The sequence below is a fragment of the Rhizobium sullae genome (genome assembly GCF_025200715.1).
GTDB classification, from domain to species: domain Bacteria; phylum Pseudomonadota; class Alphaproteobacteria; order Rhizobiales; family Rhizobiaceae; genus Rhizobium; species Rhizobium sullae.
The window spans coordinates 1-57,671 of the sequence record NZ_CP104146.1 but is presented as its reverse complement, the minus strand read 5'-3'; the positions used below and the strand labels follow the sequence as shown (position 1 = coordinate 57,671).

The following is a 57,671-nucleotide window of genomic DNA, read 5'->3' as shown; positions in this document are numbered from 1 at the left end:
CCAGATGCGCGAGGCCTATGGCGGCCGCGATGCCTCGTCGAAGTGGTTCGAGTCGGCGTCGTGGATCTCGTTTGCGGCAATCAACGACCCTGAGACGGCGGAGTATCTGTCCAGGCGTTGCGGCGACACCACGGTCGAGGTCGATCAGACCAGTCAATCCTCCGGCATGAAAGGATCGTCGCGGTCGCGCTCGAAACAGCTCGCCCGCCGCCCGCTGATCCTGCCGCATGAGGTGATGCGCATGCGCGCCGATGAGCAGATCGTGTTTACCGCCGGCAATCCGCCGCTCAGATGCGGCCGCGCGATCTGGTTTCGCAGAGCGGACATGAAGACATGCGTGAAGCCAAATGCGTTCTCTCAGCCGAGCGCGGAGAAGAGATGAAACGTCTGTCTCAAGAACCGCCCTGATCCGCGGGAGCCTCAATCAGGAGCCCGTCATAGACTTCGAGCAAGACGTTGGTGATCGCCTGACCGAGCGCATTGCCGGCAGCCCGAAGTTCGTCTTCCGTGCCGTCACGCGCCGCCTTGGCGAGTTCAAAACCCTGCTCGCCGACGATCTGCTTGGCAACTTCAATCGCCCAGAGCCCGAAATCGCCGCGGCTGCCGATCTGCACATTCTCTTCCATGATGGTCCCTCAATCCTCCTGCCCGCAGCCGCACGCCGGGTGCCACTGCCAATGAGTTGCGTATCCCTCATTGTCGCGAACCGATCAAGGCGGCTTTCCAAGCCTTCCCCTGCGCACGCGAGTCTCGCGACGCAAGAAGCAAATTGTAACCCTCGCCTGAATATGGTGGCGGGAAAACAGAGAGAGGCATTAAACCGGTGAACGGAAACGCCCGCTTCGACGGCAACCGCAAGAAACCAAAACCGTCATACGCAGGCAAGCCTCCCGCGCGGGTCCGCAAAATCGTCCAGCGCCGCGGCAACGGCCGGAGCAGCTTTCGCCTGGCCTCGGCTTGCGCACTTGTCGCGTTGATCGCAGCCGGCATTTATGCCGCCGATCACTATCAGGTTGGCGACCGCCGCACCCTTGCCGCGGCCACCCCCGCGGCCGACACGCTGCGCGCGACATTTCCGTTCTGCGGAGACGGCCGCCGCGGGACCTGCGTCGTCGACGGCGACACGTTCTGGCTATCGGGAGAGAAGATCCGTATCGCCGATATCGACACGCCGGAATTGAGCCCGCCGCGGTGTGAGGCCGAGCGGGTGAAGGGCGAGGCAGCCAAACACCGGCTGCGGGAGCTGCTCAATGCCGGGCCGTTCTCATTGTCGGCGAGCGCTCGCGACGAAGACCGGTACGGCCGCAAGCTGCGTGCGGTGACGCGGGATGGCCGCTCGATCGGCGACACGTTGATCGCGGAAGGTCTGGCGCGGCGGTGGGATGGCGCGCGGCGGAGCTGGTGCGACTGATCCATCACAGCCATGAATCGGTCGATGCGGACCGATTCACCGAAGTCGTTGGACGAAGCTCTCAAGGCAAGCGACAATCCGGGCATGTCGAACGAGGACAGAGACCCGGTTCATCTCCACCGCATCGATCCCGCGCAGAACATGCGCCGGTTCTATTCGCTCGCGATCCAGCCGACACTGTTCGGCGGCGCCTCGGTGATCCGCAACTGGGGCCGGATCGGCACCAACGGCCAGTCGATGATCGAGACCTTCGACAGCGGCGAGGATGCGATCTCCGCCACCACGCGGCTGGAACGCTCCAAGCGCCGTCGCGGATATCACGATGCCGGTTCCGTCTGATAGGCAGCCAAGCTGTTGTGCCCTCGGCCAGCTTGCCCTTGCACCGTATCAATGGTCCTTGGTGCGGCGGTCCGGAAAACGGGAGGGCGTCCCCCCGTTTGATCGCGGCCTCATTCGAGGTCCGCGATTGCGGTGCTGATGTCGCGTTCGAAGCGCTCGTTCTCGGCCTGAGCCTGTGCGATAAGAGCGGCCAGTTCGGCTTCAGCCGCGGCGCGTTCATCCCTGGTGAAGAAGCAGTTCCGAAGCTCGGCACGCAGTTCGTTGATTTGATCGAGAGTGGTCATGTTGGTCGTCTCCTTTTGATGACGTCAACAGGCCACGTGCGCAGGAAGCGCGTGTCAGGGATCGCGTACGCGACCGGCGGAGCCGGCGAGTGGGGTGCCGGTTTTATCGAAGCGCAGGCAACCGGAGCGGAGATAAAACCGGGGGCCCACGCTCGTCCTTGACGCGGGCTGAGCAGCCGTAGAATGGGACGGCAGAAAGAAGAGAGCCCGCAGCCCCGGCCAGGGGTTGCGACCGTATTCGACTGCGTCGAACACTATCTTCAGATCCGGTGCAAAGCGTCGCGGCATTGTGACAACCGTGGACCATTTTGGCGGATTTGCCGGTCCGTTTGGCACCCGGCAGCTAAGAAGCGGGCTCAATGCCTGGTTCCGGTTTTCCATGTGCAGGAAAAGAGCCCCGCCTGGTGCGGCGGAGCTCCTTATTGGCGGGGATCAGGCCTCGCGCTTCGGCCGGTTCCAGATGAGAGTGTATTCGCCCTCCTTCTCGCTCGGCCAAAGCGCCGCGGTGATCGGAGCGTTGAAGCTCGGGTCGTCCAGCTTGACCGAGATATATTCCTCGCCGTCGCCGGAAACCGCCTTCCAGCCAGCGCCGATCTCGACATTGTTGCCTGCGGTGATGCGGAAGTCGGGGGCGTCGCGCGAGACGCGTTCGATGGGGTTGAGGCGGGCCCGCATGCTGACCGTGAGCGTGCGCACGTTTCCGATTATGCTGTTGCTCCCGTTGGTGGAGAATTCGCCGATGACTGCCATGATCTGTTCCTTTCCGGTTTGCTCGGGCCGCGCCTATCGCTGCCTCGATGGCGGTGTAAGGACCGGGGGCGATCGACGCCGCACCTGAACAGGCCGCAACGAAGTGGAGGGCGGCCGGACGCGGCTATTTTGCCTCGCGATGCAAAGGCCGGCTCGCCCGCCGGCGGAAAATAGCCGGGGCCGGCCGTTGCGGGATGGCGATCGAGACGAGAGGCGTCCTTCGGTCACACCAGATCCATCGCGGTCTGCGTGGGTGCGCCCAATATTCAAACGGGAGGGAGCGCGGGATCATGGCGCTCGATCATCGGCGACCTTCACCCTGGGAACAAGGGCGGCGCCGTCGCTGTCGATAAGCTCACCAGCGCATGGCATCGGTGCGCCCCAATCCCGTCGGCACCTCTGCCGGCGCCCCGGCTGCGTCACCTCCACGAGAAACGCGCTGAACGAAGCCATTGAAATGGCTTCCGCGACGGACGAGGCTCTCGGACATGCCAATGATCCGCCTATTCACCGCCCAACATCCCGCGCCAGGCCGGGTAAAGAAGCAGACTTCTTGCCGGGGGAACAGGAACGGAGCCGTGCCACTGTCTCTCCAGGGGGCTCCGTGCCGCGGCGGGCTCTTGCTGCGCACCCCTGCCGGGCGCAGTTGGCGCGTCGGCAGGCTTCGGGATTGCCGTTCGAGGAACTCGCGCCGTAGCCGCCGCGCCGAAATGCCCCTCGGCCCGGTCGGCCCGCGTATCGGGCGGGGCATCGTCCAGTGCCTTTCGCGCCTTCGCGCGCAACCAGCCGTCAGAGACAACCGTGTCAGGGCACGGTGCGCGCATCCGTCTGTCTGAACTCGTCGGCCGTGGCCAGGATGGGAACATCGAAGTATTTTGCGCAGGCATAGTGGAGGCAATCGCCGAGGTTGAGACCACGGCGGCCCGAACGGTAGCGATGTGCGGCAGAAAGTGCGAAACGCGTCGTTTCGCTCGCGGGCGGCAGATCGCGGATGTCGATGCCGCGTTCGTCGAGGAACTCGATGACGATCGGCTCCACCTCGGCGACCGTCAGAGCGAACTTGTCGGCGCGGGCGAGACCGAGCACCGCCTCCAGCACAGCGACCGGCGAGGTGAAGGCGTCGTTGGCCGCCACGATGGCATCGGAAACGCGCTCCGCCTCCGGCTCGTCGGAGAGGAGCGCAATGATGGCGCAGGCATCGACGAACATCAGCTTTCCCACATGTCGTCAAAAGCCTCGCGCGGAAGCGGTTTACGCGCTGCAGCGCCAAGCGTGACTCCGTGTTTTTCGCGGAGCCGGGCCGCGGTCTGACGCGGCGTCTCGGCCTTGCGCCGGCGTTCGATCGCCTCCTTCATGGCGATGACGATCGCGTCGGTGATGCTGACGCCGGCCATATGGGCGAACTTGCGCGTCAGCGTGTCCGCTTCCGGATTGTTGACGTTGATCGGCATGGGTGCTCCATGTAGATAAATCACGCACGCAATGTAGATGCTCTGATCTACATTTTCAAGTCGTCGAAATGACCCGCCGACGGGCGCCAGCCCTTCGGCGGGTTTGCTTGGACACGTCACGTGCGGGAACGCCAACAAGCGTCGCGTGAGGCATCAGGCGGCCTGCCGCTCCGTTTCCGCCTTCGGCTGGAGGGCGTGCAGATAATCGACCGCGCGCTGCGCATGCGCCGCCGCCGCGAAAATCGCCCTTTGGTCATTCTGAATGACAGTCAACCAGGATTGAAGATAGGAGGCGTGATCCGGGCGGGGCTCTAGCTCCGGCACCACCCCGAGATCGGCGCATAGGAAGCAGCTTCCCAATTCGGCGACCAATTCTTCCTTGCAACGGGCCGTCTTGTCTGTCGAATAGCGGCTCAGATCGCGGCCCACCCGATCGGGCCGCGCCGTCCAATGCACTGATTCATGAGACATTACAGCGACGTAAGAGGCAGCATCTCGAAAATCTGCCAACACTGGCATCTGAATGAAATCACCCACGGGAGAATAGTAAGCCTTCGAACCGCCGTGTCGGATCTCCGCGCCGGTGTTTGCGAAGAATCGATCAGCGTGTTCAATGCGCTCGACAGGACTGCCCGCCGGCTCCGGACGCCGGTCACAATGATCTGGCAGACCATCGATCTGCTCACAGTTGAACACCGTATACGCCTTCAGGAATGGAATCTCGCGCTCGACTTCGCCGCCGCTCGCGTCCGTCTCGGTTTTCTTGAAGCGGCTGGCATAGACGACGGTGGCACCGCTCTCACCCTTGCGCACATGGGCGCCGAGTTCGTTGGCCTGCCGAAGCGTCATCCAGGTCGGCGACGAGAAGCCGCGTGCAACGCCCTCCGACCAGAGAAGCAGCACGTTGACGCCCGTATATGCCTCGCCATTGTGGCGCAGCGGCCGGGTGATCCGGCCGGACGCGTCACCGACCCTCCACGGCTGCACCCATGGGCGCACGCCCTTCTCCAGATCGGCGACGATCTTCTCGGTGATCCGCGCATAGATGTCGGTGCGCGATCCGCTTTGCTTACCCTTCATGTTCTCAACCTCCGTCATGGAGGCCGCGCCCATCGCGGCCCCGTCACCGAGGTCCAGCGCCGGGGCACAGGCGAGCGAGCGCACCGAAGGCCGCAACGCCAGTGGAGGACGGCAAAGCCGTTGCGGCTCGCTGCCGGCCGCGGCAGGACCGACAACCGGGACGGGGCCGCGATGGGGCGCCGTCTGCGTTTTTCCCTTTCCTCACCCGTCACTTGCCTCGAACCGAAAGAACTCCGGGATGGCAGCAGGAAAAGGCCGCCTCCGGGAGACGGCCTCTGTCGTCGATAGACGGTGCGCGCGGCCGAGCCCGGCCGGAGGCCAATCAGTCGAAGACCGACATCTGGGCCGCTGCCGCCTTGCGGTCGAGGTTCTGCCCGGGATTTTCGATCGGCCGGTCGAACGGTTTCCAGGTCTCGCCGACGATTTGCTTATAGGCTGCCACGGCGCCTTCGGCGGCCATCCGGAGCGCATGCGCCTGCACGCCCATGTCGGCGGCAAACTCGCGCTTGCGCTGGGCGGCGCTGTCATAGCCGACGGGACCGTCGAGATCCTCGTCGCGGGTATCGTTGGCGGATTTGGCCGTGGCGTCGCGCGCTTCGGTGACCGCGCGGCTGTAGAACTGGCCGGCGCCGTGGGCCGAGCCGACGAAGGCGCCGACGATGCGCTGCAGGTGGATCTGCATGGCCCTTTCGCCCAGGCCTTCGGCAAGAGCATCCGATGTCTCCGTGATGAGGCGCTGATGGAGATCGCGGATCCCGTCGCTGTCGACAATGGCGGTTCCAAAACTCTCGGCGATCTTCAGCGCCTGGGCGCTGTCCGGGCATGTGAGCCGGACCATTTCGAGTGTGGCGCCCTTGCGCAGTTGCACGACGCGGGCGGATTGGCGAGGGGTGGTAGCGGGCTTTGCCATGGGTCTTCCTTTCCAGCTCCGAAGCGGTTCCGGCCCCTGCCGGCTTGCCCTTCGGTGCGGTCGACCCGAACCGGCGGAAGACGGGCGCTTCAGGGTCCGGGCACGGCCTGGACAAGCGGAGCCGATCTGCGGGCAAGCAGGGCATCCTGCCCTTGCAATTGCCAAGCGGAGCTGCTCTGCGACGGACGGCGGGCTCCGGCCGCACGGCGGCGCGATAGCGGCCTTGAAGCGGACGGCCGCCGGTTCAGACCGCAGCAAAACCGAAGGACGAGCCGGCGGGGATCCGGCTCAGTCAGGTGCTGGACAAGGCGAACGGCCGCCGGAACGCTACACCTCGTCATCGCCGGTCGTGGGCTTGCGCGTTAGTGGCAGGGCGACCGCACCGTCCGGCGATCTTGCCCTGGGCAACCGATAGGACTGCAGCCAGGTTGGACCGTGCGAGTTCCGCAGACCGCGCAGGATCCCGCCATCGTCGTGGGGCGCACCACCCATCCAGACATCGTTCAGGATGCTCTTCCACCGCCGTCCATGCCTGGCGGCATAGGCCTGGAGCGCAGCCTCCTGCTCGGGGTTGAGCGGAGGAAGTCGTTCGCGTTTGCGAACAGGCCTGTGTGAAGCGGCCATGACGTTGGCCCGGCACCCCTTTGCGGCGATCAGCCGCCGGAGTTCCGCTACGCCAGCATCGAGGCACGCCTTTGCGTCGAGGTGATGGAACTGCCGCCAGAATGCGGTGCGTTCCGCCGATGAGGGCCCGATGCCGGCTTGTCGCTCAAGGTCTCCGATCGTTGCCATGGCGCTACGCCTCCACACAGGGTTGAGCCAGATCGCCGCTCACGCCGGAACGGCTGCGAACCGCGGCGATTGCGGCGTCCTGGCGCGCCAGCTTTCGCAAAAGCGCATCGACCTCCGGCTGTCGCTCAGCGGTGAGTGCCGCCAGGTTCGCACGATAGCGTTCAAGGAAAGCGCCTGGTGGCTCACCCTTCCCACGGCGATATCCCCGCTGACGCCGGCCAATCAGCGGAATGAGCACGGTCATTTTCCGCGTGATCTGCCGGTCGATCAGATCGAGTTGGTGCTGCGTCTGCCGCCGCGCTTCTTCCATGCGCGACAGCTGCGCGCTGCGGTTTGCCGTTGGCGCCATCACACGGCCCTCCCTTGCCGACCGGCAAAACTGGACGGGCCGTCATAGGCATCGTGACGGTCGGCATCGATGACGAACCCAAAGCGGCCCCGCGTTGCGTATTCAGTGCGGGACACGAGAAAGCGCATTGTCTCGGTCTGCCCATCGCGTTTGGCGCCACGCGTGGCGATCACCTCGGTCATATCAGGATGATGGTTCGAATAGATCGCCGAAATCACGACCCAGTCGCCGGCATGACGCCGTTCGAAATCCAGACGGTCCCTCATCCAGGATTGCCTGGGCAACAGCTCCCGTCCGTTCATCTTCTCCCAGACATTCGGCCAGCTGTTGCGGATTGTCTCGTCGGCGCTTTCAAGCTCAAAACGCGTGAAGAGACCTGGAAAGGTGATCGCGACGATCGCACATTCAGCGTCCTCCTCATAAAAGCCTGCGAAGTTTCTGAGGTCGGGATCGACTTTTGCATTTCGGTCGGGCGAAAGATGAAAGCCGCCGTGACTGGCGGTGCAGTGCAGAACGACACCGTCGGCATAGAGGGTGGCAAGCTGCGACGTGCCCCAGGGCGTGCTGGCGGGCATGCGGGTCTGGACACGGGCAAGCGCTGCCAGCTCGCGTTTGTGCTGCGCTGTCGCCAGCACGCGGGCGCGAAAAGCCGCCTCGTCATCGAGGCGGCCGTCATGACCGTAAAAATGGTCGCGCTTCAGCTCCGAAAGCGGGCGCGAAAGTCGCCAGGCGCTGGCGAGGAAATACGATCCCGCGTGACCGGGGACCATGGCGAGCAGCGTGTCACCGATCCTGGCCACCGGAAATCCATCGGCACTGGTGCCGAATTCGACGCCTCCATCAGGGATGGCGGCCGTGTTGTCGTTTTGAAGCCTGGTGCGCGTCATGCCGCCCTCCCTTCAAGGCCGGCAGCCGCCGCCTCGTCGTCCGTCACCTCCTCCAGAACGGCGCCTGGATAGCGGTGGGTCTTCAACCAGGCCTCTGCAGCGTGCCGGTCCTCATCGAGATGGAGCACCTCGCGCGTGTCGCCGGCGCGGTCGAAAATGCGCACAGAGCCAGGCGCAGGGCGCGCGATCACCCTGAAGGTGAGATCGGAATCAAGCCCGAAGGTCCTCCGGATGGTGACGAGGATGATGGTTTTGCTGCCGATATCGCCCTCATGCAGCGTGAAGAAGCCGGGCGCGGTATAGCTGCCGAGCCTGCGCGGCGCCTCCTTGCGAATGAGTCGGCCCTGGCTGTTGCGGGTCTCCCAGGCGGCGAGTTTATTGCGGAAGCTTTCGGGTGGGCGAGGTGTGCCGTCGGACCAGGAAACGAGTGAGCCGATGGGAGCGAGGTCGAATATCAAGGACGCAGACATGGGGAGCTCCTCTGGGTTCTGCGGTTCGCGAAAACGAAAGCGCCGCCGGAGATGCCCGGCGGCGGTGTTCATTCGGAAAGGAGAAGGGTGGCGGCTATTCCGCTGCGATGCCGTAGGCGGACTGCTCCTCGGCAGGTTCGTCGGAGGTGTCTGCCGGGATGTCGGCGTCGGCCAATTCCGGCTCCTTGGCGCTGTGTTCATCGGAGACAGAGGCGTCTTCGACGTCCCCGGCACCGATCGTCGCGGCGTCGACACTGCCGCCGCCTTCATCCTCGGCGTCATCATGCGCGTCGAGGTCATCGGCCTGCCGCATCAGATCAGCGACTTCCAGCGGGTCGGGCGCGAACAGTGCGTCGGGATGGACAAAGCTCGCATCGGCCTTGAAGTGCTCGACGAGTGCGACGCGCGTCTCACGCACCCGCGGCCGTGGCTGAATACGCGCCTCCCTGGCCGCCGCCTCGAGCGCCTGACGCGACAGGCAGGTGAGGAAGTCTTCGGTGCCCATGTTCTGGAGATATCCATCCGCGCCGATCGCCGCGCCGGCAATGCGCGACACGACACCGCTGTTCGACATGCCGCGTCGGCAAGACAAAACCTCGACCAGCATCGAGCGGGCAGCGATCCTCACCGTCTCCATGTCGAAGGAAAACCGCCCGTCCTCGGTGAACAGCCGCGCCACATGCCGCTGAAAACACTTGCGCCCGAACACATGGTCGTTGGCGCCGGAGTCGACCCGGACATTCTGCCCGGCAAAGGCGATGACCATGAGCGCCATCAACATGTCGTCCTCGATCGGCGCACGTGCGAGCGCCTCATGCAGCGCATCGGTGCGGAAGTCGCCGATCATGTCATGGCCCTTCTGGGTGACGTCCGGCCGCAACTTCGCCCCGCCCACATTCTCCTCGGCCCCGGTCGAGCCATCGGCGCCAGCGGCCGTCTTTCCAGCGGCAGGCTTGGCGTCCGGCAGGCGATAGTGCACGATCTGCACCTTGCCCTCACGGTCAAGATAAAGGCCGGTATGGTCACCTTTGCCAGGCTTGCCGTAGACGCGTTCAGCCTTCTTCGGCAGATCCGGCTGGCCCCAGTTGTTGACCTCGACGATCGCGCCCTTCTTCGGCAGATTGCTGGTCATCCATTCCTGCTGGGCGCCAAGGAAGGCCTCGACATTGGTGGTGTAGCGATTGTCTTCGTCCGCGGGACCGAAGAGGTCTTCCGCCCATTCGATTCCATAGGCCTGGCGCAGATCGTCGCCGAAACTGGCATCGCGGGCATACATGCGGGTCTTCGAAAGGCCGTTGGCGATCTGCCACCATTGAGCCGTGTCGCCCTTTTTCGGCTTGTGCGCCTTCCAGACCTCCTTCTGTTCGTCGAGCGAGGCGGCGGCGATCGTGCGAAGCTGCTGCTCCGCCGGCATGTCGCCCTTGGTCATCTGATCCAGCATGGCCGGCAGGACATTGGCCAGAAGGCGAAGTTTTCTGATCTGGCGGACGGGCAATGCAAGCGCGACAGCGATCGCTTCCTCGGTCCAGCCAAGCGCCACGAGGCGCTCGATGCCGCGCCACTGGTCGACGGGGTTTAGCGGTTCAAACGCGACATTCGCAATCATCGAGCGCATCGCGCCATTATCGGTGGCCGCATCGGTGACGAGAACCTCGATTTCGTCGAGGCCGGCGGCAATCGCCTGACGCACGCGACGATGGCCTGCCTGGATGACGAAGCCGTTGCCGCCGTCGCTCTGCGGCGACACGACCGGCGGCTGAATGATGCCGACGGATTTTATCGTCGCCAGCAACAGCGCATCGGCCTGCGGCGAAGATTTCGAGCGGCGGGCGGCATCGGGATTGTCGTTCAGCGCGCGGGGATCGAGTTTCAGGATATGCATGGGAAAACTCCTCTTGTCCGGGGTTCCGGGAGGCGGCAAGCTGCCGCTCCTTGCCTGTCTTCATTCTTTCGAAGACACATCCCCAACCGCGGAGCGGGCTGGCCGGTGCAACTGCGCGCGAGCAGCCCTGCCGCGAAGTGCCAAGCGGGGCTCTAGCCCTGCGCGGTCGAGTGGCCGGGATGCGGAGGGGGCGGTTGAGCGTCAGCGTCGGCGGACTGGCCGCTCTGCGACCGGTTTTTCCCTTCTCATTTTTCCCTGTTCTGCCCCATTCGCCGCGCCTGACGCGGCTGATCGTTTTCGCGCGGATGATGGAACAGCGTGCACGAATTTCATGAAACGGGGTTGATCGTTTCATCCTACCAAAAAAGCGCGTGTTGATTGAAACGGCGCTGGACCGGCATGGTCAAGAGTTGTGCGGCGTCATCAGGAGGCCTTCCATGAAGGAGAGGAAGACAGTGTCTGGAAAAATTGACCGCGAAGGCACCGAGCCAGGTGCGGCCGCAACAGCGCTCCGCAGGTCATCGCATCCGGTGCAGCTTGGGGCGTTTGCGACGATGACCCTCAACCAGATTTTCGGCAATCCACTCAAGGGAGAGTCGCCCAGCGCCCGGATGAAGCAAGTTTCGGTCATGCTGGTGGTCGGCCAGCTCCATGGTGACGGAAAACCCATCTCTTTGACACCTCTAATCGAAATCACCGGCATCCACAGAAGCGCCGTCGCTCAGGCCATGCGCTTCCTTGTAGAGCGCGGTCTCCTTGTCGAGGAAATGGGGAAAAACTCGATGGGGCGCGGCATGGCGCGGCAATTCGAAATCTCTCCCGCCTTCATCCAGACGCTCAGACTGTTCAAGGGGGATCCGATCCGACATGGAAAGTGAAACCGAGCAGCTATCGAAGACGCTTGCCTGGACCTGCGGCATGATCCTGCAAAGCGGTTCTGACGACCTGCGGCGCATCGCGCGCGCTACAGCCAGGCGCAAGACCTGGTCGCGAGTATTCCAAAAGAGGACGATGGCGATGCCCGGCCGCGCATCGTCGCCTGCTTCCGGCGCTCCGATACCTACAGGGCGGCGGACGATATTGCCTGTGTCGGCTGGATCCTGACCGCCATCCAGGAACGGGTGAACGAACGCAACCTTTCCGACTGGCGCCAGCTCCGCAAGGTCGTCAACAAGACCGTGAAACTGCTGCCCCTGCCTAAGACAACGATGCATTGAAGGACCACCGGGACGTGCGCGAAGTCTCTCCGTCCGGCCGTGGTTCTGGCTGCTCCGCCAAACCGGCGGCGATGCATGCAACAGGGCCGCCACGCGACACACGGGCCTCGAGCCGGACGTTAGCCTGGATGTCGCGTGAGCAAAAAAAGAGGGCCAGCGGAGACCGCGGCCCTTGAAGTGTGAAGGTCATAAAACCTCCAGAGGGGAACAGCTGCTGCGGCGGCACTGGGAGGAAATCCGCCATGTGCATCAGCTGCGTGCAGGATGCCCGTTTTTTGACCAAACGCAAATCATTTATTGTGCAATGCAGCTATGCGCATGCTGCATCGCATCCAAAAAGCCCATATCCGCGCGATCACGCCGCCTGGCTAATGGGCGCATTCAGGACTGTCTCGGCGGCGAGCGCCTCGTCGACTTGCGCGAGGCTGCGGCGCTTTTCCGCCAGTTCGCCGGCGAAGGAGAATTCAGCACCCTGTTCACGTGACCGGTAGGAGGCCAGCCGGCGCTCGGCGTCGACGAGCCGCTGGCGATAGCGCTCGCGCTCTTCTTCCAAGCCACCAAGTGCATGTTCGAGGCGGGAGATGGCGCCAAGCGGCGTCACGGTCACCGGCAGCTCGATCTCGTATTCTGCACCGGTGCGCAGGAGCATGGTCGTGTAGCGATATCCGTCCTTGCCGAAGCGCTGACCTTGATATTCGAGATCGAAGCCGCCGATCGAGGCGATGACATTTTCACCCTGCTGCTGAAGCTGGACCAACGTCAGGATCTCCTTCATCAGCGCCCGGCCCGCCTGCTTGCGGTCGGTATAGGGGTTGCCGATCACGGTCATCGCGAAGGCCTCGCCTGACGTCGGCACCAGGCGCTCGATATCCTCACCGATCTGCATCAGCCGGCGGGTCGAATAGTCGATGTCGCGCTCGGCGTCGCGTATCTGCCGTCGAACCGCATGCTGGTCGTCGATATGGGCGGCGCGCAGCCGCTCCAGCCGCGCGATCTCGGCTTCGAGCCCCGCCTTCTGCATCAGACGCTGGTCGCCGGATGCGATGGCCTTGGCAAAAGCAAACTGGTTGGCCTGGCCTTCGCCGAGATCTTCGAGCTTGCGGATCGAGGTGTCGCCGGAAAGGGCGGCGGCGATGAAGCGGGCCTTGCGCTCGTTGTTCTGCCACATTGTGGCGTCGAGCGAGCCTTCTGTCGCATAGGCGAAGATATCGATTTCGTCGTTCTGGTTGCCCTGCCTGATGATGCGGCCCTCGCGCTGCTCGATCTGCGAGGGCAACCAGGGTACATCGAGGTGGTGCAGTGCCTTCAGCCGAAGCTGGGCGTTGACGCCGGTGCCCATCGTTTCGGAACTGCCGATCAGGAAGCGGATCTTTCCGGCGCGCACGTCGCTGAACAGCCGCTGCTTCGCCTCCGATTTCTTAAAATCCTGCATGAAGGCGATTTCCGAGGCCGGCACACCCAAACGGATCAGTTCGTCGCGGATCCAGCGATAGGCCGAAAACCCCCGCGTCTTCTCGACGCTGATTGTGCCGAGATCGGAAAAAATCATCTGCGCCGCGCCAGGAAGTTCGAACGGCTTGCCGTCGGGACGGACATAGGTGCTTTCACTCGTCTGGTTCCAGATGCGGAAGGCGTTAGCGACAAGATTGTTGAGCTTGTTATCCGGCTCATTGTCGTTGTCGGCATCGACCAAACGCAGATCGATTGCCGCATGGCGGCCGTCGGTGATGACCGAAAGCAGGATGTCCTCGCCCGGCTCCGGCGGCCGGTCGCGCTCCTCGATCGCCTTGATGCGGGCATCGAGCATCGTCTGGTAGTTCTTGAAGGACTGTGTCGGCTTCGACGTGACGATCTGCCGCCTGCCGGTCGAGACCTCGGGCACCTTCACATATTGGCGCAAATCGCTCGGCATCACGACATCGGCAAAGGATCGGAACATGGCAATCAGTTCGGGCACGTTGACGAAGCTGGCGAACCGGCTGACCGGCTTGTATTTGCCCGACGGCTGCAGTTCGAGCTCGGTCGTGGTGTCGCCGAAGGTCGAGGCCCAGGCGTCGAACTCGTGCAAACCCCGCTCCATCAGCGCGGCGTGGTCCATCAGCCGCTGGACGGTGTACATCTCTCCCAAAGTATTGGTAATCGGGGTTCCAGAGGCCAGCACCAACGCCCGGCCGGGATTTTTCGTCGCGATGAAACGGGCCTTCACGTATAAATCCCAGGCGCGCTGCGAGCCGTTCGGATCGACACCCTTCAGCGTCGACATATTGGTGGCAAAGGAAAGCTTGCGGAACTCCTGCGCCTCATCGACGATGATCTGGTCGACGCCGATCTCGGCGATGGTCAGCAGATCGTCCTTGCGGGTGGATAAGGCTTCGAGCCGCTCCTGCAATCCCTCCTTCAGCCGTTCGAGGCGCTTCAGCGACACCCGGTCGTCGCTTTCGACTTTGGTGAGCAGCGTCTCGTAGAGCTCCAGTTCGTCATGGATCATCTGTTGCTCGAAGGCGCAGGGGATGCCGATGAACCGGAAGGCAGAATGGGTGATGATGATGGCGTCCCAGACGGCCGTCGCCGCCCGGCTCAGGAACCGGGCGCGCTTGTCCTTCGAAAAATTGGTTTCGTCGGCCACCAGGATGCGGGCATTCGGATAGAGGGCGAGGAATTCTCTCGCAGCCTGCGCCAGGCAGTGACCGGGCACGACCAGCATCGCCTTGGCGATCAGGCCGAGCCGCCGCTGCTCCATGATCGCCGCTGCCATGGTCATCGTCTTGCCGGCGCCAACGGCGTGGGCGAGATAGGTCGAGCCGGATGAGATGATCCGCCAGATGCCGCGTTTCTGGTGGCCATAAAGAGAAAAGGCGCTCGAGGCGCCTGGAAGTTGGAGATGCGAGCCGTCGAAGGCGCGGGGCGCGATATTGTTGAAGCGGTCGTTATAGATGCGCGCCAGCCGATCGGTGCGATCAGGATCGGACCAGAGCCAGTTCTGAAACGCGACCTTGATCTTCTGGAGCTTCTCCTTGGCCGCTTCGGTATCGACGATATTGAGCACGCGGCGTTCGCTATCGCCCTCCCTGATCGTGTCAAAAATCTGCGGCACGCGGCTGTTGAGGGCATCGGCGAGCAGCTCTCCGGCGTGTCGGCGTTCGGTGCCCCATTCCGACGTGCCGGCCGCATTGTAGCCAAGCTGGCGCGCCTCGACGGTCCACGACGCCAGTTCCGGCATATGATGAATGCGGATTTCGGCGCCCATGGTCTCGTGGACGAAGGCGACGATATCGGCGGCCGGTATCCAGGGGGCACCGAGCCGCGCGGTGATATCGGACGGGCGAAGATCGGCCGGCTGCACATCCTGTAACGCCAGAACGTTGCGCTCATAGGCCGGATCGAGCGCGGCCGCCGCTTCCGCGATCTTCAGCTTGTCGCGGACCGGACCGGAGAGATAGGCGTCTGCCATCTGCCAGCTGCCATCGGCGGGATCGCGGAAGATGGCGCTGCCAAGCTCGGCGGCGACGTCAGCCACTTCGCGATGCAGCAGTTCGGCGATGTGGTCGGGATCGACATGGCCGCGTTCGTTGAGCACCACGGCGAGCGCGTCGGCGGCACTGGTGATTTCAGGCGGGGCGGGTGGCGAGATCACCCGCTCGCTGAAAATCGGGCCCGGCCGGGCGGTGTTGTTCTCAAGATCGTAGTCCTCGGTGGAAGCAACCAGCCAGCAATCGGGATCGTCGAGGAAGGGCTGCAGGTTCGGGCGGCGATGGTGTTCGCGCGTCTCGCCGGTTTCCGGATCTTGCGCGATCGACACCGCGGTGTGGTTGATCGGTCCGAAGTCACGGACGAAACTGGACCAGGCGATGCGCAGCTTCACCTGACTATCCTTCCATGGCCGGTCGAGTTCCTGGGCCTTCAGCACCGCGCGCACCGCGTCGCGGATCGGGATGAGCTTGCGGATGATCCGGACGTGCTTTTCCGGGATGCCGTCGGCGCTGCGGCCCTTGCGCACCTTCACCGCAACCGGTTCGCCGTCGATGACCTGCATCAGGCCGCGGGCGTTGTCGAAGAAGAAGCTGCCCTCGCGCACATGGCGCTCGGACGGCAGATCGACGACACCCTGATCGGCTGCTTCCTCCAGATCGAAATCGATCCCGGTCGGCTCGCCGTCGTAAAGGGCTTCCGGAAGAAGATCGATCGCGGCCGACAGCGCGGCGTCGAGATTCACGCCGGCACGCGGCAGGCATGTATAGGTCTCGCCGAATGGACCGGAGGTCAATGCATGCGTGCCGAGCACGAAATCCGGATACTGCGCGAACCAACGATTGACGCGGATGGCGCCCTCGTCCGCCGTCGCCGGCTGGACCTCCCCGGTATCGAGCCAGGACAGATCGCCCTCCGACTCCCCGGCCTTGCGTTTGCGGAAAAACAGGATGTCAACGACGACGTCCGTGCCCGCCTCAACGCGAAAGCTGCCTTCGGGCAGGCGGATTGCCGCAATCAGGTCGGCTGTCTTGGCGATATGCTCGCGCGCAGAGACATCGGCCTTGTCCATCGTGCCCGAGCTGGTGGCGAAGGCGGCGAGGGCGCCGGGTTTCAAGAGATCGATCGACCGGGCGATGAAATAATCGTGCAGCCGGAGCCCGAGCGGACGATAGGCCCGGTCGGAACGTACGGTGCGATCGGAGAAAGGTGGGTTGCCCAGGGCAAGGTCGAAACTCGCCGGCAGCTCTGTACGGGCGAAATCGCCGGTGACGATCCGCGCCCGCGGCTGCAACAGCCGGACGATGCGGGCGGTGACCGGATCGAGCTCGATGCCGGTGACGTGGGATACACCGCGCATGACTTCCGGCATCAGCGCCGGAAACAGGCCCGTGCCGATGCCCGGCTCCAGCACGCGGCCGCCGCGCCAACCGAGGCGCTTGAGGCCTGACCAGATTGCCCGCACGATGAACTCCGGTGTGAAATGCGCATACTGGGTGCAGCGGGCGAGCGAGGCATAGTCGCTCTCGCCAACGGCATCCTCGAGCGCCGCGCCGATCTCGTCCCAGCCCTTGCGGAAGTCGACCTCGCCCGGGCGGCGGAAGACGCCATTGGCAAGGTCGGAGGCGCCAAAGCCGGTGAACCGGATCAGCTTCTCCTGCTCCTCGCGCGTCGCCGCACGTTCGTCCGCTTCGATCTTGCTGGCCAAGGCGATCGCGGCGATGTTGTCGCGCGCCCGCTGCTTCCAGCCCTTCGCCAAGCCACGACTATCGGCGAGATGGAAGTTCGAACCGCGTGACCGGGCCGCCATCGACGGCGGCGGCACGATCGCTGCGACGGGCATCGCTGGCGCCGGCGACGCCGGATCGGGATCGTCGTCGTCACCCGGCCCGAAATCGCTGCCGAAGGCGGTGGCGCCGAGGCCAAGGCCCGACGACAGCGCGGTGTTGCCGAAAAGATCGATGGTGAAGGGATCGTCATGCGACATGCGAAAATCTCCTGTGTGAGGGCGCACGATGCCTTCCGCCTTGAAGCCTCCAGCGGATGACGGGCGCGAATTTTGGGGATTGGTGATGGGCGGGCGCCGGACGGTGTCCGTCGACGGATCGCTAGTCTCGCGCGATCACGGAAAGCTGCATCGCGTCCTTGAGGAACGCGATCTGCAGATGCGTGCAGCCGCGGCTGGCGGCGATCAGCGGTTCAAGGCCTCCGGCGTCGAGGAAATCGACGCCATCGTCGCCGCCAAATGTCCGGCGTTTGACCTCGAACCAGTCGTCGTCCGTGTTCGGGTCGCATCCCTCGGCATAGACGACGAGCGGCTTTGCGCCTTCTGCCAGTTTGCCGTTCGACATCGCATAGACCCCATGGTCTCCGACCAGCCAGAGGCCGGGCTTCTCATTCTTGTCAGGCGCAAGTCCAAAGTGTGGATCGCGAAAGCCGCCATTGGCTTTTGCGTCGGAGATGCCGCGGTCGATGACGGCGCGGACGGCGGCGACGGGGAAGGTGAGTATCATCTCGCACCTCCCTCACGCCGCGATCGGGTCGGGCAGATAGCGCAGATGCACCGGCAGCTTCACCGCCATCTCCACATCCGTGAGGTCGTCCAGCAGCTTCAGCGTGGTGCCGTGTTGGCCGCCATAAAACAGTATCGTGCGCTGGCCGCGGTCGCGTTCCGCAAAGCGCTCGCCGGCATAGCCGCGGTAATCGTCGTGGGTGCTCGACCAGATGTGCTCGAGACGTTCCTCGCGGGTCATCGCCCGCACGGGACGGGTTTCGCGCTCAACGATGGCGTCGCGCAGCCGCGCGGGCGAGCCCTTGTCGGCGAGGTCGCAATAGCCATGGAAGTACCGCATCTGTCCATCGATCCTCAGGGTGAAAAAGATGCTGGTGATCGAGCCGGTCAGGAACTCGCGCATGGCGAACATCTCGCCACGCATGAAGAGCGGCGGCAGGATCTCGAACATGTAGTCGTTAGAGGCTTGGTCTATTTCGAACCATTCATTGCGATAGAGCGGGCTATCGTCGCTCTCCCAGCGGTTCGGGCGCTGGGCGTGACGGTCGAACATGCGGAACATCTGCCTGATGTCGGCGATGCCCTGATAGACCTTGCGGATCGGAGAGTGGGTCATGGCTGGCTCCTTCTGGCCGTGTCGGGGCCGGAGCGCGGCGAATCCTCTATGGACTCGCCATCTTCTCTTCAGCCCTTCCTGACCCCTCCCCCAGAGCCGCCTCTCCGTCCGGCCGGGTCAAGGGCCGCGTGAGCGGGCGAAGCTTCACCCTTGACGCGGACGGCGGGCATGCGGCAGCCAGGTTTTGCGTTCCTGCTTTTTCATTTTTCTCTTTCCGTCTTCTCCTGTGCCTTCATATTGTTGCGCGGATCAGGGTACAGGCTGTTTTCGTCGCAGATTTCCTCATACTCCAAGCTTAATTATTGTAATTGAAGCTCAGTCTATAAACTGATAAATTGTCTTCTCAATCAGCCTGTGATCTGATCAAAAGCAACAGGGAGCAACGATGAAGGTCGAGGCACGCAAGCGGGCGCGAAAACGGCTTGACGAACGTCTCCGTGCCCTGCAGCCGGCGGAGAGCTTCCGAGCACCGCCGAAAGGATGGGTTCGGGCCTTGCGTGACGCGCTCGGCATGACCGGCGCACAACTGGGCGCGCGGATGGGAATCCGGCCCCAGACGGTAGAAGCGATCGAGAAGTCGGAAGCGTCCGGCACGATCCAGCTCAGCACGCTCCGCCGCGCGGCCGAAGCGCTCGACTGCACCCTCGTCTATGCTCTGGTCCCGAACACCTCGCTCGAGGCGGCCGTCAACGAGCGTGCCCGCAAGATCGCGTTGCGCGAGCTCAAACGCGTCGCCCACACGATGCGCCTGGAAGCGCAGGGAACGGGCGATGCCGATCTTGAAGCCCGTGTCCAGGCCTATATCCGCGACCAGCTTACCGAGCGCGATCTCTGGTCCGAGAAATGACCGACCTCTTCCAGGAACCAGAGGACGCAACACCGCTCGAGCCCCAGGAGCGCGAAGGCCTGCTTCAAAGCTGGATCACCCACAGGCAGGACCTCAACGAGGCCGAACAGGAAAACATCGTCGAGGGCGCGGTCTGGGCCCGCGGGCGTCGGCGCATGCCGGTCGACAGGATGCTGACCGAAGATTTTATGCGCACATTGCACCGGCGCATGTTCGGCGACGTCTGGCAATGGGCCGGAAGCTTCCGCACGACGGAGCGTAATATCGGCATCCAGGCCTACCGGATTCCGGTCGAACTCGCGGCCCTGCTCGATGACACCAGGTACTGGGTCGAGCATCAAACCTTCGCAGCCGACGAAATCGCAGTCCGGTTTCACCATCGTCTGGTCGCCATCCATCCGTTCCCGAACGGCAATGGCCGCCACGCGCGTCTGGCGGCTGATCTGCTTGTGGAAAAATTGGGTGAAGAGCCCTTCAGTTGGGGCAGCGGCAGCATTGGCGACGTAGGCGAATTGCGCACGCGCTACGTCGCGGCACTTCAGGCCGCCGACAATCACGACATCGGTCCGCTTCTCGCATTCGCGCGCAGCTGAGCGCGAAGATCCTCGTTCCAGTCCTCACGATCCGGACGAACGCGCTCGAAATCGCAGCCCATCTCGGCGGCGATCGCTTTGAGACGCTCGGCGTAAACATCGCCCTGCGCGTTATTGTCGGCGGCGGCGACCAGCAGCACACCTTGCCGCGCCGCCAGCAGCCAGATCGCCGCGTCGGTGGCGGGCGCCCATCCTCCACCGGTGCTCAGATAAAGGCTGTCGCGCCGCGCGCCCTCCAGCGCCGCGAGGCTCATGGCGTCGATCGCCGCCTCGGTGACACAGAGACGCAACGCATCGGAATGACCGTACCGAAACAGTACCTTGGCGCCGCCGGCGGAGAAACCCCGCCATTCCGGACCGCGTTCCTCCCAACCGGTCACACGCCCCTCCCCGTTCCTGTGGACGGCCCACATACTGCCGAGCGGGCCTTCGCGCAGCACATCCAGATGGATGGCGGTTCGGATTACGGCTTCCGGGAGGTGACGGTCGTCGCGCAGATAGCGCCAGGTCATCGATCCCGGCCACGGTTTGCGGCGCTTCACCCATCGTTCCGGCGTGGAAGCCGGCGTCTCAATCGCGCGCGCAGGGCGCGTCCAGGCCGGCGCGTTGGAAACAAAGCCGACCAGTGATGCCACATGGTCGAGGACCTCGACGAAGCTCACGCGCTCCAGATGCTCGACGAGGCTGAACACGTCGCCCTTGGCGTCAGAGAGCGGATCGAACCAGCCCCTGCCCTCGTGGATCACGATGACGATTTCTGCGCCGCGTCGATATTTGACCGCGCGTCGCGTGCTTTGTTTCAGATCGATCGCAAAATTGGCCCGCTCCAGAACAGCGGCGCAGGGGACACGGTCCCGCAATTCTTCCAGTTCTCGTTTTTCCATTTCCCTGCCGGCGCTCTCGCGTCCGCCCTTCTTGTCCGAGTTTCCCTTTTCCCGCAGTTCGCGGGACCGTTTCCGGCGGCCCGCGAAGAGCAAAGGGGGCAAGGGCGCGGCCGGCAAGGTGCAGATCTGCACCCGGCCGCGGCGCTGCTTCCCTTGCCGCCTGCTGCTCGCAAGCGGCAGCACCTCGGCAAAGAGACGCCGGCTCAATGAGCCGGCCCGTATTCGAACGGATCGAATTCGATGAGGATGTCGACCTCGTCATCCTCCAGTTCTGAGCTCGGGAGGACGCCGAGCGAATCGCCGGAGCGAAAGAGAGCGACCGGCACCATCAGGGTACGGGCGAGCTGGAAGGCGTGGCTCTGTGCGAGGGAAAGATCAGACATTTGAGGGCTCCATCTTTGGAGCGGGCCGTTCCCGCTCGATGGCTCCCGTCAGTGTCCGGCGCCGGTCGCGATCACCGCGAAGGCGAAGACAAAGCGGCGGCACGCTTGCGTAGCCGACCCCGATAGAGGGTTGATCGACGGAGATCCGGAGCCGGACCAGGAAGCCATCGCATGAGAGCGGGAATGGATTGCTCTTATGGCAGCGCTAGTGGATTCTGACCTTCCGACCAAATTCGCCCCTGCCAAGTGCCGCTAAAACGGATAGCGGGCGATCGGCGTGGCATCTCGGCCGCGCTTGCAACTGCCGGAGAACTCGGCGACTTGTTATCTCGTCGGCCAAGCGGCAAGACGAGACCGGGGAATGACCTTGAATTCAAGCATGGACATAACCGAGCGAGTAATCGCGCGTTGGAAGACGCGGGGGATTGAAGACTATCAATAAACCGCCGTACCCGATGACGAACGAGACCGGCTGGAGGAACCACCTTGCGGGCAAACGATGACCTTGAACCGCCGCCTCGCCAGACGGCTAGCGACCGTGCCTCCTTCGCGATTCCCTCAGCGGGCTTTGCCTGGCGGATGACTTCGACCCGAGAATAAAATCGAACACCGGTTCGGGATGCCCCAATATCGTCGACTGTGGAACCGGAGGCGTTCGCGCGGTTGCTTCCGCATGGTTAGCAAGCGCCGCCAGGGGGATGCCAAGTGCATGCGCGAAGTCGCTATGCTGCACAGTCATCAATCGGCGAAACAGTGCGGCAGCGCGCCCTGCGTGACGCAGGGCTGCGTCATATATACCCTCGCGTATTTTCACACCGGCTGCCGATAACAGGATCAATCCCTTGAGGAGCATACGGACCGCACTGTCGCGTGCCGCTACCTGCCAAAGGCCTTCCCAAGCCTCATGCGCCTCCCAGTAATAGCCGTGATTGAAGAGATCCTGGCCCCAGGCGAAGGCGTCCGAATCCAGCGACGCCTGTGTCGCGAGGGGTAAAGGTCCGACATGATAGCTGTGTCCCGCCGGATCGCGCACGGGATGGGGCTGCCGACCCGGCAGATAAGCATAATCCGGAAAACTTCTTTGCGGTAACAGACGAGGACGTTTCACAACACAGGTGGCCATAGCTAATAGCATCACGGCATGAACATGCTCTCAGATGAAGCTGCTGCCAAGTCGGGTTGGAAAATCGGCAGACCGCTGCAGAGGACAAATTGAGTGAGCGGCACCACTCAGTCCGACGCTCGAGACGAGATCAGGACTAAACATGTTGCGGACGACACCTGGCCACATTAAAGCTTTTGGAAGCGGCAATCTGCTTTGAAAGCGTCGAGGATTTGTTTATGGCCACTGGCACAGTTAAATTTTTCAATGGAGACAAAGGATTTGGCTTCATTACACCGGAAAATGGAGGGGCTGACGTGTTTGTGCACGTGTCTGCGCTGCAGAGTGGCAGCTCGCTTAGCGAGGGACAGAGAGTGAACTACGACGTCGGTCAGGATCGCAAGACTGGGAAATCGAAGGCGGAAAACGTACGCGTTCTGTGATCGAGTTCGTCCAATGGTGGATCGGCCGCGCTTTGGAGGCCGATCCTTGTTGGGGAGCCGAGATCCTTGCGGTATGTGCGGATCGAATCCTATCCTCCTGGCTTCCCGGAGATTTGATGTCTTTATCCTCTGCAGGAAGCGGCAAGGTGAGCATAGCCACTTCTGTTTGTTCATGATATGTTCTTATTGAATCGACATCAGTGCAGGACCCGATGGTCTAACATATCGGTAAGCCCGGCGTCGGCTTCAAATTCTAGGAGCAAGCGGCTCTGTTGAGGTGACATGACTGATTACAATAAATTGAGCCGAGAAGACTTGATCCGCCTGCTGCTTGACCGGGACGGCATTGATATCGGCGGCATCCGTTTGACCTATCCAGGGCAGACCCCCCCTTGGCAGATCATTCGTCAGTTGAAACCCCGCTCGCAGCGCATCGAGAAGAAGCTGTGTGTCGGCTCCGAAATACAGCAGTCAGAGAATGTTTTGCTTGAGGGTGAGAATCTCCAAGCACTGGTCAGTCTGTATAAATATCGAGGGCAAGTTGACCTCGTTCTTACTGACCCGCCCTACAACACCGGTTTGGACTTCCGCTACAACGACCGTTGGGATGAAGACCCAAACGACCCTGATTTGGGGAAGTTGGTGCCCGCAGATGACGGGTCAAGGCATTCTAAATGGCTCCGATTCATGACGCCTCGCCTCTGGATGATGAAGGAGATGCTCCGCCCTGGTGGGGTGTTGGCCATCTGTATTGATCATCGTGAACTGTTCAGGTTGGGCATGTTGCTCGACGAGATGTTTGGTGAGTCAAATCGGATCGGGATTATCAACTGGCAGAAATCCTACGCACCGCGAAATGATCAACGTCAGCTTTCGACAGCAACCGAATATGTTCTCGTTTACGCAAAAAATTCGGAGCGAGCGAAGACAGCCTTGCTCCCTCGCACCGAGGAAATGGACAAGCGATATCTCTCACGGGATGGCGATCCCCACCCTTGGAAGCCGGGCGACCTTACCGCGCGAGGTGAAGAAACTCACCTCTCGATGATCTATGCGATTCAATCCCCTTTCACCGGGCAACTGCATTATCCGACGGCTGGGCGCCACTGGGGCTCAGAAAAGCGCCGGATGAAAGTCTATCTTGAGACATGGGGATCAAAATACGTCGAACGCGAAATTGGGGACGGTCGACAAAAGGCCCTGCTGATCAGCGGCGCTCCAATTCCCGGCGAGAAGTCGTTCTCGCCAGAACACAAAGTTCTAAAGGTGGCTCGCAAAGCCGCCGAAGATATACGTGGCGGCGTCTGGCCGGTTGCACATTGGCGCGATGATGGCCAAGGCACTTTCGGCATGAAAAAGTACCTGAAGGACGTGAAACAAGGCATCGTGCCGACAACCTACTGGTCCGACGATGACTATGAAGTGCCCTTGGATATAGGCACAACCTCTTGGGATCACGAGCATTCGGGCCATAGCCAGATTGGCATCAACGAGCTCACGTCGATCGTTGGGCCGGGCCATGGCTTTGAAACCGTCAAACCGATGAAGCTCATAAAGAAGATCGTTCAAATCTGGTGCCCTCCCACAGGTATCGTGCTAGATCCGTTCGCAGGATCCGGGACAACAGCGCACGCGATTATGGAATTGAACGCGGAGTCTGGAGCTGATCGGCGCTTTCTGTTAATCGAGCAGGGCCGCCCAGAGCGCGGCGACGCCTATGCTCGCACTCTCACCTACGAGCGCCTGAAACGTGCTGTGACCGGGGAGCGCGTTAACAAGAAAGGCGTTTCCGCCATTACCGCGGCGCCGCTTTCCAGCGGCTTCAGGTTTTCAAAACTCATGTCGCAGGTCGACGCGTCAGCAGTGTTGGCTCTCGAACGGGAGGAAATGGTCGATCTCCTGTTGACCTCTTATTGGGATCAGAAGGATCGAGCAGCTGCACATTTGAGGCGCCTGCCAGCCGGAACGCATTCATATCTGTTTGCGAAGAGCGCGCGGGGCGAAGGCTTCTTTCTGATCTGGAATGGTCCGGATCAGCCTTCGGTTCTCAATCGAACGTCTTTCCGCGCAATCGCTGCGGAAGCCAAGGCGGAGGGACTCGCGCAGCCGTTTCACGTGTATGCGCGAATATCGACGTACAGTGGTCCGAATGTGGAATTCTATCAGATTCCGAATCGCATCCTGGATGCGTTGGGGTTTAACGAAGCACTACACCCCTATGGAGTCGGATCGATGTCGGATGCCGGCGAGGAGAGCGCCGCGTGAGCATTGAGTTACTTCCCTTCCAGACGAATGCCTCACAGCAAATCGCATCTCGGTACAGCCTCCTCGTCGCCGACAAAAAGCGACCGATGGAGTACATGGGATGGCCAACGCCATTTTACCAGGCACTTGCATCGCTCACTGGATCCGGCAAGACGGCAATTCTCGCAGACACAGTGTCTCTGCTGCGTGCCGCGATGACTCTCGAACCGATCGTTTTGTGGATTTCCAAATCCAAGGCTGTCGTCGATCAGACGTTCGCCAACTTCGAGGCCGGTGGAAAGTACGAACACCTGATCCCTGAATTCACCACAGCGTATCTCGCCGAAGCCAAGATCGATCAAATCCAAGACGACACGCAGGCGTGTATCTTGCTGACAACAGTGGGGAGCTTCAACCAGAAGTCAAAAAGCGACGGCAAACTCAAGGTCCATCAGAAGGACGAGGACGAAAATGACGGGGCCTTGTGGGAAATACTCGCCGATAGGAAAGCCCCCAGCGCTTCCGATCGGCGCGCTCTGATCATCGTGTATGACGAAGCTCATAACCTCTCCGACCAGCAAACTGATTTGCTCCTTGAACTTGAGCCGGATGTTATTCTTGCCGCTTCGGCAACGATGCGAACTCCAGGGAAATTAGGGCAGATTATCGATCGGCTCAGGCAGGTGGGTTGGAGTGCGGAAGCAATCGCCGATCCTGAAAACAGTCCATCGCGGTGCTTGATCACCGCCATCAGGTCCAAGGAACCTGTCGACGCGGGCCTAGTGAAACGGCAGATCGTCCTGGGGGGCTACGACACCGAGATGGAGACCACTCTGAACGATATGATCGAGGACTTCCAGCTCGCTACGCTCAAAGCCGACGAACTCGAAGCTGGCTTCCTTCCCAAAGCCATCTATGTCTGCCGCACCAATATTAGTCAGGACGATGGGACTGCCGACAACCCTCATCGGCCATTCAATCAACGCAAGGCGCCGCCGATCTTGATATGGCGATATCTGACAGAGGAAAAAGGCATCCCTGCGGACGAGATCGCGCTCTACTGCGATCTCAAAATGAGTCAGAAGGACTATCCAGCCCCAGAAGGCTTCACATTGTTTTCAGGTGGCGAAGACGATTTCGCGGTGTTCTCGCAAAGCAAATACCGCCATATCATTTTCAATCAAAGCCTACAGGAGGGCTGGGATGACCCAGCCTGCTGTTTTGCATACATCGACAAATCGATGGGGTCGGCTCTGCAGGTCGAGCAGGTGATTGGCCGCGTCTTGCGGCAACCCGGAGCGCGCCATTATGCGGATCCGCTGTTGAACACAGCAAATTTTTACATCCGGATCGACAGTAAGCAGGAATTCCCAAGAATACTTGAGGTAGTGCGCCGCAAGATTGCGTCGGAGATGCCTGATGTCAAACTGGACGGCTTTAGTGATTCACGCGACCGGCGGCGTTCGCGTTTCGAGCCGAAACAAATGCTCACTATCCCTGAAATCCACATCGACGCCGACGAGTCCGTCGAGCCTTTGACCGAAGCTATCGCGTCGATCCATGATTACACTGCGGATCTGGTGAACGTTCAAGGTGCTGGCGAATTGACCCGCGCAGTTCAGCAAATTGGTGATGGCTCAAAGCCATTGATCGAAACCCACCTCAAAGATCATTCCAACCGTGTGATTGCTCGCTGGCTTGTGCGCCGACACATGCAGTCCAGATATCCTGAAGCCGTCAAAACGATCGATTGGGCGGAGCCAAAATTCGAAGCGCGCATTGAGATTACAAGCGTTGCAGCGCAGCAATTGCGGGAAGACGCAGAAGGTTTGGTTGATACCTACCTGTCACACGCGGAACTGGCATTTGAGGACTCTAACCCTTATATAGTTGGTGCGGTTTTTGTTCGCCCCGACGCAAATCATAAGTTCACAAATGCTGTCCATGAAAGTTATAGCGACCTGAACGCCGATGAACTTGCGGTTGCTCTCGAGATTGATAGCACTGGTCTTACTTGGACTAGAAATCCGGTTAATGGTGGATATTCAATCCCACTTTTGGATAAAGGTGAGAGTCGACGCTTCTTCCCTGACTTTCTTGTCTGGAAAGACAAGAAAATCATAGCAATCGACCCCAAAGGCGGCTTCCTCCTTCAGACAGAAGCCGGCCGAAAATTGCTGGCAATCCGAGATGAAAAAGGGCAGCAGCGTATTTTGGTTCGGTTCATTACCGAAGGGACTTGGTCTGCCGAAACGATGAAGCAAACGAACAATTCCGGCTTTTCCGTTTGGCGCATGACAACGACCGGTCAGATACGATGCACTAACCACGGCGATGTAGCTGGTGCAGTTAGGAAGGCTTTGGAGCTAAAATAGCGTTGGCAGTCGCTCGCAACCTAGCTGCCCTGCCCGTCGTTATGTATTTGAATGGTGCTATAGGCAATGACCCCGATCATCTGCGTGTCGAGGGAAGCGAATCCAGCTAGCGATACCATGCGGTTTGTCCGAAACTTGCCTACATTTTTCGGACCACTGCTTGCCCATCGTCCGAAAAAAGACTACACATTTCGGACATGACAGCCGACTCACCGGATCTCAAGCACGGCATGCTCGCGCGTATCAACGCTGAGGCGTTGAGAAAAGTATGGACGCCGAGCGATTTCATCGATCTTGCCTCGCGCGATGCCGTTGACAAGGCATTGCAGCGGCTGACAAAGGCTGGGACTCTGAGGCGGATCGATCGCGGGCTCTATGATAAACCCGGGTTCAACAAACTTACCCAGAAACCCAATCCACCTGATCCGCGCTCGGTAATCGACGCAGTTGGGCGACGCGATCAAACCCGAATGCTTGTCGACGGCATGACCGCCGCGAATGATCTCGGCCTGACCGACGCCGTTCCAGCAAAGATCGTAGTTCACACTGATGCGCGCCGTCGCGCGATTAAGCTAGGCAACGTGACGATAGCTTTCCGCCCGACCGCGGCGAGCAAGCTGTTCTGGGCCGGCCGGCCAGGTATGCGTGTCGTCCAGGCGCTTCATTGGCTGCGCGACCTCTTGGTCCGCGAAGGCGAGAGCGATCAGGTTAGGCGAAAGCTCTCCAAGCTGTTCGAGGATCCAGCCGTGGGGCCGCAGCTGAAAGCAGATCTCACCGCGGGTATGACAGCTCTCCCAACCTGGATGTGGATGTTTCTCAAGCCCCTTATCGAAAAAGATGATGGCGTTGCGCGTGACGATGACGATGACGATGACGATGACGATGACGATGGTCAGAGCGTCTCCGCCACTACACAACAAGCGCGGAAGCCGTCCTCTCAGCAGAAAACACAAACCGCGCGCCGCGCGACCCGGGCGGAAAAGACATGAATCCTGCTTTTGACGAAGTACTCGCAGCCGGGGAAGATGCAATGCTGAGCGCCTTCGATACGACGGCTCAACGCCTCGGCACGGCCGCTCAGAATATTGAAAAAGACTTCTGGGTGTGTTGGACACTGGACGCATTGTTCGACGGATTGAAAAACGGCGGTCCCCGCCTCCTCTTCAAGGGCGGAACGTCGTTGTCAAAGGGATTTGGTCTGATCAGCCGCTTCTCCGAAGACATAGATGTCACGGTGTTTCGGGATGATATTGGTGAGCCGGCGACCATCGAGGAACTTGAGGCGCTCAGTGGAAAGAAACGCAAGGCTCGCCTCGAGGCGATCAAGGATGCCTGCAAAGCTTATATCAATGGCCCGCTTCGCGACGAATTGACAGTGATCCTTGCTGGCCGCCTCAAGGCCGCCGGCGTTGATGCCGCAAAAGCGCGAATCGAAGCCGATGACACTGACCCTGACGGTCAGACATTGTTGATTTGGTACCCGTCGGCGACGCCGCGTTCGGATTATGTGCGCGCAGCCATCAAGATCGAGTCGGGCGCGAAATCTGCGCTTGATCCGAACAGCGAAGTGCCGATCAAGCCCTATGTCGATGATGATCTTCCAGGGCTCGACCTGACGGTGCCAGCGGTGCGGACCGTCAATCCTGAACGAACCTTCTGGGACAAAGTGGTTATTCTCCATGGGCTGCGGCGTTGGTTCGACAAGCGTGATGAGCTGAAAGGTGGTGGCCAGCGGGTATCGCGGCACTACTACGATCTGCACCGGCTCGTCGGGACAGCCGTTGGGGCGGCCGCTGTCAAAGACAGAGCCCTCGGCGACGATTGCGTCGCGCACGCGCGCATGTTCTTCAATCGGCCCGACTTCGACCTTGCGACCGCTGTACCCGGCTCGTTCGCGCTTGCGCCGCATGACGCGATGATCGAACAACTCCGCGTTGATTACCGGGCGATGCAGGGCATGATTTTCGGCGACGCGCCCGCGTTCGAAGCCGTGATCGAGAGCATCGCTTCGCTCGAGGCAAGCCTAAACAAGATGGCCGAATGAGGCGGGGGCGGCGATGAAGAAGCTGGAGGAATCGGTGGGCACGAAACCGGAGCCGGACGCATATCACGACGGCCCGGTGGTCGCGCCGCTGCGCAAGCGACGACTGACTGGCGAGCTTTACGAGCGCGATCGGAAGGTGGAAACACTCATCGCAGAACTGGCAGTCTTGTCGCGTGACGAGTTGATAGGCCGGGCCGCAATCACGAAGCGCTCCGACCCAGGCTACGTAACGAGCGAGTGTCTCGTGCATTTCATTCGCGCCAGCCGTCACGACAATAACGAGACCTGGTTCGAGCGGCTCTATCGTATTCTCATGGAGCGGGTGCTGCGCAGCGTGCCCAGATCGGAAAGCTCCGACGGCAAGACTGAATCGCTGACCCGCAGCGTGGTCCGTGACAAAGTCTTCAGCCGGTTCGTAGAAATGCTTTCTGCGGACCGTGCATCATATGTCGATAAACTCGACTATTTTGAAGTTCGGTTCGATGGCGCTGTTGCGAGCTTGCGACGCGATGCTCAGGAACAGGCTTGGCGGGACGAGAACAGATCCCAGCCTATCGAATACGACGAGGAGAACGGTGAACCGACCGCAGAGGTGGAAAGAGCCGCCGGCGCCCATGATCCTTTTGCCGCACCGGAAATCGGCGACCCGTTTTACCGGTCGCGTCTGGATGCGGCGATTGAAGCTCTACCGCCAGAACAAATCAGGATCATACACATGCTGAAAGAGGGCTTTCCCATAGATTCAAAGGAGCCAGACGTCATGACCATCGCCAAGGCATTGGGCCGCTCCGAAAAGACGATCCGGACTTATCGCGATAAAGCGATTGCAGCATTACGGTTGGCTCTGGCTGACGGTGAACAGCAATGAGCCCGGCTGGCGAACGCCCCTCCCGTGAAACTGTGCTTGACGCATTCGCGGTCGAAAGCGAGTCAGATCGCTCGACCCTTGAGCGCTACCTGCGGCTTTACCCAGAATACGCCGTCGAACTCGTTGACTTATCGCGCGAGCTGAGCCGTGAAACTTCGGAAGATGACGCACCGCTCTCCGCCGTGGATCAGGAGCTGATCGACGCCGCCTGGTCGCAACACGCGAATGCTTTGCCAACGGCTGGGTCAGATCCCTTTGCGGCTCTGACAGCCGACGATTGGCGCGCTGTTGCTCGCAAACTAGATGTCCCGCGTCAGGTCATCACCGCGTTGCGTGAACGGCGGGTGTCACTGCTGAGTATTCCGAATAGGTTCCTTGGGAAGCTGGCAGAGGCGATGCGCTGCTCACTTTCCCAACTGCAGATGTCCTGGGGAACGGCACCGTTGTCCGCAGCTCGCAGCTATAAGGCGGATGGCAAGCCGAGCGCGGGCGAGCAAGTATCCTTCGAGAGAGTTCTGATCGACGCTGGCGTCTCCGATGAGAAGCGGGCCGAGCTTCTGACAGAGGCCGAGTGATATGGACAGCGTGGAGCTTGCCAGGCAAGTCGCCGCCGAGCTTCACGCTCATCTGGTCGAATCCGGCGCCGATCCCTGGTCACCCTACGAGTTGGTTGTCGCCGAGGCAAAGCGACGCGGGATCGACGTTGAGCCTACTGCGGCAGGTGCGGCTGTGCTCAACGGCGGTCGCGCGACCTTCATAGCCGGCGACGACCTGATCCTTCATGAGAATATCGGTTCCTTGTTCAACAGAGCGTTCCTCGTTGCGCACGAGATTGGACATGTCGAACTTGGCGACGATCCCGATGACGAGCTAACGCCGACAATCGATCCCGCTCGCCCGGCGGAAGCTTCGCCGGTCGGCATTGATCGGGTCGTTGACTATGGGCGCAAACAGCGGCGCGAAGTCCAAATGGATTTGTTCGCGCGCGAGCTGCTGCTCCCGCGCAACGTCGCGCGGGCACTTCATATCGACCAGGGCCTCTCGGCGGCCGAGATTTCCACGAAGCTCGGCGCACCGTTCGAGGTCGTCGCGCAACAGCTATTCGATGCCTTGCTCCTGCCGCCGGTGCCGGCCACGGCCGGGACGGCGCATGTGGAACGGCCGTTGAATCCTCTGCAAGCGGCGGCGGCGGCCCATCGCGGCGAAGCTTACCTGCTCGAAGCAGGCCCCGGTACGGGCAAGACGCAAACCTTGGTTGCGCGCGTCGAAGGCCTTCTGGAAGACGGCGTTGATCCGAGGCGGATCTTGCTCCTGACCTTCTCGAACAAGGCGGCGGGGGAAATGGCCGAAAGGATCGCGCGCAAGCGGCCAGAGGCGGCCGCCGCAATGTGGATCGGCACGTTTCACGCCTTCGGCCTCGATATCATCCGTCGGTTTTATGCCGAACTCGGCTTGCCGAAAGACCCGCGGATGATGGATCGAACCGAAGCGGTCGAGCTCCTTGAGGAGGAGTTTCCGCGCCTGAGGCTTTCTCACTATCGCAATTTTTATGATCCCACCCAGATCATCGCCGATATGCTGGTTGCCGTATCGAGAGCCAAGGATGAGGTGGTCGATGCCGATACCTACGCAGTGCTCGCCGGCGCCATGCTGTCAACGGCAGCTGACCCGGAGGCACGCGAAGCAGCAGAGCGCGCCGTCGAGGTCGCGCGCCTCTACGCGGCCTATGAGCAGCTAAAGCGCTATGCCAACTGTGTCGACTTTGGCGACCTTGTCGCGCTACCGGTTCAACTGCTCGAGAAGGATGCGGCTATCCGCGCGACACTCCAGGCGCAGTACGATCACGTCCTTGTCGACGAATATCAGGATGTCAATCGCAGCAGCGTGAGGATGCTGAGCGCAATTCGCCCCGATGGCGATAATCTCTGGGTGGTCGGCGACGCCAAGCAGTCGATCTATCGGTTTCGGGGAGCGTCATCGTTCAACATGACGCGCTTCGGGAAGGAAGACTTCGCCGGCGGCAAACGCGGTCGATTGAAGCGCAACTATCGCTCAGTACCAGAGATTACGACCAGCTTTTCCAATTTCGCGATCAAGATGCGAGCTGGCGATGCCGATAGCGACCTCGAGGCAGATCGGGACGCCAATGGCCATGAGCCGGAATTGCGCACGGTGCGGCGAGCCGAAGAACAGCAGGTCGCCCTGGCCGAGGCGATCGAGGGACTGCGGCGCGAGGGGCACGCCTATCGCGATCAGGCGGTCTTGTGCACGGGCAACGAAAAGCTGTCCAGGATAGGGCAAGATCTTGAGCGCCTCGGTGTGCCGGTTCTCTTCCTTGGCAGCCTGTTCGAACGAGGTGAGGTCAAGGACCTGCTTGCACTCCTCTCGATCCTCGTCGACCGGCGCGCCATGGGTCTCGTTCGCATCGCCTGCTGGCCGGATTTCGCGATGTCTTTCGCGGACGTCGCGGCTGTGTTCGCGTACTTGAGAGCAACAGATCCCGCTCCGGCAAGTTGGCTGCAGAATATCGCCTCCATCCCGGAATTGAGCGACGCAGGCCGTCGGACTCTGGAAAATCTGGCAGTTGCCCTGGGTGGATTCGGCGATGCCGCCTCGCCGTGGACAATACTCGCAACGCTGCTTCTCGATCGCACGCAGATTGCCGCACGTCTCGGAGCATCGTCGGAGCTCGGTGATCGCACACGCGGTATTGCGATCTGGCAGTTCCTGAATTTCGTCCGCGTACAACCGGCGGGGCGCGGTCTGCCTGTCACGCGCCTGCTCGACCGCGTGCGCAGACTGGTGCGTCTGGGCGACGACCGGGACCTGCGACAGCTTCCGGCAGCAGCACAGCATCTCGACGGCGTGCGACTGCTGACGATCCACGGCGCCAAGGGCCTGGAATTCGAAGCTGTACATATCCTTGGACTGAACAGCGATACAATCCCACGGACGCCGCAGGTTCCGCCCTGCCCGGCGCCAACCGGCATGATCACTGGTGCGGAAGGCAGCGCCTTGGATGCTTTCCGGGCGGGCCAAGCCGAGGAGCAGGAATGCCTTTTCTTTGTTGGATTGTCACGCGCTCGCGACCGCCTTTTCCTTTATGCCCCGACAGAGAAGAGCAACGGGCACAATCGGCCGCTCTCACCATTCCTCGACCGCCTCGGGACCACGTTGACGCGCCGCCCAATCATGCCGGCGCGACCCCTTCCCCCGGCCGCAGACGCGCAGAGTGTTGAATTGATCGTCGACGGGCGGCTTCGCTTTAGCGGACCGCAAATCGCTCTTTATGAGTCATGTCCACGACGCTTTTTTTACACGCATGTTCTTCAGGTCGGTGGACGTCGAACCACGACGGCGTTCACGCAGTTGCATGAGGCAGTCCGCTCGGTAGTTGGGGCGGTGGTCGCGTCCGGCCTGTCTCTTTCGGAACGGGAGCTGCAAGATCGAGCGGAAGCAGCATTCGTCAGCCAAGGGCTTTCCGATCATGGTTATCATGTGGAATTCCTCGATCTCGCCATGGCGATGCTGCGCTTCTTTTTGTCCAGCCGCGCGGGAGCGGTCTCCGAGGTGCGCACCGCAGTCAGTCTCTTAGTTGGCGGCGAGGAAATCCTCGTCGAGCCGGACGAGGTGCTGGTGCGACCCGATGGAGTCCGCGCGGTTCGCCGCATCGGAACAGGTCACATGCGATCCACCGAGGGCAAGGATGTCGGGGCCGCGGCACTTATCCTCGCCGTCAAGCAGGCCTTCCCCGGCGCCGTCGCGGAGCTGGTCCACCTTTCGGACAGTGAAGCGCATCCGCTATCCCTGTCCGATCGTGAATTGTCGGGACGCAGAGACAAGCTTGTAAAGTTTCTAAGCGAAATTCGCGCGGGGCGGTTTCCTGCCGCGGTTTCCTCATTCACATGCCCGAACTGTCCCGCTTTCTTCATCTGTGGTTCGACCCCGCAAGGGCCACTTAAAAAAAAGTTTGCCTGACCTTACCGGTCGGCCAATGTCGCTCCGATTGGATCCTTAGAGCCGCGGCGTCGCCACGGCGAAAACATAAGGACCCTATCTATGACTACAAAAGAACTTCTTGAATATGACGATGTCGGAGACGCCCTGCGCGAAGGCAGGGCCCTTCGTCCGGCGCGGGAGTATCGCTTTCTCCTCGCTCACGGTGATCTCGATTTTCAGCAGCGTCATGTGCGCGATCCCGTGCCGCTCGGCCGCCAGGTGCTGGAGGCCGCATCTCTCGATCCTCGGCATGGCTACAGCCTCTTTGCGATCTTGCCGTCGGGCGAATTCGAGGATGTACGCTTGAACGAACCCTTTGACCTGCGCGAGCGCGGGGCCGAGCGTTTCATTGCTTTCCAGTCGGATCGCGAATTCAAGCTCACCCTCAACGACGACGAAATGCGCTGGGGCAAGCCCGTCATCAGCGGTGCTGTCCTTTATGGACTGGCAAAGCCGGGAGACAACGAGGCGGTATTCCTCGAAGTTCCGGGCGGTGAAGATCGCTTGATCGAACAGAGCGAGCTGATCGACCTGACGGTCGCGGGCATCGAGCGTTTCATCACCGCGCCCAAGCCGCCAGTGACCTTTGAAATCATCGTCAATTCGCGCCGCCGCACGGTGGACGCTCGGACGGTGACGTTCGAGCAGGTCGTCCAGCTCGCCTTTCCGGGTCAGCACGAGCCGAATGTCGTCTTCTCGATGACTTATCGGCATGCGGCGTCGGCCCCCCATGCCGGAGAACTCGCAGCCGGCGGTTCTGTCGATGTCAAGAAGAAGGGTACGGTATTTAATGTCACGCGCACTGTTCAATCGTAATCCAGACCTCAAGCGCCTGCTGGACGAAGGCTACTTCGTCCAGCAGCAGGGCGGCTATCTCGCTATGCGCGAGATTCCTTATGTCGACGAGCGCCGACAGCTGCGTATCGGCACCTTGATCTCCAGCCTCACGCTCGCGGGCGATCAAACCCGTACGCCCGACACGCATGTCGTTCACTGGGACGGCGATTTCCCATGCCATGCTAATGGCGCTCGAATTCAAGGTATTTCGCACGCGAGCGGCACCTTCAACCTTGGTCATGGCCTGAAGGCGACGCACGCCTTCTCGAGCAAGCCGGAAGGCGGCTATTCGGACTACCACCACAAAATGACGAGCTACGCGAACATCATCGCGGGCCCTGCGGCAGTGCTGAAACCCGGTTCGACCGCACGCACCTTTCGCGAGCCCGAACAGGAGGAAGAGAGTGTCTTCAACTATGTCGAGACTGCCTCCGACCGCGTTGGTATCGGCGCGTTGACCGGACGGCTCGTCGGCGAGCGCATCGCTATCATCGGGCTCGGCGGTACTGGCGGGTACATTCTTGACCTCGTCGCGAAAACACCGGTTTGCGAAATCCGGATCTTCGACAGCGATGAATTTCTGACTCACAATGCGTTTCGGGCGCCAGGTGCTCCGAGCCTGGACGAACTCCGGGAAGCGCCCAGGAAGGTCGATTATCTGAAGCGCATTTATAGCCGCATGCACCGCAATATCGTCGCGAACGATGTCGATCTGAACGCTGACAACCTTCACCTTCTCGACGGTGTGACCTTTGCGTTCCTGTCCCTTGACGCGGGTGACGCGAAGCGGTCGATCATGGCGAAGCTCGAGGCGATCGGAGCGGGGTTCGTCGATGTCGGGATGGGGCTTGAGCTCGACGAAGGGTCGCTTGGCGGCATCCTGCGGGTGACCGCCAGCACACCCGAGAAGCGGGATCACGTGCCGCAGCGCATTTCATTTGTGGGCGGAGGCGCCAAGGGCATCTACGCCTCCAACATCCAGGTGGCGGACCTCAACGCACTCAATGCCGTTCTTGCGGTGGTGAAGTGGAAGAAGATCTGCGGCTTCTATCGCGATCTCGAGCAGGAACACCACTGCACCTACACAACCGACGGCAATATGCTGATCAACGGAGACCTCGCATGATGCGGCACCAACGACTTGAGCATCGTTTCGTCGAGCACATCCCCGAACGCCTTGAGGCCGGTGTCCTTTATGTTTCGATGGACTATGCGACGTCAGCCCATAGTTGTTGCTGCGGCTGCGGCGAGGAGGTGATCGTTCCCTTCACACCGACGGACTGGAAGATGACATTCGACGGCGAAACCATCTCCCTTCGTCCGTCGATTGGCAATTGGACGCTGAAGTGCAGGTCACATTATGTGATCGATCGAAGCAAGGTGATCGAAGCAGGCCCGTGGAGTGACGAGCAGATCGAAGCCGAGCGTCGGCGCGATCGCGCCGCCAAGGAGCGTTTCTACGGCCAGCCGACAAAGGTCGAACCTCCTGCCCATCCCGCTCCGGCAAAGCCCCAGCGCAGCATCTGGCAACGGATTTGGGCGTGGATATCAGCTCGACTTTGTACATTATGCGGCGAAGCAAAGGGCTTGTGTCATGCGCTTGAGTCGGTTTGGTTGAATTTGAGGAACGTCCGGGTCTGGCGGGTACTGTCGATAAATGTCCTGGCCCCACAGGACCATGCGAACCGCGCCGATGGCATCGGAGAAGGTGAACTCTGTTTTCTTGTACCATGCTGCAGCATAGGGAAGAGCGCCTCGGCCAAGCATTTCGCATGCCCAGAGTGTCACGAGACTGTAGAGCGCCAGCAGCGACGGTGTCGTGCGCATGATGGCTTTGTCGTTCCACTGCCGTTGGGTTTCCACGCCAAGATGCGCACGGGTTTCGGCGAAGGTGACCTCGATCTGCCAGCGCCGAACGAAGTAGGCAATGATCTGAGCGGGCTCAAGGTTGACGTTGGTGCTCATGAACGCCTGGGGTTCACGACGGCCTGACGGGTCTCGAACGAGAACCCAGCGAATTGGTCTCGGGGGCGTTCCACGCCGATACCAGAGGCCGGTTCCTGAGGTGACATCAAGGGTTTTGTCGGTTTGCTTGCCGTACCAAGAGGATGCGACGATGCGTTGCCACTCGGTCTTCGTGTCTTTGAGGAGCGTTTTCAGTTTCGGCAATGGCCTGCCTTTTTGCGCCGGTCGCCCCAGAGAATGTTCGTGCCTCTGATCCGGTGGAGCAAAGAGACTGGCATCCAGACGCAACCGCGTGATGAGAGTGGCCGTGCCGGGCAGAGCCGCAGCCAGTGTATGAACGGCAAAGCTGCTATCGCCGACAAAGATGATTTCGCGGTCCGGCAGCCAGCGGCAAAGCTGCAAGACGCCTTGCCTTGCCCAATCCGTCAGCAGCTTGTGCTTTCGGCCCTTCTTCTGATCATGACGCTCAGAGGGGCACAGGATCGTCAACACGGGCAGGGCTTTGATGCATTTGGCCCATGGGACAGGGGAAAGGACCATGAAGCTCAACCAGCGCAGGCCGCTTGCCTTGACGAAGTGCCCGTGGCTTGAGCGCACCGGGTCACGATAAATGCCACGAGCGGCGATGCGTTGGCCCCAACGCCGTTCGATTGTATCGTCCATCCCGATCACGACGGGGCCAACGCGCACGAACCTGGCAACGATGATGGATAGCAGGCGGGCCGCCAACAGGCGGGGGTTCCAGCGGGCGCGGTTTAGGAGTTGATGATAGGCGGCAAAATTGCTTGCCTCCGCACGACCGGTAATCCGCAAGCAGGCCGTCACAGTTCGCTTGCCAGGCGAAAGGAGCGCACCCATCACCAGGACCAGCAGATGCTCCCAACTCGGCGCGGTAAACCAGAAACGAAATGGCGACAGCCATTGGCGAAGGATGTGGGGGACCGCGTCTCCCGGCTCACTGCTACGATCATGTTGTTGTTCGCTCATCCATCCGTTCGAATCCGACCAAACGAAAGGTGCAAGGCCGAAACCTGCGGCGAATTGATTCACCCGAGCTGCTCAGCAGCGCCCGAAATCACAACCGATTTTGTACAAAGTCGAGATCAGCACCTAAGCAATAAACCTGTGAGTTACATTGTGGCGCAAGCATTTCGCGCCAAAGTGTACTTTCAAACCGTTGCTTGTAACTCGTAAGAAGGACCGTGCGGCCTGAAAATCGGGCGGCCGCGCGGTCCGGCAGCACAGCGAAGCCAACCGGGAACAACCCAAAACGGGATCCGGCCAGGAAGGGAAACATTCATGACCACCGCAAGCCGGTCAACACTTGTCGTCCATGGCCGCCTCGCTATGCGGGAAGCCCGGCTTGCGGCGGCCCGCGGCTGTCGCCACGGCCTCCAGATCATGTCTTTTGAACAGGCGGCTGTGCGGCTTGCCGGTGGTTTCGCCCGGCCGATCGATGAGGAAAGCCTACGCGTGGCAATCCAGACGGTTCTCCCCGATACCCCCATGGGCGAACTCGAAAGCATCAAGATGCTGCCGGGCATGATTGGCGCGGCGGCGGACACGCTGCACAAGGCTTGGCGCGCAGGCATCGATCTCGCAGCACGGGCAGGCGACCATCCACGCCTCGGCGCCATCGCTGGGCTGGAGGCTGCGGTGCTCGCGCAACTTCCGGAAGGAATGATGCGCCCCGTCGATATTGTTGCCGTTGCAAGCAGCCGAATTGCTCACGCACCGGCGATTTTCGGCGACCTCGAAATCGTCGGTCTGACGGAACTGTCTCCGTGCTGGCGTCCGCTGGTCAAGCAGCTTGCAGAGCGCATTCCGGTGCGATGGACGTCCGGCCCGCGCTCCGTTCCAGCCTGGCTCGGCGATTGCGGCGTCACCGTCGCCCAAGGCAGGATCGAAGAGCCGGCGGTCCGTTCCATCAGTTGCGCGACCGCCTACCACGAAGCCATCGAGGCGATGCGCTGGGCGCGTGCCTTGCTCGCCTCGGGCATCTCTCCCTCCGAAATCGCCATCGCGACTGCTTCACCGGCCGATTATGACGACCACTTCCTGGCGCTGCGCGCCGACGCCAATTTCGACCTGCATTTCGTCCACGGCGTCCGGGTCGTCGCGACACGTGAGGGACAGGCGGCCGCGGCACTTGCCGACATCGTCGTGCGAGGGCTCACCCAATCGCGTCTGCGCCGCTTGGCTTCGCTATGTCGAGAATCGGCGCCGCTGTCTGGACTTCCCGACGGGTGGCTGCGAGTCCTGCCGAGCGACGCGCCTTTGTCAACATCGGCCGCGTGGAACCGTCTGCTTTCGCGCCTCAGGCCGGAGGACTGGCCCGATGGCACGGACCACGTGCCGTCGCTGTGCGCAGTGGTCGAGAAATTGGCAAAAGGACCAGATGCCGCGCGGGAGATAGGCGAGGCCTTCCTCAAAGGTCGGGCGTGGTCCATCTGGCGCAAGGCGCTGCTTGCTGGGCCTGCGACGTCCATGGATGTCACGCTTGATACATTGAAGCAGGACGACGGGCTGGAGGCCTGCGTCTCGGTCGCCTGGATGCCGGCAAGCGCGCTTGCCGCATCGCCCCGGCGGTTCGTTCGGCTGATCGGACTCAACTCTTCGCGGTGGCCGCGCGCCATTTCTGAAGACAGGCTGATCCCAGATCACATTATTCCGACTGCCGACCTTGACCCTCTTCCCGTCAGCCTCGCCGATCGCAGGGATTTCGAAACGATCATTGCGACCACCTCCGGTGAGGTCGTCCTCTCCCGCGCCCGTCGTGACAGCGACGGCCGTTTGCTCGGCCGCAGCCCGTTGTTTGCCGCCTACGGCGATGAAACCTATCTGCGCCGCAATGCAACACCCGACCATGCCTTCAGCGAAACTGACCGACTGATGGCTCGGCCGCAGGAATTTGCCGCTAAACCACAGGCGATCGCCGCCCGCAGCTGCTGGCGGGACTGGCGCACGGGCGGCATCACGCCTCATGATGGCCTGGTCCGGCCTGATCATCCGCTCATTCTTGCGATCCTCGCGCGGACGCAATCGGCCAGTTCGCTGAAAACCCTGCTGCGCAGCCCGCTCGGCTATCTCTGGCGCTATGCCTTCGGCTGGAAGGCGCCGCAAAGTAGCGCCGAGCCTCTCGTGCTTGATGCGCTCGCGGCGGGCGATCTCACTCACCTGGTGCTTGATCGTGCCTTGCGGACGCTCGAAACGGCCGGAGGGTTGGCCTCCGCCAATGCGCCCGCCATCGAAAGAGCCGTGGCCGAGGCTGTGGACGAGGTCGCGGTCGACTGGGAAAGCGAACGCCCCGTTCCCCCCAATGTCATATGGGGCCGAACACTTGCTGACGTGCGCCTTCTGGCTGGTCAGGCGCTTGCCTATGGCGACGTGCATCTGCCGGGCAGCCGTTCCTATGGCGAAGTGCCCTTCGGTGGGTCAGAACCCAAGTCGACGGCAGAGCTACCTTGGGATGCGACCTTGCCCGTGGCAATTCCAGACACTGGGTTTTGCATCGCCGGCTACATCGATCGGCTCGATATTGCCGGCGACGGAAGCCGCGCGCTTGTTCGCGACTATAAGACTGGAAAGCCTCCCAAAGGCGAAATTCGGCTGAATGGCGGACGCGAACTCCAGCGCTGCCTCTACGCTTTCGCGGTAAAGGCGCTGTTGGGCGATCATGTCGCGATCAGCGCATCACTGCTTTATCCGCGCGAAGCGATCGACCTTCAGCTCAATGATCCAGAAGCCACGCTGACGGAAATCATCCAGCATCTGCGGGCGGCGCGAGGTGCGTTCGCGAGTGGCGCCGCTTTGCCAGGTCCGGATACGGGCAGCGATTATGACGATCTCGCTTTCGCTCTGCCGGCCAATGCCAGCGCCACCTACTGCAAACGCAAGCAATCCGCCGCGACCGAGCGGCTTGGCGAAGTCGCTCAGGTCTGGGAGGCGGAATAATGAATACCATGCAAAGAATTCTCAAGGATGATGACGCCCGGCGCGATGCCATCAGCGGACACGACCGGTCGATTCTGGTTGAGGCCGGCGCGGGTTCGGGCAAGACCGCGGTCATGGCAGGGCGCATCGCGGTCATGCTGGCGCAGGGTGTTGCACCGCGTGCTATTGCCGCAGTCACGTTCACGGAACTCGCCGCGAGCGAACTTCTTTCCCGCGTGCGGGACTTCGTCACTGATCTCGCCGCAGATCGCATTACGCCCGAACTCCGCGTCGGGTTGCCGAACGGTCTGTCGCAAGCGCAGCGCGATAACCTCATCGTCGCGAGCACGGCCATGGACGAGATCACCTGCTCGACCATCCACGGGTTCTGTCAGCGTCTAATCAAGCCTTACCCTGCCGAGGCGGATATCGATCCCGGTGCAACCGTCATGGACCGCAACCAGGCGGATCTCACCTTTCTCGAAATTGTCGATGACTGGCTGCGAGAACGCTTGTCGGGCAATCAGAGTGGGATCCTCGCCGAAATGGTGTTGCACAGTCCTGGCGAGACCGTGGCGCTCATGCATAAGATCGCCGAAGCATTGCGCCGGCGCAGGAGCCTCGTCGCGCCAGCGGCAACAGCACTTGCCCAGCACTTGCAGGCATTTCGCCAAACGGCCGATAGCCTCTCTGACTTCATGCGGGCAGCCGGCGTCACCGAGCCGGAGACCGAGGTCTACGCGGCTCGCTTTTCCGAAATGGCCATGCGCTTGCCAACTTCAGCTGATGCATCAACGCCTGCAGGTCTCATTGGACTGTTAGTGTCACGCCCCCATCCCGATCTGTGCACCAAGGCTGGCGGCTTTTCATCTTATCGCAAGAAGGGAAAATGGGTGGCCGCGGCGAAGCAAGCAGGGCTTTCCAAGGCCGACGGCGACCGGCTGAATGATGCAGCAGAGAGCCTGTTTGATGCGTGCTGCGCCGCCTGGACCGCGCTTCTACAGGCCGCGTCCGGCCAGGTGCTCGCGACGCTGATGGATGAGGCACGACCAATCTTGGAACGCTACCGAGAGCACAAGCGCGCCAGCGCCCAGCTCGATTTCGATGACCTCATATACGCTGCCCGCGATCTGCTCCGGGACCACGAGGCGGTACGGCAGGCGCTTGGACAGCGTTACGCCCGCGTTCTCGTCGATGAGTTTCAGGATACAGACCCCCTGCAGGCGGAAATCTTCTGGCGCCTGTGCGGCGATCCTGCAGACGAGGCGCAGGATTGGACAAACTTTCGTATTCGCCCCGGCGCGCTCTTCGTTGTTGGCGACCCGAAGCAAGCCATTTATCGCTTTCGCGGCGCAGATGTCGGGGCATATGTCCAGGCGCGCGCCGCCTTCGCGGCACAGGATGCAGACGGCCTGGTTTCAATCTCGACGAATTTCCGCTCCTGCGCCTCGATCCTCACATTCGTCAACGAGCGCTTCGAGGCGATCCTGTCAGCGGATGGACAGCCCGGCTTCACGGCGCTCGACCCTTTCCACAACGATCGCGGCGAAGGCCTTTGCGTCGCCGCCCTCGACATTGCCGTCGCGGACGCAGATGGCAAGGCCAGTGCCGAGCAGCAACGTGACGCGGAAGCCGACGCCGTGGCCGAACTCTGCGCCCGCTTGATCGGCAGCCACCACATTTTCGACCGAAAAAGTGGCGAGGACCGGCTTTGTCAGCCTGGCGATATCGCTCTCCTCGCCCCGACCGGCGCCGACCTGTGGCGCTATGAAGAAGCGCTGGAGCGGCGGGGCATTCCGGTGGCGACGCAGGCTGGCAAGGGCCTTTTCCGCCGGCAGGAGATTCAGGATCTCATTGCGCTGACCCGCGTGCTGGCAGATCGCCGTGACACCTTGGCATTGGGTGCGCTATTGCGCGGCCCACTTGTCGGGCTCAGTGAAGAAGAGCTTCTGGACATCAGTTGGACCTTGCCACGCTCGGAAGACGAACCCAACCGGATTCCTCGTCTCGATCTTGGCGTCGATCCGGCGGCTATCGGTCATCTTGTAGCTCGCGACGTGCTTCAAAAGCTGCAGGCGCTTCATCGGCGCAGCAACGGCACAACACCACACGCGCTTCTTTCGCAGGCCATAGATGTATTGCGCGTGCGTCCTATCCTCCTCGAACGACACCGCGGTCAGGCCGAACGCGCGCTCGCCAATGTCGATCTTTATCTCAGTCTGTCGACGAACTATGCGGTCCGCGGCTTGCGGGCATTCTCCGAGGCGATGACCGCGGCTTGGACCGACGAGGCCCGCGCCGTCGAGGGCCGGCCTGACGCTCAGGAAGAAGCCGTCGCGCTCTTCACCATGCACGCGGCCAAGGGCCTCGAATGGCCGATCGTCATTCCCATCAACACAATGACCGGTGTGATGCCGCCGGACAGCGCGGTGATCGACCGGCAGAACGATACGTTCTACTGCCCAATTCTCGGGGTCCCACCTTCCGGCTATGATATCGCGCGGCAGGCAGAAAAGGACGAGCTCGACCGTGAACGCGTCCGTCTCTGGTATGTCGCCGCGACGCGTGCCCGGGAGTTACTGGTTCTTCCGCGGCTCGACGTGACGCCTTCGAAATCGGCGTGGATCAGTCTCGTGGACTTGTCGATCGCAGCGCTCGCCGCGCTGGACACGTCGCACCTGCCGCCAGATGCCGTTGTGGTTGGCGGCGGCCCGAGCAACGGCCAGACACGCGAGGCTTTCGCCGCCGAGGCCGGCGGGATCGCAGATCGGCAAACGCGCTTGACGTGGCTTGCTCCAAGCCGCGACGAGAATGCAGCCGGGACGATACTGCAGAAAGAGGAACCGGATATCTGGAGCGGATCAGACCAAGGTGCGCCGACCGAGCTCGAAACACCCGCCTCCCCGCAGGGTGGCCGCGAGCGCGGGCTTATCCTGCATAAGCTGATGGAAGAGGTCTTGACCGGCGAAACCGACGACGCGCCCGCGGCGCTCGCCACACGCGCCGAGGAACATATCCGCGCGCTCGGCAAGGTTCCGGTCACTGATTCGGCCGCCGGACTCGTCCCGGAAGAGCTGGCCGGCTGCGTCAGCCGGACGCTGGTGCTGGCGGAAATCGCGCCCCTGCGGTCAAGTCTGCTTGCCGAGTTCCCCGTTTATGCCCTCCGTGCAGAGGACAATGAAATTGTCGCAACGGCAGGCATCGCGGATGCTCTTACGGTCAACCACGAAGGTCGCCCTGTCGTGGTGGTCGACTGGAAAAGCGATGTGAACCCAGATGCAAAGACACTGGACCAGTACCGGGGCCAGGTTCATGCCTATCTCGAAATGACAGGTGCCGAGCTGGGTCTGATCGTGCTGATGACGAGCGCGACCGTAATCGCCGTTAATCGCGCAAAGGCGCCTCTGCCGCCATACTGACGACGAGATCACCGCAGCCTGCGGATTGCCTCTTCGGCTGGTTTCTTAGCGGTGACAACACCGCCGCAGGAGCGAGCCGCCGATTTTAACTCACTGCCCAGACGGATGCACATGTCCTACCTTGCTTGGATTGATTTCGACCCAGAGGAACGTCGACGCGCTCAAACGCTCATCGACCTCTTCAAACAACCAGAAGCTCGCGACGAGCTGGGTTTAGGAACCGTGCGCGATGGCCTTGCCGATCTTCTTTTTCCCGGGACCAGCACCATCCAGACACGGCTACGCTATATGCTGTTCATTCCGTGGACCTATTGCGAGGCGCAAAGCCGCAAGGCGTCGCAAGCAGAACGGACAAATATTGCGCGCGATCTTGAATTTCGGCTGAGCGAAGCGTTGCTTCGCGGCGGCGAGACTATCGGCGTAATCGGCCGTGATGCGGGCCGAGACCTCAAGCGGCTTGCCTCAAGCGTGTACTGGGCGGGTCTGAACAGTCTTGGCATCCGCACCATGATGGGTTCGCAGGCAACCTTCCTGTCTTATGGTCCTGAAATTTTCAAGGATCACGACCTGAAGCTTTGGTCATCAAGCCTGCCGAAGGCGCCTGCAAATCTGTTTGAGGAGGCAACATTCGCTCTGACGCTGAAGGAAGCGGACTTTCTGCGCGACCGCATCGCCAGTAACGCGAAGCCGAGCCTGCTGAATGAACTGGCTGGGGCGGGAAAGTCCTTCAGCCAGGATTGGCCATGGCAGGTGAGCGAGAGCACCATCTCAAAGTCCAATCGCGCGCTATTGCGCCACGCGGAGAGATTCTCCGGCGTGATGTATGGTGCAAGCTTGCTCTACAATCTCTTGCTAGCGCTGCGTGCCGCTGAACGACCGAACGCAAAGAAGCACGCTGATGCACCGGCGCTGATAGAGCATTACCGCTCGCGTCTCGACGATTGGAAGACGAAGCTCGTTTTCCTCGAATTGAACAGCTGGGACCTTGACGATCTCTTTAGCCTGATTGGAACGACCAGCCACACTCTAACGAAAGCATCGCGAGATTTTATCCGAGCATGGATATCGATAGCGCGAGAGGGGGCAAGGCACTTGGAAACCAACAGTTCCGCCATCGACCTCTTGAAGCTTCGAGAACAAAGCCTCAAGCGGTTAAAGGCGCGGCTTTTGCATGATGCACCACTGGAAAGGTGGTCGGGCGCCTCCGGCGACGCCCGTCTCGATTTCAGATGGGGAATTTCCAAAAACTACCTTGGAGAACTCGCCGATGCCAGCTGAACCCGCCTTTCACCCTGAAAATCGTCAGCTTTACACGGCACTCATGCGGGCGCCCGATCAATACCAGTTCGACAACGCCGTCGCGACGACCTACTCTCTCGACTTCGAAACTGCCCTCACCATTCCAATAACGATCGTTTTTCGAGATGCCGAAAACCGCGACGAGATGTTGCGAAGCCCTCTGGCTTTGCTGCAAAGCGTAGAGCGAATAGCCGGCAAAATGGCCATTTACTGTGATCGGGGCCGCATTAAGGAGGCTCACCCGAATGCAGCACGGCTGATGGCACTCTATGAGAAGACGATCATCGAGGTTTCGGCTCCAGGCGGCGGTGCTTTCCATCCCAAACTGTGGTGCATTCGTTTCAAACCCGAGCGCGAGGGGCAGCCTACGCGCATGCGGCTTGCGGTTCTTTCCAGAAATCTGACGAATGACAGATGTTGGGATTTGGCTCTTTGCCTCGATGGTAAGGTTCAAGAACATGTCAATGATGACAATGGACCCATTGTGCAGCTTCTTCGTGCTCTTCCGGGCCTGGCAAATTCGGCCACTCGTCCGACCGCGCCAAAATTTCTTCCATCATTATTGCGCGACCTTGAGCGCTGCACCTGGGAAGATCTCCCCGCAGGGGCTACCAAGGTTAGCTTCGCAGTCAATGGCCTGAATTCAAGCGCATGGTCTCCGCAAAAGGGTGATCGCCTTGCCATCCTGTCGCCTTTCGTCAGCGGTGCCGCGCTTGAGCGCCTCTCCCAGGGTTACGACCAACCCTCCGCCTGTCAGCTTGTCGCTCGCGCTGAGGAGCTAGACTGCATCAAGCCTGACATTCGCAAGCATTTTGAGATACAGACCCTGGATGACAGGGCGACACGACATGAGGAAGAAGATAGTGACGACCGCGAGGCCACCGATCTCGAAGGTCTGCATGCCAAGGCGTACATCGTCGAACGGGGCTCACGTCTGCACATCCACCTTGGCTCTGCCAACGCAACGACCGCCGCACTGGTGCCTGCCCACGGCGGTCGCACGCAAAACGTGGAAGTCATGGCGACCCTTGATGGTCCCAAAAGCCGCATGGGTTCCATTGCAGACACACTATTCTCGGAGGGATTTCAGCGCCTTCTGACGCCCTACGTGCCGTCTGCGCCAGTCGAACAGGACGCTGCTGCGCTTGCTGAAAAGGTCCTCGAGAAATTACGCACCAAGATCTCAGCCCTGCCGTTCGATCTCCACTGTACACAATTGCCTGAAGGCGTTGGCCTCGAACTGGCCGTTGCGGGCAACACAGCGCCAATCGAAATTCCAGCTGGCGTGAAATGTTTCATTCGGCCGATCACGGTTGCGAATGAACAGGGCTACGACGTAGCGCCGCTGCTCTGTGGCACAGCCCCGAGGATGGCTGTCAGCACTGTTCCATTGAGCGATGTCACACGTTGGCTGGGGATGCGGCTCCGGGACGAGGAAACGGGTGTATCGATTGCATTCACTCTGGGCGCCCGGCTCATTGGCCTGCCCGACGGACGGGACGCTGCAGTGCTGCGGGCGCACATAGCCAATGTCGAGAACTTTTTCCGCTATCTGAGTATGCTTCTCGGAAGTTTGGGTGAAGGCAGTTTCCTGGAGAGCGATAAGGCAGGCGAAGGTCAGTGGCTTCGACGCCTTGCTCAAGGTGGAAACGCGCTGCTGGAGCCAATGGTACGAGCTCTTGCGCTCGCTGGTGACGAGCTTGCCGAGGTCGATCAGCTTATTGAACACCTCAAAGACCCCGACACGGGCAAGAGCATCGTCCCCGAAGATTTTCTAAAGTTGTGGGCCAGCTTTGCGCCGCTCGCGACGACCAAGGGCACCCGAAAATGACCTATCAAGCAGACGAGCATCTGAAGCTGCTCAAGCCCTTTCAGCGCGCCACGGTCGACTATGTGTTTCGGCGTCTTTTCACCGACCCGCGGACGACGAGGCAGTTTCTCGTGGCCGATGAGGTTGGTCTTGGCAAGACCATGGTGGCCCGAGGTGTCATTGCAAAGGCGATTGAAGAGCTGACCGGCAAGGTTGATCGTATCGACGTCGTCTACATTTGCTCAAACCAGGCGATCGCCGAGCAGAACATCAAGTCGCTCAACGTCATCGGTTCGGCGGCAAAACCGTTGAACACCCGCCTCACCTTGCTGCCACTGGAAATCGAGCAGGACGGCGGAATTGCCTCCCGACCCATAAATCTGATCAGTCTCACCCCAGGAACCGCACTCGATCTGAAGTCATCGCTCGGTACCGCAAAGGAACGCGCACTCATTTACGAGATGCTGAGGAAGAGGATCGGCATTCGACACAAGGGCATACAGCGGGTTTTCCGCGGCGGTGTCGATGCCGAAAACTGGCCAGGCTGGACGGACTGGATGCGTGGCCAGAAAATCTCTGAAGAAATCGCCAAGAATTTCAACGTGGCTGTCGGAGACGAATTCATTGTGCGAATTCGTGCCGCCTCGGAATTGGCTAGGAGCAAAAAGAAGCCAGTTTATCCTCCCGATCAGCGGCCGGCTGTCATGATCGGGGAGTTGCGCCGTATCCTGGCTCGGATTTGCGTTGATGCCTTAAGTCCAGATTTGATCATCCTTGACGAATTTCAGCGGTTTGCCGACCTGCTGCACGAGCACGATGAGCAGTCGGCGCCCGAAAAGGCAGCCGCAGCGGAGCTCGCGCGTGCTCTCTTTTCCTACTCTGGCACTGATGGCTCGAAAGCGCGCCTGTTGCTGCTATCAGCTACACCATACCGCATGCTGACATTGAATAGTGACGATCCGGAAGAGGGCGATCACTACGGTGATTTCTTGCGTACCATGCGCTTCCTGTTCGGGGAAGAAGATGGTGAGGTGCGGATTAGAGAACTTGAACGGGAGCTTAAAGGTTTCCGCCGTGCGCTGCAGGCTATGCCCGAGATGAGGGTTCACGCCCGTTTCCGGCGTGACCGTGTCCAGCACATTCTGGCCAAGGTGATCGCCCGGACCGAACGCGTGGATTCCACCGACGACCGAAACGCTCTGGTCAAGGAAAGCAAGCCAGAGCTGACGATCGAGACGGAGGATCTCAAGGAAGCGAAGGCTATTGCCCACGTGGCGGCCATCGTCGGCGCGCCGGGTATCGTCGAGTATTGGAAGTCATCGCCATATCTGCTCAATTTCATGCGTGAATACAAACTTCGCCAGAAACTGCAGACGCTCAAACTACAGCCCTCCAGCGAACTGCGCAGCGCAATCAAGGCTGCAGCTCCGTTCCTCATTAGCAAGGAGCAGGTTGAGAGTTATGGAGAAATCCCGCTGAGAAACGCGAGGATGCGCGTGGTAGCCGACACGGCCTTCGAACACGGACTCGATCGCGCATTGTGGCTTCCGCCCTCTCGGCCATCATACGGAGAGCAGGTCCCGGCCACGAAGTCGCTGATATTTTCAGACTGGTCGATGGTGCCGGACGCGATCGCTGCGCTTCTGTCGCATGAAGCAAGCCGTCGCATGGGCATGACAAGCGATCTCGTCAGCCGCACCAGCCGCCCGATTGGCATCGAGGAGATGATGCCAATGCTGTGCCCCTCCCCTACTCTGGCGGCGTGGGTTGACCCGCTAGCATTGGAACGCCGGTTTGGACGTGCTTCAAGATATGATGACCTGCACCTCCAGGCTGTTGAAGTGCTCACCGAGCGTATCGACGCGAGCCGACTATTACCCCTGACCAAGCGATCCGATCGGCTCCTGCCGCTCACACTTGAGGAAGAATTGGGAGAGGGCGTGGACTGGGGAAGGGTCGGTGCTATCGAGCACGAAGGCCATGATGAGCACGGGGCAATGGCGCGCGCCATTGAGGTAATCGGAAACGCAGTCGAAGCCGAAGATCATCCTGACGATTCAGACGTCAAAGATACTTACGGCAAGCTCGCAGAATTTGCCCTTGGATCCCCCGCGACCTGCGCACTTCGCGCGTTGGGCCGCCTGTGCCCGGAGCTACCTCTGAACGACCCTGCCCTTATCGGGGCAGCGATGGTGATCGCTCTCGGATTTCGGAGTTTGTATAATCAACCCGAGAGCAGGGCGTTGTTGGGAGAAACATCGCCCCTGAACTACTGGCGCCAAATCAATGCGCATGCAGCGAGACACGACTTGGCAGCTGTCTTGGATGAATACCTCCAACTCGTGATTGACGCTGAACACGCTACCGAATTGGACGCCGAAAAACGCGCGGCTCTCATCGCCAATAAGGTTGTCGAAGTCGTCGCATTGAGACCAGCTCAGATAACGCTGGATCACTGGACAGCTGGACGCTCGCGCTTGCACGATAAGACCTTCGAGGTGCGTGCGCGATTTGCGATGCGGTTTGCGACAAAAGCCGAGGATGAAAAAGGCATTCGCCGTACGACGCTCGTGCAAGCCGCGTTCAAGTCGCCTTTCCGTCCGTTTGTCCTGGCGTCAACCTCGATCGGCCAGGAGGGTTTGGATTTCCACCCTTACTGTTCCCGGGTTGTTCATTGGAATCTGCCCCGTAATCCCGTCGATATTGAACAGCGCGAAGGCCGGGTTCACCGCTTCAAAAATCACGCGGTCCGCCGCAATATCGCTGCCAAGCTTGGTGATTCTGCGATCTGCACCGATGCGCTTGTCGCACCATGGGAGCGCATGTTCGAGGACGCTCGGAAGCATGAAATCGCGCAAGGTCGCCCTGGCGATATCGTCCCCTACTGGCTCTTCCCCGGCGACAACAAAATTGAGCGCGTTGTTCTTATTCCCCCGTTTAGCAGGGAGGTTGAGCGCTTCGAGAATTTGAAGAAATCTCTGGCGACATATCGACTGGCCTTCGGCCAGCCTCGCCAAGACGAACTAATCAACCTATTTTCCGCCTTCGGACCAGAGGTGGTCGCGGAGTTGAGCAATCTGCAAATATCGCTCAGGCCATTGGCGATGGGGAGCTCACGTTTCGTCGGGCCTGGTTCAGAAATCGGGATTGTTGTATCGAACGCGGATACGCCCGATAACACCCTCTCCTCGTGACCTGCTAAGCTTAGCGCGACACTTTATTTTTTGGGGCGCCCTGCATTGCAAAGCCGGCATCGATTGACGCGGCAGTTTGTTCTCCCGCGTCTACAGAATCCCCCATACGCGGTAGCTCCCGCGGCCGGTCAATTCCCGGACACCTAGCTCGCTGACGAGATCGAGCGCGCCGCGATGGCTAATCTTCAAACTCTTCACAATCATCGACGAGGACACGACTGGGCTGGCGATGAGAAGATCGACAAGGGCGGGCAGGCTGCTGGACGACCGCTTGTTTCTTAGCTTCCGCTGTAGTTGCTCCCGCGCTTGGCCGAGCCTTATGACTTCTTTGATCCCAACTTCCGAGGCGATACCCATGGCAGCCAGGCCGGCGACCAAACGCGATGTCCTGTTCCGCGAGCGCCGCATCTCGCGAGGAATGGATTTCAGGCCAACATTCAAACAAAACAGATGTGACGTCACTTTGCCCCGCGACCGCAGGTAAGAATTCACCAACTGCCCGCCTAACCAGTGTTGCCTTTGCAGTGGTTCCAGGTTTTCCCATGCGTCCCATAGGATTGCTGCCGCAAGTGTTGCAGGGAGGGCTTCGACCTCCCGCAAACTCGAGCTCCATTTCGACAGCCTGTCGTCTTCGTCCCAATCCGGGTCGCGGATGAAAAGCTCTCCGACGACGACAGGATCCGATTTCGCTTCCTCGTCTATCCGCAGAAGCGTACGTGTCGATCGGGTAAGAACAGCGTCTATTTCGGCCATCTCCGTGGCGAACCCGTCCTCAATGTCCGCCGGGGATGACGACAGCGTGTGACTTTGATCATTCTCCCCAGCACCGGTTCGGCGCATCGTGGACGACCGTCGACCGGCCAAGTGCTCCATGCCGGCCTTGGTGATCGCCCAAACTGATCCTTGCTCCGTGATGCTGCGCCGGGACCGAAGGATTGAGTGCGCAATAGTAATTTCATGCGTCGGGGTGCGTACATCCATGTTGGCATCGTGGAGAACCAGATCCTCGATATGGACAAGTTCGCCAGCAACCCACATACTAGCGGCCGCTTCCGAGAAGTGTGCCCTCTTGGCATACCCCTCACCTATCGTGCTCCGCCGAACGATCTCATCGAGGCGCGCCAGTTGATCCTCGGCCCTAGACAGGGCCGGAAGAAGCGTGGTCAGAGGCAAATCACCGATTTTATAAGACATTGAAATCACATAACTTTTTTAATGATCCTGAAGTGAATATAGCATTTACTTCAACCGTAGGAGACACTTTTTCTCGCGCGCGTACTGTATGAGCAGGCGGGCGTTGGGGATTGTACAGCAGCATCGGCAGGCGCGCGAAAATTGCCGAAAGTGATGGATTTCAGCTCCTTACCGGCTTGCTAGGACAGCACAAAAACCTCTAGAGACGTTTACAAACGATCGTTTATCCGTATCTTCTGCATTTGGAAAAACGGCTAGTCGCCGGTCTAAAAGGTGCTCCAAATGGCTCGAAACCTTCAAAATCGCTCACCTCGGCGGCCTCAGGGCCGCCTGATCGGCTATGCGCGCGTTTCGACGGATGAACAGGCGACGGAGGCGCAGGAGATCGAACTCCGCTCGGCCGGCTGTGACAGTATCGTTCAGGAGCACGGTTCCGGCGCATCGAGCGCCCGTCCAGCGCTGTCCAAACTGCTTCGGGAGATCAACGCTGACGACACACTGTTGGTCGTGCGGCTCGATCGTCTGGCGCGATCCGTCAGCCATCTGCTCGAAGTGATCGAAGATCTGACAGCGAAGAAAGCGCATTTTCGGTCGCTCCGCGATCCCATCGACACGACCACGCCGCAGGGAATGTTTTCGCTTCAGGTGCTCGGCGCCGTGGCGCAGCTCGAACGCGCCCTGATATCCGAACGAACGAAGGCAGGCATCAAGGCAGCCAAATCCAAGGGCAAGCTGCCCGGCAACCCCGGCATCCGCGAAAAACGTCCGGAGGCGCTGGCCAAGATGACCGCGGTGCAGAAAGCCGCCTACGGGGATCGTATCCAGGCTTCCGCAAACCAGTGGCTTCCAACCGTTCGGCGCATGCGGCCGGATCATACCTGGGATGACATTGCTCGCGTCTTGAAACAACGCGGCCTTAACTGGACACCCGAGCGTCTTCGCCGCGCGGTGAAGTGGCTCGTTGCGGAGCGCATGGCCGATCCGGCTTTGCTCCGAAAGTCCCCTCCCCGTCTGCCTGAAGATCGGTTGATGACGCTGGTGGCCGGCATTCATTCGTCGAACCCGGAACTGAAGCTGCGCGAGATCGCGGCCCGGCTCGAACGGCTGCACGAGCGCACACCCCGCGGCGGCTCCAAGTGGTCGCCCTCCTCTGTGAAGAACCTCATCGACCGCGCCCGCCGATCGGGATTGATCGATAGCGCCAGCGACCCAGCCTTGCTTGTCGCCGTGTAACGGCGGAACCGTCATTGCGATTTCGTCCTGTGCAGGCTCTTCACCAGCGAAACCCTGCAGGCGATCTGCGGCTTCGGCATCACTATTCGACCAGCCATCCGATTTCTCAGTGGGTCTCTGGCGTCAAGCTTTGCCGGGAGCAATGCCCTGACTTTCGCCAGGTTGAGGACTTCCCCTCTTTGGCGCGATTTGTCAGGCGGCGCAAATAGTCGCCGGTGATTGAATTTGACCCGCCCACCGTCACACTGCAGCAGCGTGATCGACGCAAGCCGTACAGATCACACGGGCATGTCTTAAAGTTTCCACAATCTCCTCAAAAGGCAGAAATAGTTCACCGGCCTCGCAGAGGGCTCGTTCTGTCGTACAGGCTGAACTTCGAGATAGATCAGCGGGCCCGGCGCATGCTGAGCCATTTGCGGGGCGAGTTTTGCGAAAAGCGGCGGGCTGTCTTGCGGCGGGGAACCCGCCACAGGCCGACCGTAGTCGCCGCCGTGGGGCCAATTCGCAGCGCCCCAGTCGTCACACGAGCAATCTCTTACTCCGTACCAACGGAGTCCAAGAACAACCACCATCTGCCAGATGGATGCCGCCGGCGTGCAAGTGAGAGCAATCGCATTGTAGCGGTCATGAAGCGGCGCGAGGACCGGACCTTTTCAAAGATACATGCGACACCTAACTTAGCTGCTAATCCTGCCTGCCCCTAAAAGTAACAGCTGTTACTTTCCGCTTGCAAATCCGTCTGAAAACCCTCGAGACGTACCATCTAGGCGCGATTGGTCTCGCGCTTTTGGCGCGTCGTTTGAAAAGTAACAGCTGTTACTTTTCAACAGCCTCGCCCGATACGCCGTAAAAACCGGCTGCCAATCCAAACAACGACCGCTCGAGATTCAGCTTCCCCTCCACTGCCCGATCTATCATGGCACGGAAATAGCCGGCAGGCTTCGATATCTGCTCTGGATCACGGATCGATTTTTCCAGAACCGTCGCCAAGATCGCGCTTGCGCCGTATAGACCTACCTTTGACCGCCCATCTGCCCATCCAGCCTCGGAGAGACCGATCATTCGCCGCAACATCTCCCCGGACTGACCCAAGGCCGACCAGTTTTCAAAACGCATACCAATCATGCCCTGTGCTTCACGGCAGGCCACCTGCAAAAGTCCGATGGACACAGAAGCCAGCATCTCGCCCTGCACTGTATCACTGTCGCGTTGCTCCCCAGGCTCCAAGCGTACTTGCCTAGCTCCGTTGTCCGACCCAGGCTTTATTTCGAAAGCCTTTTCGGCAGCAGAGCTGCCGCTATTGTTTTGATGTTCCCGCTCGTTAGAGCGGGTCCGGTTGTTATTACAAGAATATGTCGATTCATGGGTTGTAGTAGTATTAGGCGTGACACTCATGTCACCCTCGCATGACAGATTATGCTCGAACCGATCAGTAGTTGTCTCCACTACGATCTCGGCGTGCAGCACCCTAAACTCTTCCGCGCGCAGCTCCAGATCTACGCCTGATGTCTGCAACAGAGCTGCCCGGCCTCTCCATTCTGCACTGTTCTCTGGAAAGGCGCGCCCCAGATCTTCGATCGCGCGGGAAAGACGAGAGATGTCCCTTTTCGCTGCAAGTTCTCGGTTTAGTTTGAGCTGGTACTGGTCGACGGCCGCCTTGATCTCCGCCGCTCGGACCCGAGCAGGCGTGAAATCGATGCCGTAGCCAACGGACATGTCACCATGATTGTCGCGGTACACAAACCGCCGGCCCGTCGCACTGTCGCGATAGGCAGCAATACCAACTTCAACCAGGCGCCGAATGCAACGAATTACCGTTCGCTCAGATCGCATGGTGTATTCCGCAAGCTTTGCATTCGAGATCGCAACGATCGGACGTCCTGCGCCTTTCCAATCATCCGCACGCGATAGGCCAAGGAGGATATCCATGACATGGTAGGCTGTTCCATCAATGCCGAGGACAGGTGCGGCCCGTTTTAACAGCAGGGCGATCTCACCTTTTGTAATGTCAGGAACATCATTCGCCATGGCAAGCCTTGCGCTGGCAACGATGCCCGGTGTAATGCGTCTGAAAGACGCGACGGACGTAATTTCGGTCATAGCTTTCCCGCTGCGGTCCAAAGAGCCACAGTTCCAAATGTTGTTTTTAGGGAAGCCAAGCAGAAGCAGGACGTAAAAAATCGATCCCTGGAGTTACAGAGACTTGATTAAGCGTCAGGACCGTCCTAGAATCAGAATGCTAGAGCTGATGTCGGCGGTTCGAATTCGTTCCGTTGGCTAATGAATCAAGGGTCTGTCGATTGGCGTCGACGGCCCTTTTTTCGCTTGCATCATTTCATTGCTGGTCTCCCTCTCGCTGCGTCGACTGAAATTCCTCGACTAGTTCTGGCAGTCTCTGAACAAGCCAAGCCGACAGCCCTGGAATCCGATTGTCCGGAATAGAAAATTTGGTCGCAGTGTCGGATCGTCTCGCAACGATCACGTGACCGCCCGCTACCTCAATCTCCGTTACATCTGGTTCTCGTTTTACTGGTTGATCCAGGGCGGCGAATACCAACCCGAACCGCTGGTCGCTATCGCTGCCAGCCCACTCGGAAGAGCTAACAACGGCATCAACGGCTTCGCTTTGCTCGCGGGAAAGCCGGCCATCTTTTATGAAGGAGCCCAGTTTCTCCCATTTCGGACGACCGATTGCAGATGCAGGGCCAATTAAACGAACAAGATCAGCGGGCAACAACGACGCGGTGTTCGTGAGGATCGAGATGTAGGCTAGTCGTTGGCCTTCCTTGCGCCCGAGAGCATCTGAAATTACCTCCCGCGAGTAACCCCGTGCCTTAAGCGCCAGCGCAAAGAGAGCTTGCTCGATAAAGGACAGGTTCAGGCGTTCGGAATTCTCGATCCCTTGCGATATGACGAGCTCTTCGTCTGACAGCGCGCGAACGATCGCTTTCACCGGACGCTTTAGAATCTGGCATGCTCGAAGCCGTCTATGCCCGTAGGCGGCCTGGTAGTGTCCCGGCCTGTCGGCAAGGGGGCGCACCAGAATCGGCAGTTTCTGACCAGCTTCCTTTATGCCCTCGACGAAAGCCTGAAAGCTTCGGTCACCTTCAATGTCCAAGCGGTCGTTGACGAATGATGGGATCACGCGCTCCGGATCGAGCTCGACGATCGACTCTGACGTAGTCAGCTGATCGTGAAGCCGCTTATTCTCTTCTTCAATCGACACGAAAGCACGGTCCATCGACTTCACAGCGGCCGATCCTACGCGGCGTCTGTCTGTGTCCTCTACCGAAGCCGTCGTCGGCTTCGCAAGATCTTCCGGGTTCACACCGGCGAAGAGGCTTTTCATTCGTTGGTTTCGTTCGCGAGGATTCGTCATCATCTCCCCCAAACCTGCTTAATGTGGTGAAAGATTTCGGCGTTGACCGCATCAACAGATTCCAGGGCCCGATTGAGCGTGTCCCGTCCAACGCTTCCACGTGACATTTCATAGAGGCTTTTCTTCTCCAGGCCCGCGCTGGCGATTGCTGTAGTCTCGACTACAGCGGGCGCAAGCACGTCATCCTTGAACAACGATCTGAGAAGAGTAACAACGTTGATTTGCGGACTGTCGTTAGGGTTGTGCCGGGTCAGCACGTAGCGGATGAAATCATGGCTGAGGACACCGCCCCGCTCCTCGATGACATGCATCAAGTCGCTCATCATAGCGAGGAACTGGTTCATGCTCGCCACATCGATCATAGCAGGATGAATTGTAATCAGGAGGGCGGTGGCTGCACACAGGGCGCCAAGGGTTAGATAGCCAAGCTGTGGCGGGGCATCGATCAAAACCACATCGTAGTTTTCTTCCACCTCTCCAATGACTGCGCTTAAGCGCCTGAAAAAGATCCCGTCACCCCGACCGTGTCCATCGGCGATGGCCTGGGGTGTCTCATGTTCGTACTCCATGAGCTCAAGATTAGCCGGGATGAGATCGATCCCATCGAAATAGGTCTTTCGGATGACCTCCTGGATAGGTCGCCGATGCTGGTCGTAACGAATGGCCGCATAAACAGTCTCATTCTCATCGACATCGAATTCAGGCTGATATCCGAACATCGCCGAGAGCGAGGCCTGTGGGTCAAGATCAATTGCGAGGACCCTCAATCCCTGAATGGCAAGATAGTGCGCTAAATGCACGGTCGTCGTGGTTTTCGCCGAACCGCCTTTGAAGTTTGCGACAGCGATAACCTGCAGTTTGTCTCCTTCGCGACGGCGCGGTAGAAAATCCAGTGCTTCCGCCGGACGCCGGCGTGCGAGATGCGCGCGAATCTGGTTAATCTGTGGGAGTGTGTAGATCCGCCGTCCATTCTCCAGCCGATCGGGGATCGCACTTTCGCCATCCAACGACATCTGCCGCAATGTGGATTCAGCAATGCCGAGGAGGGAGGCAACATCGCGAGACGTGTAGGTCTTCAGCGTCTTTGCGGCCTCCGGCTCATAGAGACGTTCGCGAATCGATTGCAGTTGCGCAGAAAGCAACTGAGATTGCCTACTGATTTTGTCGGCAGATGATTCAGCTGCGTTCGTTTCGATTTTCGTCTTCAT

45 protein-coding genes and 1 pseudogene (1 of these 46 running past the window's edge) are annotated in these 57,671 nt (G+C 60.4%); 23 read left to right on the top strand and 23 right to left on the bottom strand.

Annotation, left to right across the window (positions count from 1 at the left end; all coding sequences use genetic code 11):
* On the top strand, nucleotides 1-382 hold the 3' end of the coding sequence (traG, locus tag N2599_RS36660) for a Ti-type conjugative transfer system protein TraG (protein WP_027512952.1). Its footprint begins 1,547 nt before the window's first position; 382 of the gene's 1,929 nt are visible here — the last part of the coding sequence; the start codon falls outside the window, past its left edge; it ends in the stop codon at nucleotides 380-382.
* A gap of 10 nt (nucleotides 383-392) precedes the next feature.
* Here the strand turns inward: traG and N2599_RS36655 are convergent, their stop codons facing one another.
* On the bottom strand, nucleotides 393-626 hold the full coding sequence (locus tag N2599_RS36655) for a hypothetical protein (RefSeq protein WP_027512951.1): 234 nt from the start codon (nucleotides 624-626) through the stop codon (nucleotides 393-395).
* Between the two features lie 350 nt (nucleotides 627-976).
* On the opposite strand from N2599_RS36655, the gene N2599_RS36650 reads away from it, so the two are divergent.
* Entirely contained in the window at nucleotides 977-1,411 is a 435-nt protein-coding gene (locus N2599_RS36650; RefSeq protein WP_375714173.1) for a thermonuclease family protein, read from the top strand.
* Between the two features lie 84 nt (nucleotides 1,412-1,495).
* Nucleotides 1,496-1,750, top strand: a complete 255-nt coding sequence (locus N2599_RS36645) for a WGR domain-containing protein (RefSeq protein ID WP_027512949.1) — start codon at nucleotides 1,496-1,498, stop codon at nucleotides 1,748-1,750.
* 110 nt (nucleotides 1,751-1,860) lie between these two features.
* On the opposite strand, the gene N2599_RS36640 is transcribed toward N2599_RS36645, so the two are convergent.
* From N2599_RS36640 to N2599_RS36590, 11 genes are all read right to left on the bottom strand, one after another.
* A complete protein-coding gene (locus tag N2599_RS36640; protein ID WP_167333943.1) occupies nucleotides 1,861-2,034 on the bottom strand; it encodes a hypothetical protein in 174 nt (57 codons plus the stop codon).
* A gap of 432 nt (nucleotides 2,035-2,466) precedes the next feature.
* Nucleotides 2,467-2,784: a DUF736 domain-containing protein gene (locus N2599_RS36635; RefSeq protein ID WP_027512948.1), complete on the bottom strand. Its 318-nt coding sequence runs from the start codon at nucleotides 2,782-2,784 to the stop codon at nucleotides 2,467-2,469.
* Between the two features lie 804 nt (nucleotides 2,785-3,588).
* On the bottom strand, nucleotides 3,589-3,993 hold the full coding sequence (locus tag N2599_RS36630) for a type II toxin-antitoxin system VapC family toxin (RefSeq protein WP_027512947.1): 405 nt from the start codon (nucleotides 3,991-3,993) through the stop codon (nucleotides 3,589-3,591).
* On the bottom strand, nucleotides 3,993-4,235 hold the full coding sequence (locus tag N2599_RS36625) for a type II toxin-antitoxin system VapB family antitoxin (protein WP_027512946.1): 243 nt from the start codon (nucleotides 4,233-4,235) through the stop codon (nucleotides 3,993-3,995). Before N2599_RS36625 ends, N2599_RS36630 begins: the two co-directional genes overlap by 1 nt.
* A gap of 153 nt (nucleotides 4,236-4,388) precedes the next feature.
* Entirely contained in the window at nucleotides 4,389-5,315 is a 927-nt protein-coding gene (locus tag N2599_RS36620; protein ID WP_027512945.1) for an ArdC family protein, read from the bottom strand.
* A 322-nt stretch (nucleotides 5,316-5,637) separates the two neighbouring features.
* On the bottom strand, nucleotides 5,638-6,225 hold the full coding sequence (locus tag N2599_RS36615; RefSeq protein ID WP_027512944.1) for a hypothetical protein: 588 nt from the start codon (nucleotides 6,223-6,225) through the stop codon (nucleotides 5,638-5,640).
* Nucleotides 6,226-6,552: 327 nt separating this feature from the next.
* On the bottom strand, nucleotides 6,553-7,017 hold the full coding sequence (locus tag N2599_RS36610; RefSeq protein WP_051336784.1) for a hypothetical protein: 465 nt from the start codon (nucleotides 7,015-7,017) through the stop codon (nucleotides 6,553-6,555).
* Nucleotides 7,018-7,021: 4 nt separating this feature from the next.
* The gene (locus N2599_RS36605) at nucleotides 7,022-7,366 is read right to left on the bottom strand and encodes a hypothetical protein (protein ID WP_027512943.1); all 345 of its coding nucleotides are present in this window, start codon (nucleotides 7,364-7,366) and stop codon (nucleotides 7,022-7,024) included.
* A complete protein-coding gene (locus N2599_RS36600; RefSeq protein ID WP_027512942.1) occupies nucleotides 7,366-8,253 on the bottom strand; it encodes a DUF7007 domain-containing protein in 888 nt (295 codons plus the stop codon). Before N2599_RS36600 ends, N2599_RS36605 begins: the two co-directional genes overlap by 1 nt.
* Nucleotides 8,250-8,723 (bottom strand): UCP036055 family protein, encoded by a 474-nt coding sequence (locus tag N2599_RS36595; protein WP_027512941.1) that lies wholly within the window; start codon nucleotides 8,721-8,723, stop codon nucleotides 8,250-8,252. Before N2599_RS36595 ends, N2599_RS36600 begins: the two co-directional genes overlap by 4 nt.
* 94 nt (nucleotides 8,724-8,817) lie before the next feature.
* Complete coding sequence (locus N2599_RS36590) at nucleotides 8,818-10,605, bottom strand: ParB N-terminal domain-containing protein (protein ID WP_027512940.1); 1,788 nt, start codon at nucleotides 10,603-10,605, stop codon at nucleotides 8,818-8,820.
* A gap of 455 nt (nucleotides 10,606-11,060) precedes the next feature.
* On the opposite strand from N2599_RS36590, the gene N2599_RS36585 reads away from it, so the two are divergent.
* Nucleotides 11,061-11,483, top strand: coding sequence for a hypothetical protein (locus N2599_RS36585; protein ID WP_084606654.1), 423 nt, complete (start codon nucleotides 11,061-11,063; stop codon nucleotides 11,481-11,483).
* A gap of 694 nt (nucleotides 11,484-12,177) precedes the next feature.
* On the opposite strand, the gene N2599_RS36575 is transcribed toward N2599_RS36585, so the two are convergent.
* The 3 genes from N2599_RS36575 to N2599_RS36565 form a co-directional block, all read right to left on the bottom strand.
* Nucleotides 12,178-17,277, bottom strand: coding sequence for a helicase-like domain-containing protein (locus tag N2599_RS36575; RefSeq protein ID WP_027512938.1), 5,100 nt, complete (start codon nucleotides 17,275-17,277; stop codon nucleotides 12,178-12,180).
* A gap of 121 nt (nucleotides 17,278-17,398) precedes the next feature.
* Nucleotides 17,399-17,800 (bottom strand): DUF3085 domain-containing protein, encoded by a 402-nt coding sequence (locus N2599_RS36570; protein WP_027512937.1) that lies wholly within the window; start codon nucleotides 17,798-17,800, stop codon nucleotides 17,399-17,401.
* Between the two features lie 15 nt (nucleotides 17,801-17,815).
* A complete protein-coding gene (locus tag N2599_RS36565; protein WP_027512936.1) occupies nucleotides 17,816-18,418 on the bottom strand; it encodes a DUF1419 domain-containing protein in 603 nt (200 codons plus the stop codon).
* 385 nt (nucleotides 18,419-18,803) lie between these two features.
* Between N2599_RS36565 and N2599_RS36560 the strand changes: the two genes are divergently transcribed.
* Together N2599_RS36560 and N2599_RS36555 are read left to right on the top strand one after the other, a co-directional pair.
* Nucleotides 18,804-19,265 carry a mobile mystery protein A gene (locus N2599_RS36560; protein WP_027512935.1) on the top strand — a complete coding sequence of 154 codons (462 nt, stop codon included), beginning with the start codon at nucleotides 18,804-18,806 and terminating at the stop codon, nucleotides 19,263-19,265.
* Nucleotides 19,262-19,858, top strand: coding sequence for a mobile mystery protein B (locus N2599_RS36555; RefSeq protein WP_027512934.1), 597 nt, complete (start codon nucleotides 19,262-19,264; stop codon nucleotides 19,856-19,858). The genes N2599_RS36560 and N2599_RS36555 overlap by 4 nt, the downstream gene beginning before the upstream one ends.
* Here N2599_RS36555 and N2599_RS36550 read toward each other — a convergent pair.
* The 3 genes from N2599_RS36550 to N2599_RS36540 form a co-directional block, all read right to left on the bottom strand.
* Nucleotides 19,819-20,742 carry a DUF3991 and toprim domain-containing protein gene (locus N2599_RS36550; RefSeq protein ID WP_027512933.1) on the bottom strand — a complete coding sequence of 308 codons (924 nt, stop codon included), beginning with the start codon at nucleotides 20,740-20,742 and terminating at the stop codon, nucleotides 19,819-19,821. The two genes, N2599_RS36555 and N2599_RS36550, sit on opposite strands and share 40 nt — an antisense overlap.
* Nucleotides 20,743-20,945: 203 nt before the next feature.
* The gene (locus N2599_RS36545) at nucleotides 20,946-21,125 is read right to left on the bottom strand and encodes a hypothetical protein (RefSeq protein ID WP_027512932.1); all 180 of its coding nucleotides are present in this window, start codon (nucleotides 21,123-21,125) and stop codon (nucleotides 20,946-20,948) included.
* A gap of 529 nt (nucleotides 21,126-21,654) precedes the next feature.
* Entirely contained in the window at nucleotides 21,655-22,158 is a 504-nt protein-coding gene (locus N2599_RS36540) for a DUF309 domain-containing protein (RefSeq protein ID WP_245209308.1), read from the bottom strand.
* A 308-nt stretch (nucleotides 22,159-22,466) separates the two neighbouring features.
* Between N2599_RS36540 and N2599_RS36535 the strand changes: the two genes are divergently transcribed.
* The 11 genes and pseudogenes from N2599_RS36535 to N2599_RS36485 form a co-directional block, all read left to right on the top strand.
* Nucleotides 22,467-22,670 (top strand): cold-shock protein, encoded by a 204-nt coding sequence (locus N2599_RS36535; RefSeq protein WP_027512931.1) that lies wholly within the window; start codon nucleotides 22,467-22,469, stop codon nucleotides 22,668-22,670.
* A 282-nt stretch (nucleotides 22,671-22,952) separates the two neighbouring features.
* On the top strand, nucleotides 22,953-24,935 hold the full coding sequence (locus N2599_RS36530) for a site-specific DNA-methyltransferase (RefSeq protein WP_084606646.1): 1,983 nt from the start codon (nucleotides 22,953-22,955) through the stop codon (nucleotides 24,933-24,935).
* Nucleotides 24,932-27,289, top strand: coding sequence for a DEAD/DEAH box helicase family protein (locus N2599_RS36525; RefSeq protein WP_027512930.1), 2,358 nt, complete (start codon nucleotides 24,932-24,934; stop codon nucleotides 27,287-27,289). Before N2599_RS36530 ends, N2599_RS36525 begins: the two co-directional genes overlap by 4 nt.
* A 197-nt stretch (nucleotides 27,290-27,486) precedes the next feature.
* Nucleotides 27,487-28,278 (top strand): DUF6088 family protein, encoded by a 792-nt coding sequence (locus N2599_RS36520; RefSeq protein ID WP_027512929.1) that lies wholly within the window; start codon nucleotides 27,487-27,489, stop codon nucleotides 28,276-28,278.
* Nucleotides 28,275-29,333, top strand: coding sequence for a nucleotidyl transferase AbiEii/AbiGii toxin family protein (locus N2599_RS36515; RefSeq protein WP_027512928.1), 1,059 nt, complete (start codon nucleotides 28,275-28,277; stop codon nucleotides 29,331-29,333). Before N2599_RS36520 ends, N2599_RS36515 begins: the two co-directional genes overlap by 4 nt.
* 13 nt (nucleotides 29,334-29,346) lie before the next feature.
* On the top strand, nucleotides 29,347-30,201 hold the full coding sequence (locus N2599_RS36510; protein WP_027512927.1) for a helix-turn-helix domain-containing protein: 855 nt from the start codon (nucleotides 29,347-29,349) through the stop codon (nucleotides 30,199-30,201).
* A complete protein-coding gene (locus N2599_RS36505) occupies nucleotides 30,198-30,776 on the top strand; it encodes a hypothetical protein (protein WP_027512926.1) in 579 nt (192 codons plus the stop codon). Before N2599_RS36510 ends, N2599_RS36505 begins: the two co-directional genes overlap by 4 nt.
* A gap of 1 nt (nucleotide 30,777) precedes the next feature.
* The gene (locus tag N2599_RS36500; protein ID WP_027512925.1) at nucleotides 30,778-34,179 is read left to right on the top strand and encodes a UvrD-helicase domain-containing protein; all 3,402 of its coding nucleotides are present in this window, start codon (nucleotides 30,778-30,780) and stop codon (nucleotides 34,177-34,179) included.
* An 81-nt stretch (nucleotides 34,180-34,260) separates the two neighbouring features.
* A complete protein-coding gene (locus tag N2599_RS36495) occupies nucleotides 34,261-35,016 on the top strand; it encodes a multiubiquitin domain-containing protein (RefSeq protein ID WP_027512924.1) in 756 nt (251 codons plus the stop codon).
* Nucleotides 34,991-36,163 (top strand): ThiF family adenylyltransferase, encoded by a 1,173-nt coding sequence (locus N2599_RS36490; protein WP_027512923.1) that lies wholly within the window; start codon nucleotides 34,991-34,993, stop codon nucleotides 36,161-36,163. Before N2599_RS36495 ends, N2599_RS36490 begins: the two co-directional genes overlap by 26 nt.
* A pseudogene (locus tag N2599_RS36485) lies at nucleotides 36,160-36,594 on the top strand (ubiquitination-like system serine protease family protein); the annotation flags it as partial. The gene N2599_RS36490 and the pseudogene N2599_RS36485, both read left to right, overlap by 4 nt.
* Nucleotides 36,595-36,603: 9 nt before the next feature.
* Here the strand turns inward: N2599_RS36485 and N2599_RS36480 are convergent.
* Nucleotides 36,604-37,989 (bottom strand): IS701 family transposase, encoded by a 1,386-nt coding sequence (locus N2599_RS36480; RefSeq protein ID WP_260308677.1) that lies wholly within the window; start codon nucleotides 37,987-37,989, stop codon nucleotides 36,604-36,606.
* 312 nt (nucleotides 37,990-38,301) lie between these two features.
* Between N2599_RS36480 and N2599_RS36475 the strand changes: the two genes are divergently transcribed.
* From N2599_RS36475 to N2599_RS36455, 5 genes are all read left to right on the top strand, one after another.
* Nucleotides 38,302-40,956: a PD-(D/E)XK nuclease family protein gene (locus N2599_RS36475; RefSeq protein WP_027513416.1), complete on the top strand. Its 2,655-nt coding sequence runs from the start codon at nucleotides 38,302-38,304 to the stop codon at nucleotides 40,954-40,956.
* Nucleotides 40,956-44,354 (top strand): UvrD-helicase domain-containing protein, encoded by a 3,399-nt coding sequence (locus N2599_RS36470; protein ID WP_037143942.1) that lies wholly within the window; start codon nucleotides 40,956-40,958, stop codon nucleotides 44,352-44,354. The genes N2599_RS36475 and N2599_RS36470 overlap by 1 nt, the downstream gene beginning before the upstream one ends.
* 111 nt (nucleotides 44,355-44,465) lie before the next feature.
* The gene (locus N2599_RS36465; RefSeq protein WP_027513414.1) at nucleotides 44,466-45,632 is read left to right on the top strand and encodes a DUF6361 family protein; all 1,167 of its coding nucleotides are present in this window, start codon (nucleotides 44,466-44,468) and stop codon (nucleotides 45,630-45,632) included.
* Complete coding sequence (locus N2599_RS36460) at nucleotides 45,622-47,484, top strand: phospholipase D family protein (RefSeq protein WP_027513413.1); 1,863 nt, start codon at nucleotides 45,622-45,624, stop codon at nucleotides 47,482-47,484. The genes N2599_RS36465 and N2599_RS36460 overlap by 11 nt, the downstream gene beginning before the upstream one ends.
* Nucleotides 47,481-50,657, top strand: a complete 3,177-nt coding sequence (locus tag N2599_RS36455) for a helicase-related protein (RefSeq protein WP_084606703.1) — start codon at nucleotides 47,481-47,483, stop codon at nucleotides 50,655-50,657. Before N2599_RS36460 ends, N2599_RS36455 begins: the two co-directional genes overlap by 4 nt.
* Before the next feature lie 90 nt (nucleotides 50,658-50,747).
* Here the strand turns inward: N2599_RS36455 and N2599_RS36450 are convergent, their stop codons facing one another.
* Nucleotides 50,748-51,851 (bottom strand): RHE_PE00001 family protein, encoded by a 1,104-nt coding sequence (locus N2599_RS36450; RefSeq protein ID WP_027513412.1) that lies wholly within the window; start codon nucleotides 51,849-51,851, stop codon nucleotides 50,748-50,750.
* Nucleotides 51,852-52,133: 282 nt separating this feature from the next.
* Here N2599_RS36450 and N2599_RS36445 point away from each other — a divergent pair, with 282 nt between their 5' ends.
* Nucleotides 52,134-53,084 carry a recombinase family protein gene (locus tag N2599_RS36445; protein ID WP_027513411.1) on the top strand — a complete coding sequence of 317 codons (951 nt, stop codon included), beginning with the start codon at nucleotides 52,134-52,136 and terminating at the stop codon, nucleotides 53,082-53,084.
* 816 nt (nucleotides 53,085-53,900) lie between these two features.
* Here N2599_RS36445 and repC read toward each other — a convergent pair.
* The 3 genes from repC to repA form a co-directional block, all read right to left on the bottom strand.
* The gene (gene repC / locus N2599_RS36440; protein WP_027513410.1) at nucleotides 53,901-55,184 is read right to left on the bottom strand and encodes a plasmid replication protein RepC; all 1,284 of its coding nucleotides are present in this window, start codon (nucleotides 55,182-55,184) and stop codon (nucleotides 53,901-53,903) included.
* Between the two features lie 235 nt (nucleotides 55,185-55,419).
* Complete coding sequence (gene repB, locus N2599_RS36435; protein ID WP_245209323.1) at nucleotides 55,420-56,433, bottom strand: plasmid partitioning protein RepB; 1,014 nt, start codon at nucleotides 56,431-56,433, stop codon at nucleotides 55,420-55,422.
* Between the two features lie 29 nt (nucleotides 56,434-56,462).
* Nucleotides 56,463-57,671, bottom strand: coding sequence for a plasmid partitioning protein RepA (gene repA, locus N2599_RS36430; protein ID WP_027513408.1), 1,209 nt, complete (start codon nucleotides 57,669-57,671; stop codon nucleotides 56,463-56,465).

What these genes read in the sequence shown, in the direction of transcription:
- repB (WP_245209323.1), bottom strand. Translation starts at nt 56,433, where the DNA reads ATGAAAAGCCTCTTCGCCGGTGTGAACCCGGAAGATCTTGCGAAGCCG.
- N2599_RS36460 (WP_027513413.1), top strand. Translation starts at nt 45,622, where the DNA reads ATGCCAGCTGAACCCGCCTTTCACCCTGAAAATCGTCAGCTTTACACG.
- N2599_RS36615 (WP_027512944.1), bottom strand. Translation starts at nt 6,225, where the DNA reads ATGGCAAAGCCCGCTACCACCCCTCGCCAATCCGCCCGCGTCGTGCAA.
- N2599_RS36505 (WP_027512926.1), top strand. Translation starts at nt 30,198, where the DNA reads ATGAGCCCGGCTGGCGAACGCCCCTCCCGTGAAACTGTGCTTGACGCA.
- N2599_RS36625 (WP_027512946.1), bottom strand. Translation starts at nt 4,235, where the DNA reads ATGCCGATCAACGTCAACAATCCGGAAGCGGACACGCTGACGCGCAAG.
- N2599_RS36535 (WP_027512931.1), top strand. Translation starts at nt 22,467, where the DNA reads ATGGCCACTGGCACAGTTAAATTTTTCAATGGAGACAAAGGATTTGGC.
- N2599_RS36600 (WP_027512942.1), bottom strand. Translation starts at nt 8,253, where the DNA reads ATGACGCGCACCAGGCTTCAAAACGACAACACGGCCGCCATCCCTGAT.
- N2599_RS36560 (WP_027512935.1), top strand. Translation starts at nt 18,804, where the DNA reads ATGAAGGTCGAGGCACGCAAGCGGGCGCGAAAACGGCTTGACGAACGT.
- N2599_RS36530 (WP_084606646.1), top strand. Translation starts at nt 22,953, where the DNA reads ATGACTGATTACAATAAATTGAGCCGAGAAGACTTGATCCGCCTGCTG.
- N2599_RS36495 (WP_027512924.1), top strand. Translation starts at nt 34,261, where the DNA reads ATGACTACAAAAGAACTTCTTGAATATGACGATGTCGGAGACGCCCTG.
- N2599_RS36455 (WP_084606703.1), top strand. Translation starts at nt 47,481, where the DNA reads ATGACCTATCAAGCAGACGAGCATCTGAAGCTGCTCAAGCCCTTTCAG.
- N2599_RS36565 (WP_027512936.1), bottom strand. Translation starts at nt 18,418, where the DNA reads ATGACCCACTCTCCGATCCGCAAGGTCTATCAGGGCATCGCCGACATC.
- N2599_RS36575 (WP_027512938.1), bottom strand. Translation starts at nt 17,277, where the DNA reads ATGTCGCATGACGATCCCTTCACCATCGATCTTTTCGGCAACACCGCG.
- N2599_RS36655 (WP_027512951.1), bottom strand. Translation starts at nt 626, where the DNA reads ATGGAAGAGAATGTGCAGATCGGCAGCCGCGGCGATTTCGGGCTCTGG.
- N2599_RS36630 (WP_027512947.1), bottom strand. Translation starts at nt 3,993, where the DNA reads ATGTTCGTCGATGCCTGCGCCATCATTGCGCTCCTCTCCGACGAGCCG.
- N2599_RS36450 (WP_027513412.1), bottom strand. Translation starts at nt 51,851, where the DNA reads ATGTCTTATAAAATCGGTGATTTGCCTCTGACCACGCTTCTTCCGGCC.
- N2599_RS36635 (WP_027512948.1), bottom strand. Translation starts at nt 2,784, where the DNA reads ATGGCAGTCATCGGCGAATTCTCCACCAACGGGAGCAACAGCATAATC.
- N2599_RS36490 (WP_027512923.1), top strand. Translation starts at nt 34,991, where the DNA reads ATGTCACGCGCACTGTTCAATCGTAATCCAGACCTCAAGCGCCTGCTG.
- N2599_RS36480 (WP_260308677.1), bottom strand. Translation starts at nt 37,989, where the DNA reads ATGAGCGAACAACAACATGATCGTAGCAGTGAGCCGGGAGACGCGGTC.
- N2599_RS36595 (WP_027512941.1), bottom strand. Translation starts at nt 8,723, where the DNA reads ATGTCTGCGTCCTTGATATTCGACCTCGCTCCCATCGGCTCACTCGTT.
- N2599_RS36550 (WP_027512933.1), bottom strand. Translation starts at nt 20,742, where the DNA reads ATGGAAAAACGAGAACTGGAAGAATTGCGGGACCGTGTCCCCTGCGCC.
- N2599_RS36500 (WP_027512925.1), top strand. Translation starts at nt 30,778, where the DNA reads ATGGACAGCGTGGAGCTTGCCAGGCAAGTCGCCGCCGAGCTTCACGCT.
- N2599_RS36605 (WP_027512943.1), bottom strand. Translation starts at nt 7,366, where the DNA reads ATGGCGCCAACGGCAAACCGCAGCGCGCAGCTGTCGCGCATGGAAGAA.
- N2599_RS36475 (WP_027513416.1), top strand. Translation starts at nt 38,302, where the DNA reads ATGACCACCGCAAGCCGGTCAACACTTGTCGTCCATGGCCGCCTCGCT.
- N2599_RS36520 (WP_027512929.1), top strand. Translation starts at nt 27,487, where the DNA reads ATGACAGCCGACTCACCGGATCTCAAGCACGGCATGCTCGCGCGTATC.
- N2599_RS36610 (WP_051336784.1), bottom strand. Translation starts at nt 7,017, where the DNA reads ATGGCAACGATCGGAGACCTTGAGCGACAAGCCGGCATCGGGCCCTCA.
- N2599_RS36545 (WP_027512932.1), bottom strand. Translation starts at nt 21,125, where the DNA reads ATGTCTGATCTTTCCCTCGCACAGAGCCACGCCTTCCAGCTCGCCCGT.
- N2599_RS36640 (WP_167333943.1), bottom strand. Translation starts at nt 2,034, where the DNA reads ATGACCACTCTCGATCAAATCAACGAACTGCGTGCCGAGCTTCGGAAC.
- N2599_RS36510 (WP_027512927.1), top strand. Translation starts at nt 29,347, where the DNA reads ATGAAGAAGCTGGAGGAATCGGTGGGCACGAAACCGGAGCCGGACGCA.
- N2599_RS36465 (WP_027513414.1), top strand. Translation starts at nt 44,466, where the DNA reads ATGTCCTACCTTGCTTGGATTGATTTCGACCCAGAGGAACGTCGACGC.
- repA (WP_027513408.1), bottom strand. Translation starts at nt 57,671, where the DNA reads ATGAAGACGAAAATCGAAACGAACGCAGCTGAATCATCTGCCGACAAA.
- N2599_RS36515 (WP_027512928.1), top strand. Translation starts at nt 28,275, where the DNA reads ATGAATCCTGCTTTTGACGAAGTACTCGCAGCCGGGGAAGATGCAATG.
- N2599_RS36620 (WP_027512945.1), bottom strand. Translation starts at nt 5,315, where the DNA reads ATGAAGGGTAAGCAAAGCGGATCGCGCACCGACATCTATGCGCGGATC.
- N2599_RS36590 (WP_027512940.1), bottom strand. Translation starts at nt 10,605, where the DNA reads ATGCATATCCTGAAACTCGATCCCCGCGCGCTGAACGACAATCCCGAT.
- N2599_RS36470 (WP_037143942.1), top strand. Translation starts at nt 40,956, where the DNA reads ATGAATACCATGCAAAGAATTCTCAAGGATGATGACGCCCGGCGCGAT.
- N2599_RS36645 (WP_027512949.1), top strand. Translation starts at nt 1,496, where the DNA reads ATGTCGAACGAGGACAGAGACCCGGTTCATCTCCACCGCATCGATCCC.
- N2599_RS36445 (WP_027513411.1), top strand. Translation starts at nt 52,134, where the DNA reads ATGGCTCGAAACCTTCAAAATCGCTCACCTCGGCGGCCTCAGGGCCGC.
- N2599_RS36555 (WP_027512934.1), top strand. Translation starts at nt 19,262, where the DNA reads ATGACCGACCTCTTCCAGGAACCAGAGGACGCAACACCGCTCGAGCCC.
- repC (WP_027513410.1), bottom strand. Translation starts at nt 55,184, where the DNA reads ATGACCGAAATTACGTCCGTCGCGTCTTTCAGACGCATTACACCGGGC.